Origin of the sequence: Aeromicrobium sp. Leaf289, from assembly GCF_001423335.1 — a bacterium.
GTDB lineage: Bacteria > Actinomycetota > Actinomycetes > Propionibacteriales > Nocardioidaceae > Aeromicrobium.
The window spans coordinates 1,172,377-1,229,266 of record NZ_LMNK01000002.1 but is presented as its reverse complement, the minus strand read 5'-3'; the positions used below and the strand labels follow the sequence as shown (position 1 = coordinate 1,229,266).

Below are 56,890 nucleotides of genomic sequence, written 5' to 3'. Positions count from 1 at the left end.
CGCGTACCTCACGAGCACGTAGGCCCCGGCCAGGGCGAGCGCGGCGAACATGCCGCGGTTCGACGTGGCCATGGCCGGGAAGATCATGACGCCCGCACCGACGATGATGGCGCAGCGCAGGAGCCACGACCGGGTCATCATGAAGCAGGCGAGCGCGATCGGGGTGAGCACGAGGATGGCGACGCCCCAGCTGTTGGCGTACGGGAAGGGCGCCGACGGACGGACGAACGGCTCGGGTGCACCCCAGGGGTGCTGCACCTCGGCGAACGGCGGGAAGAACAGGTCGCGCACGTAGGAGTTGCCGCTGATCGAGGCCGGCAGGAGCAGGCCGACGGGCGTCGTGAGTCGGGTTCCCGGCAGGATCATGCCGAGCACTCCGCCGGCGATCACGAAGAACCACAGGAACGTGAGCCCGTGCACGAGCCGACGCCGGGTGAGGCGCGTGCGCGCCGCGACCGTGTACACGAAGGCGATCGCGACGAAGGACATGATGGCCAGGCGGAAGCCGAAGCCGAGCATGCGTGGTCCGGTGTCGATCATCACCGCCGACGCCGCCATCCACAGGCACAGTCCGACGAGCGCTCCCACGCCGGGGACCCAGAGGGCGTAGCGCCGCACCAGCATGAAGCCGAGCATGACGACGGCCATGGTGACGGCGCCGGGCACGACGGTGAGTCCGAGGACCCACATGAGCGGGAAGCCCCAGAGCATCGTGAGGAGCGGCCAGGCCGGCAGGGGGTCCGACGGCAGACGCCGGGTCGGCTCGGTGCCGACGAGGTCGGTCCACGACACCTCGCGCGCCCTCATCGCTGCCACCGCCCCATGCTCGCACGCAGCCCGGTGGCCGGCCCGCGGTTCGACCCGAGCGGGCTCATCCGAGCGCGCGCAGCGCCCGGAGGCGGCGGCGCAGGGTCATGACGAGCAGGAGCAGGTTCGCGGCGGCGAGCAGGCCGTACCCCAGCAGGAAGGCACCCGTGAGGGGCCAGAGCAGGAAGACCAGGTTCTGCACCCCGACGTCGGCCGGCAGCTGCACGATCGAGGAGTACCGACCGGCCGACGCCGCCCGGTCGCTCCTGCGGGGCGCGAGCTGCTCGGCGAGGATCTGGGCGAAGAACCGCAGCGAGGCGACGAACGCGAAGCCCAGCGGCAGGAGCGCCCATGCCGCGTCGAGGTCGGTGTGGCGCAGCAGCGCCACGGCCACGGCCAGGTGGAGCGCCAGGGTCCGGGCGGCGTCGACCGTGTGGTCGAGCCACTCCCCCGCCACCGAACCGCTGCCACGCAGCCGCGCGAGCTGTCCGTCGGCCGCGTCGAACGCGAACGCACCCTGCAGCAGCAGGGTGACGGCCACGCCCGTGAGCACGCTCGGCGCCGGGAGCACCAGCACGGCGAGGGCGGCCACGACCAGCAGGGCGCTGACGGCCGTCATCTGGTCGGGCGTGGCCCCGAACCGGTGCGCCACCGCGGCGATGCCGCGCCCCAGTCGACGATTGACCGCACGCATGTACAGCGGCACACCGGTGCCGTCCTTCTGGGCTGCGGCGAGCCGGTCCCAGGAGGTGCGGACGTCGAGTGCGGTCATGGGGATCCTCAGCGGGAGGCGACGACGTTCGCGTCGAAGCTGGTGGTCGGGGTGCTCCGGTAGTTGGAGTGCACCTCGGCGGTGATGACGTTCGACCCGTTGCGCAGCGCCGAGAGCGGGATGTCGATGCTCACCGGGTTGTTGGTCGCGCTGGTCGTGGTCGGCGCGGCCGTGGCGTACGTGTTCGGACCGACCGTGCCGGTGGGCAGGTTGACCCGGGCCACCTCGGTGCCGTTGACGTAGACGACCACGCCGTCGTCGGCCCGTGTCGTGAGCCGGTAGCGGGTGAAGGCGCCGACGTCGGCGACGTCGAAGGTGCGCCGGTAGTGGGACGTGAGGGCGCGCGTGCTGCCCGCCGCGACGTCGATGTTGGTCGCGATCGGACCGCTGCCCCACCCCAGCGGGGCGGGCCCGCTGCGCCAGCCGGACGCGTCGAAGGAGTCGCCCTTCCAGTCCGTGGCCACCGGTGCGGTGTTGTCGAAGTAGTAGGACCAGGTGGCACCGTCGGCCAGGACGGTCGCCGACTGCGCCGGCCGGACGACGGCGGTGGAGGCCGACCAGTTGCCCTGGCCGTCGCTGGCCCGCACGAAGAACCGGTCGGCCGAGGTGGAGTCCGGCACCGAGACCGTGGTGGAGGTAGTCGTGGCGACGACCCGGTCGTTGCGCAGCACCTCGTAGGTGACGCCGTTCGTCGAGCCGGCCTTCCACGAGACGGTGGCCGACGAGCCCTCGACGACGGCCTTGGCGTCGCTGGGCGCCGACGGGGCCGTCGCCGGACGCTGCGCGAACCGCGCGAAGCCGCCGGAGAACTGGTTGCCCCCGCCGTCCTTCACGCTCGTCTGGATCGACCCGCCNACGGCCTTGGCGTCGCTGGGCGCCGACGGGGCCGTCGCCGGACGCTGCGCGAACCGCGCGAAGCCGCCGGAGAACTGGTTGCCCCCGCCGTCCTTCACGCTCGTCTGGATCGACCCGCCGGCCCACAGCGTGCCGTCCTTGGCGACGGTGGCCGCCCACACGCCGAACCCGCCGCGGGACTTCCACTGCGGCGCGAAGGTGGTGACGAAGGCGCCGGTGGTGTTGTCCCAGGCACCCAGCAGCGAGATCTTGCCTGCCTGGGTCCACTGCACGGACGTCGTGCCCGGGTTGAAGTTGTCGTAGTTCGTGGTGCCGGAGTAGTTCCAGTCACCGCAGTGGCAGCCGCCGTAGGCGACCTTGTCGCCGAGACCGCCCGTGATGGCCTGCAGGTCACCGCCGGCCTTCGTGATGCCGGTGTCCTTCAGGGCGAAGTCGGTGGTGTCGTAGGAGAACATGCTGTGCTGCGAGCCGCCCAGCCACACCTTGCCCCCGACCTGCTTGACGGCCTGCTGGTAGCTGGCACCACCCGTGCTGTAGGTCGGGTTCCAGGCCGGGGTGGTGACCGCGGCGCCCGCCGCCGTGCTGATGGCCACGCCCTTCTTGACCGTGGTGGCACCCGAGGCGGTCATGTAGCCCGCGAAGTAGGCGCGCGCACCGTCGTCGGAGACGTCGAGGGCCGCGACGCTGCCGTTGAAGTTCGGGTTCCAGCCTGCGTCGCCGTTGCCGGTGGAGAGGTCGATGCGGCCCGCGTTGCGGGCGTAGGCGGCGTTGGTGCCGCGCACCAGGTGGGTGAAGACCCCGCCGACGTAGAGCCGTCCGCCGGACACGTCGAGCCCGCGGACGCTGACCTTGGCGCTGGTGCCGCGGTTCTCGACGACCGTGGTCCAGGAGGACGACAGGGCGCCGGTGGCGTCGAGGACCGTGAGGCCGGTGCGGCCCTGGCCGTTGACGGTCGTGAACTCGCCGCCGACGGCGAGTCGGCCGTCGGGCAGGGCCGCGAGCGACCGGACCTGGTTGTCGAACGTGGGCCGGAACGAGGAGATCCACTCGCCGGTCGTGGCGTCGAACGCGGCGAGGTAGGACTGACCTTCGCTCTGCGTGCCGCTCTGGTTGCGCACGGAGGTGAAGTTGCCGCCCACGTACATCGTGTTGCCGATCTGCGCGAACGCCTGCACCTCGGTCGCGAGCTCACCGGTGCCGCCGGCTCCGGTGCCGGTGACGCCCCACGGCTGGGCCAGCGAGCCGCTCTTGGCCACCGGCAGCGCCGTGACGGCACTGGTCCCCGCATCGGGGACGGTCTCGAACGAGAGGTCGGACTGACGCAGCCGCGGGCGGACGAAGACCTGGGTGAACGGCGTGGCGTTCCCGCTGCCCGTGGCGTAGAGGTAGCTCGACGAGGCCGTCGAGCCGGTGACTCCGCTGCCGTAGTTGAAGCCCCGCACCCAGCCGTTGGTGCTGGACTCGAACGTCCAGACCCGGCGCAGGCGGTTGCTCGAGAGGGTGGACGTGGTGCCGAAGTCGCGCGAGGTGGCGCCGGAGAAGGACGTGCCGTCGAACGATGCGGACGTGAGCGGGTGACCCGCGCCGAACGCCCACGACCACGAGGCCAGCGAGCGGATCTGCACCCGCACGTCCTGCCAGGAGGTGCCGTCGACGGTCGCGGCGCGCCGCAGGCGGATGCCGTCGGTGAGGGCGTCGACACGCTTGCCGCCCAGCAGGGCGTCGACGGTCGCGGTGGACAGCTTCTTCGGCGCGAACGCCGACTGACCGGTCGGGGTCGACGCGATCTGGGCCGGGGTGCCCTGGGCGTCGCCGTCCCAGTTCCAGCCGTCTCGACCACGGCCCACGAGCACCCAGCCGCCGCCGTCGGTGGTCATGTCGCAGTAGAACTGCGTGGGCGTCCGCAGCTGAGGTGTCAGCAACCAGTAGACGCCGTCGGTCGCCGAGGGCTTGACCTGCTTGACCTCCCAGCACGAGGCGGCCGCCGCCGCCTGGTTCGAGCCGTCGGGGACCACCGTGGCCGCCTGGGCGGCGGGCACGACGCCGGTCAACCCGGTGACGACGACGGCGAAGGCGGCCGCGAGCGCGGCGAGGCTGGTCTTGGTACGCACGGAGGATCCTTGATCGGTTCGGGGCGCGAGCCGGTCGTTCCCCCGACGGCCCACGGAGTGGAGGAGCACCGCGGCCCGCATCCATGACGCGACTGCCCTGCCGGAGTTCGGGTGGGTCGGGTCACACGTCCCGGGTCGACCCGCTCAGGAGGCGCGCACGAGGGCGGTGGAGGCCGACCAGTTGCCCTGGCCGTCGGCGGCCCGCACGAAGAACCGGTCGGCCGAGGTGGAGTCCGGCACCGAGACCGTCGTGGAGCTGGTCGTGGCGACGACCCGGTCGTTGCGCAGCACCTCGTAGGTGACCCCGCTCGTCGAGCCGGCCTTCCACGACACGGTGGCCGACGAGCCCTCGACGACGGCCTTGGCGTCGCTGGGCGCCGACGGGGCCGTCGCCGGACGCTGCGCGAACCGCGCGAAGCCGCCGGAGAMGACGGCCTTGGCGTCGCTGGGCGCCGACGGGGCCGTCGCCGGACGCTGCGCGAACCGCGCGAAGCCGCCGGAGAACTGGTTGCCCCCGCCGTCCTTCACGCTCGTCTGGATCGACCCGCCCGCCCACAGCGTGCCGTCCTTCGCCACCGTCACCGCCCACACGCCGAACCCGCCGCGGGACTTCCACTGCGGCGCGAACGTCGTCACGAACGCACCGGTGGCGTTCTCCCAGGCACCCAGCAGCGAGATCTTGCCCGCCTGCTTCCAGGCCACCGAGGTGGACCCGACCTTCAGCGTGTCGTAGCTCGTGGCGCCGGTGTAGCTCCAGTCACCGCAGTGGCAGCCGCCGTACACGATCCGGCCGTTGTCGCCGATCGCCTGCAGGTCACCGCCCGCCCGGGTGAGGTGCGCGGCCTTCAGCGCCAGGGTGCTCGCGTCGTACGCGAACATGCTGTGCTGCGAGCCGCCCAGCCAGACGCGGGACCCGACCTGCCGGACCGCCTGCTGGTACGTCGCCGTGCCCGTGGTGCTGTAGCGAGGCTTCCAGGCCGGTGACGCGATGCCTGCGCCCGAGGCCGTGCTGAGCGCGAGGCCCTTGCGCACGGTCCGTCCCGCTGCCTTGGTCATGTAGCCCGCGAGGTAGACGCGCTTCCCGTCCGCTGCGACGTCGAGGTCGGCCACCGTGCCGTTGATGCGCGGCTTCCACGCCCCGTCCCCGCTGCCGGTGCTGAGCTTGATCCGCGCCACGTAGGGCATGGCCGACGACGCCGACCCTCGCACGACGTGGGTGAACCGTCCGCCGAGGTAGAGGCGTCCCCCGGCCACGTCCATCGCGCGCACGGACGCCTTCTCGTCCCCGGTGCGGCGCACGACCCCCGCCGTCCAGGTCCGGTCGAGGGCGCCCGAGGTGGTGAAGACGGCCACGCTGCGTCGCAGGACGCCGTTCACGGACGTGAAGTCGCCGCCGACCGCCAGGCGGCCGTCGGGCAGGGCGGCCAGGGCCCGGACCTGGCGGTCGAGGCTCGGGCGGAACGACGAGATCCACTCACCCGTCGTGGCGTCGAAGGCGGCGAGGTAGGACTGCTTGACGCTCTGGGAGCCCGACTGGTTGCGCACGGTGGTGAAGTTGCCGCCCACGTACATCGTGTTGCCCACCTGAGCGAACGCCTGCACCTCCGTGCCGAGCTCGCCGGCACCACCGGACCCGGTGCCGGTGACGCCCCACGGCTGGGCCAGCGAGCCGCTCCTGGCCACGGGCAGCGCGGTGACCGCACCGGTCCCGGTGTCGGGGACGGTCGCGAACGAGAGGTCGGACTGACGCAGCCGCGGGCGGACGAAGACCTGCGTGAACGGCGTCGCGTAGCCGCTGCCCGTCGCGTAGAGGTAGGACGAGGACCCGGTGCTCCCGGCGACGGCCTGTCCGTGGTTGAACCCCACGAACCCAGCCGTTGGCCTGCGACTCGTAGGTCCAGACCCGACGCAGGCGGTTGGCGGAGGTCGTCGACGTCGTGCCGGCGTCACGCGAGGTGGCGCCGGAGAACGACGTGCCGTCGAACGAGGCCGAGGTGAGCGGGTGGCCGGCGCCGAAGGCCCACGACCACGAGGCCAGCGAGCGGATCCGCAGACGCACGTCCTGCCACGACGTCCCGTCGGCGTTCGCGGCACGACGCAGGCGGATGCCGTCGGTGAGGGCGTCGACACGCTTGCCACCCAGCAGGGCGTCGACCGTCGCCGTCGACAGCTTCTTCGGCGCGAACGCCGACGGTCCCGTCGGCGCCTTCGCGATCTGCGCCGGGGTGCCCTGGGCGTCGCCGTCCCAGCGCCAGCCGTCGCGACCCCGACCGACGAGCACCCAGCCACCGCCGTCGGTCGTCATGTCGCAGTAGAACTGCGTGGGCGTCCGCAGCTGCGGGGTCAGCAGCCAGTAGACGCCGTCGGTCGCCGAGGGCTCGACCTGCTTGACCTCCCAGCACGACGCCGCGGCCGACGCCTGGGTCGAGCCGTCGGGGACCACCGTGGCCGCCTGCGCGGCAGGCGCGGTACCGAGGTGCGCCGACGTCGTGACCGCCACCGGGACGATCACGAGCGCGACCAGTCGTCGGGCAGCGGTCGTCCAGGTCACCGACCGACCGTGCCACGTCGGTGGAGGTCGTGCACCGACAATGCCGAGATCCGCGCTGTGAGCCGCGGCTCAGACCACCGGCACCAGGGCTGCGGTCTCCTCCTCGGTGAAGATGCGCGAGCGGATGATGAACCGCTTGCCCGTGGGCCCCTCGATCGAGAAGCCGGCACCGCGCCCGGGCACCACGTCGATCGTGATGTGGGTGTGCGACCAGTAGTTGAACTGCTCGCGCGAGATGTGCACCGGCACCACGCCGGCCTCGTCGATGCCCGGCTCGGGACCGATGTCGAGGTCGCCGAGGTGCACGTCGGTGGGCCCCACGATGTAGAAGCCCTGGGTGAAGCACATGGGTGCCGACCCGTCGCAGCAGCCGCCCGACTGGTGGAACATCAGGGGCTTGCCGTGCGACGTCCGGAGCTCGCGCAGGAGGTCGGCGGCCTTCTCGGTCATCGCGATGCGCTCGACGGTCATGACGGCTCCTTCGGGTGGGACGGATGGAGGACGACCTCGAGGTCCGACCCTGCGGCCGGACCTCGAGGCGTCAGTGCTGTCGGCTCAGAAGAAGCCCTGGGCGTTGTTGGAGTAGCTCACCAGCAGGTTCTTCGTCTGCTGGTAGTGGTCGAGCATCATCAGGTGGTTCTCGCGGCCGATGCCGGAGGACTTGTAGCCACCGAAGGCGGCGTGCGCCGGGTACGCGTGGTAGTTGTTCGTCCACACGCGGCCCGCCTGGATGTCACGACCGGCGCGGTACGCCGTGTTGGTGTCGCGCGACCACACCGCGGCGCCGAGGCCGTAGAGCGTGTCGTTGGCGATGCTCATGGCGTCGTCGTAGCCGTCGAACCCGGTGACCGAGACGACGGGGCCGAAGATCTCCTCCTGGAAGACCCGCATCTTGTTGTGGCCCTGGAAGATCGTCGGCGCCACGTAGTAGCCGCCCGACAGGTCGCCGCCGAGGTCCACCCGCTCGCCACCGGTGATGATGCGAGCACCCTCCTGCACGCCGATCTCGAAGTAGCTGAGGATCTTCTCCAGCTGGTCGTTGCTGGCCTGCGCGCCGATCATCGTGTCGGTGTCGAGCGGGTTGCCCTGCTTGATCTGCTTGGTCCGCTCGGTGGCGGCGGGCAGGAACTGCTCGAGGATCGAGTTCTGGATCAGTGCGCGGCTCGGGCAGGTGCAGACCTCGCCCTGGTTGAGGGCGAACATCGTGAAGCCCTCGAGCGCCTTGTCGTAGAACGCGTCGTCCTTGGCCGCGACGTCCTCGAAGAAGACGTTGGGGCTCTTGCCGCCGAGCTCCAGCGTGACGGGGATGAGGTTCTGGCTGGCCATCTGCATGATCAGCCGGCCCGTGGTGGTCTCGCCGGTGAAGGCGATCTTGCGGATCCGGCTGGAGGAGGCAAGCGGGGCCCCGGCCTCGGTGCCGAAGCCGTTGACCACGTTGACGACGCCCGGGGGCAGCAGGTCGGCGATCAGCTCCATCAGCAGCATGATCGAGGCCGGCGTCTGCTCGGCGGGCTTGATGACCACGGCGTTGCCGGCGGCCAGCGCGGGTGCCAGCTTCCAGACGGCCATGAGGATCGGGAAGTTCCACGGGATGATCTGGCCGACGACGCCCAGCGGCTCCTGGAAGTGGTAGGCCACGGTGTCGTCGTCGATCTGCGACAGGTGGCCCTCCTGGGCCCGGATCGCGCCGGCGAAGTACCGGAAGTGGTCGACGGCGAGCGGGAGGTCGGCGGCCATGGTCTCGCGGACCGGCTTGCCGTTGTCCCACGTCTCGCCCACAGCGAGCATCTCGAGATTCTGCTCGATGCGGTCGGCGATCTTGTTGAGGACGACGGCACGCTCGGCCACGGACGTCTTGCCCCACGCGGGTGCGGCGGCGTGGGCGGCGTCGAGGGCGGCCTCGATGTCCTTGGCGGTCCCGCGGGCGATCTCGCAGAAGACCTTGCCGTTGACCGGCGAGACGTTCTCGAAGTACTGGCCATTCGCGGGGGCCTTGTACTCGCCGCCGATCCAGTGGTCGTAGCGCGACTTGTAGGTGACGACGGAACCGTCGGTACCGGGCTGGGCGAACACGCTCATGGTGGCTCCTCGGAGGGGGTGGGATCAGGTGGGCGTGACGCTAGTCACAGGATCGTTGCAACGACGTTGTGTCGACGTTGCGGGGTGGTTGCCCCGGCCGCTGCTGCGTCGATCTGGGTGGGTCTTCGGTTGCTGCTGCGCTCCCGCGGGTGGGGTTCGACCTGCGGCTGCGCTCCCGCGAGTGGGGCTTCCCCTGCGGCTGCGCTCCCGCGAGTGGGTCTTCCCCTGCGGCTGCGCTCCCGCGAGTGGGGCTTCGACCTGCGGCTGCGTCGCTGTGGCTGCGAGGCGGGTCGGTCTCCGAAAGGGCCTCGACCGGCGGGATGGGTACCGGGTCGGGTGGGCACTCGGAGCGCGGCTCGGGGGACGCAAGATTCTGCGTTCGTGCGTGAGAGGGCGAAGGATGCTGCGTTCGTGGTCGGATCCCGCCACCAACGCAGCATCGTTCGGGCTTCCGCGCGCGAAGGCAGAATCCTGCGTCCAGCGGGGCTTCGGTACGCGGCGGGTGGGCAGGGGTTCTCCCTTCGCGCGGGACGGTCCACGAGAAGGGAGAATCCCTGCCCGTACGGGCCCCATTTCGTCGCCACGATTCTTCCTTCGCGTGGCACGGTCCACGCGAAGGAAGAACCGTGCGTGGATCCCGCGCAGAGGGAGAATCGTGGCCGCGCCCCGCAGACCCAGCCGGGCCGAGACCCACCGTTCCGGTCGAGGCACTTTTCGGAGACCGACCCGACGCGAAGCCACAGCGACGCAGCCGCGGGAGAACGCGCAGCCACAGCATCGCAGCAGCGGGCGGAGACCCAGCCGCAGCTCGCCCCCTCAGCCGAACGCGCGGTCGAGCTTCTCGACGTGGGCCGCGACCTGCGCGTAGCGGGGCGACGTCGTCGGGAGGATCTCCAGCGCCCGCGACCAGACCCCGAGGTCGTCACGACCGTGCGGGGTGTCGGCGAACGACAGGACGGCGTCGGCGTCGTCGCTGGCCAGCAGGGCCGAGACCAGCTCGAGGTGCAGGTCGTCGCGCAGCTCCTCGACCGCCGGGGCGGTCGAGGCCGGCAGCACCGGCCCGCGGTAGGCCGCCACGGCGCTGCGCAGCCGACCGTCGCGCAGCAGGTCGCGCACCTCGTCGACGTCGGTGCGCACCGCCGTGCGCAGACGGTAGGGCCGCGACGCGAGCTCCAGGGGCCCGAGCACCCCGCGCAGGCGCGACAGCTCGGCACGGATGGTGACCGGCGCCTGGTCGTCGTCGCTCAGCGCCACGCCCAGCTCGGCCGCGGTGAGCCCGTCGGGCGCCCGCGTCAGCAGCAGCAGGAGCTCGCTGTGGCGTCCGCTGAGCCGCGACGTGAGCGGACCGACCTGCAAGGTGGCGCCGTGCACGCCGAGCACGTCGAGCCTGGGGGCGGACCAGCCGCTCGAGACCTGCAGCGGCGACGCGCTCGGCTGGAGCCGGGCGATCCGCAGCTCCGCCTCCACGGCCGCAGCCGTCGCGCGGACGAAGCCCAGCCCCTGCGCGGTGGCCACCTCGGCTCCGCCGGTCACGTCGAGGACACCGAGGATCGCACCGGTGTCGGGGTCGTGGATGGGAGCCGCCGAACAGCTCCAGGGCGTGACCTGGCGCCCGAGGTGCTCGGGACCGAAGATCTGCACGGGCCGGTCGATCGCCAGGGCGGTGCCGGGCGCGTTGGTACCGGCGCTCGTCTCGCTCCAGTCGGCGCCGGGCATGAAGTGCATCGCCTCGGCCCGGGAGCGCAGGCCCGACGACCCCTCGACCCACAGCAGCTGACCGGCCGCGTCGCTGACCGCCACGAGCAGCCCGGCGTCGGCGGCGCTCTCGACGAGCAGCCGTCGGATGACCGGCAGGCCGGGGGCCAGCGGGTGGTGCTCGCGGATCTCGCGCAGGGCCTCGTCGTCGAGCGTGATGCGGGGCAGGTCGGTCTCGGGGTCGAGGCCACCGGCCACGCTGCGCTTCCAGGAGTCGCGCACGACCGAACGCACCGGCGCGTCGGTGGTGCCGGAGGTCAGGAACTCCTCGTGCGCGCGGCGGAGCCAGCGCGACAGGGAGTCCGGGTCGGAGCCCGCCGGTACGGCGACGTCGTGCTGCCGCTCGTGCGCCCTGGGCTCCGACGTGCGTGGCATGGAGAAAGTCTACGTGACCTGGCTCACGGGGACAGGGGAGCAAGGTCCCGAGTTCCGGCCGACCGGAGGACGTCCATCGACCGTCTGGGGGGCGTCGCGCCGAACCGCCGCGGAGGCTGGGTCAGGCGTCGCGCCGCACGAAGGCGACGGTGCCCAGCACGAGCAGCACCACCACGAAGACCGCCATGACCAGACCGCCCCCGACCGGACCGAACGGGACGACGCCGAAGATCTGCAGGGCGTTGTCCAGGGAGAGGCGCGTGTACATCTGTCCGCCTGCGTCGTAGGGCAGGAAGCGCAGCACCTCGACGAGCCCGCCACGGCCCGAGGGGTCGTCGGAGGCGGCCTTGATCGCGAGGACGACCGCCTTCACGAGGCCCTCGACGAGTGACGGGATGAGCAGCAGCATGGCCACGGCCGCCGTCTGGTTGCGGGTCAGCGTGGCGAACGCGAGCCCCGAGAGCGAGAACAGGGTCGTGTAGAGGACGGTGCCCAGGGCGATGTCGCGCAACCCCTCGAACGTGGGCATGCCGACCCCGAACACCAGGGCGCTGAGGGCCGCGATCCCCACGCACACCAGCGCAGCCACGAGCGACAGCACGGCCGTCGTGAGGATCTTCGCGAGCATGACCGAGATGCGGCTCGGCAGGGCGGTCAACGTCGCGCGGATCATGCCGTGGCGGTACTCGTGACCCATCGAGAACACGCCGAGCAGGCCGATGACGTAGGCGATGAACAGCGGGGCGAAGCCGAGCGAGGCCCCCACGGTCACGAGGATCGCGAACGTGTTGTCGCCGCCCGACAGCGGGCCGGTCTCAGGGAGGTTCCAGGCGATGAGCACGCTGAGCAGGAGCTGGAAGGCGAAGGCCACCCCGAGGATCCAGTAGGTGGACCGGATGGTGCGCAGGCGCGCCACCTCGTAGCGCAGGGCGTCGATCATCGCTCTCCTCCGCCCTCGCGGTCGTGGCCCGGGTCGGCGATCGCGCCTCGGTACTCCTCGTCGAGACCGGTGGCCGCGAGGAAGGCCTCCTCCAGCGTGGCCCGCCGGGTGGACAGCTCGTGCACGCGCACGCCGTGCTCGTGCGCGAGGTCGCCGATGCGGGCGGCGTCGAGACCGGAGACGACCTGGGCTCCGTCGGCGTCCGGGGTGAGCGTGGCCCCGGCGGCGGTCAGGACGGGGGCGAGGACGTGGAGGTCGGGGCTGCGCAGCAGCACCTGGACCGTGCCGCCGTGCTCGACGAAGTCGCTCACGGGACCGTTGGCCAGCAGGCGCCCGCGACCCACGACCACGAGCTCGTCGGCCAGGAGCGCCATCTCCTGCAGCAGGTGGCTGGAGACGAAGACGGAGCGGCCCTCGCCGGCGAGGTGCCGGAGCAGCTGGCGCAGCCAGGTGATGCCCTGGGGGTCGAGCCCGTTGCTGGGCTCGTCGAGCACGAGGGTGTGCGGGTCGCCGAGCAACGCCGCCGCGATGCCCAGCCGCTGCCCCATGCCGAGGCTGAACTTCTTGGGTCGGCCCTTCGCGACCGAGGTCAGGCCGACCAGCTCGAGGACCTCGTCGACGCGACGCCGCTCGATGCGGTTCGCGACCGCCAGCATCTGCAGGTGGTGGCGGGCCTGGCGCGTGGGGTGGAAGGGCTTGGCCTCCAGCAGGGCGCCGACGTGGCGCATGGGCTGCTCGAGCTCGCCGAAGGTGCGGCCGTCGAACGTGGTGCGGCCCTCACCCCGGTCCAGCCCGAGCATGAGCCGCATCGTGGTGGACTTGCCCGAGCCGTTGGGACCGAGGAACCCCGTGACGCTGCCGGGCGTCACGGTGAAGCTCAGGTCGTCGACCGCGCGACGGGTGCCGTAGGACTTGCCGAGCCCTCGTGCCTCGATGACTGCCACGGCGCCAGCCTGCCAGAGACGGCCGCCCCGCGCCGGGAGCCGTGCACAGGCACGCCGCGGACGCTCAGGCGACGACGCGGGTGACGGGCAGGCTGGAGTCGACGGGGAGGTCGAGCGACGACGGGGCGATGCCGCGCGACACGACCTCGGCACCGAGCGCCGCCACCATCGCGCCGTTGTCGGTGCACAGACCCGGCTTCGGGATGCGGACCTCGATCCCGGCCGCCGACGCCCGCTCGAGCACCATCTGGCGCAGCCGCCCGTTCGCGGCCACCCCTCCCCCGACGACGAGGGTGTCGACGTCGTGGTCGCGGCACGCCTGCACGGTCTTGCGGGTCAGCACGTCGACCACGGCGTCCTGGAACGATGCCGCGACGTCGGCGACGTCGATGTCGCGCCCCATGCGCTGCTCGTGCTGGACGTGCCGGGACACGGCGCTCTTGAGTCCGGAGAAGGAGAAGTCGTAGCGGTACCGGTCGGCGTCCTTGGCGGCCGTGAGTCCCCGGGGGAACCGGATGGCCGTGCCGTCGCCCTCCTGCGCCACACGGTCGATGTGCGGCCCGCCGGGGTACGGCAGGCCCAGCAGCCGCGCCACCTTGTCGAAGGCCTCGCCGGCCGCGTCGTCGATGGTGGTGCCGAGCATCGTGATGTCGGAGGCGATGTCGTCGACGAGCAGGATCTCGGTGTGCCCGCCGCTCACCAGCAGCGCGGCCACCCGGCGGTCGAAGCGACCGTGCTCGAGCTGGTCGACCGCCACGTGGGCGGCCAGGTGGTTGACGCCGTAGAGCGGCTTGTCGTGCGCGATCGCCAGCGCCTTGGCCGCGGCGACGCCCACCAGCAGCGCCCCGCTCAGACCGGGACCGCAGGTGACGGCGATGGCGTCGACCTCGCGCACGTCGATGCCCGCCTGGGCGTACGCCTGCTCCAGGGTGGGCACCATCGCCTCGAGGTGGGCCCGGCTGGCCACCTCGGGCACGACGCCACCGAATCGCACGTGCTCCTCGACGCTGGAGGCCACGGCGTGCGCCAGCAGGTCGGTGCCCCGCACGATGCCGACGCCGGTCTCGTCGCACGACGACTCGATGCCGAGCACGATCGGTTCAGTCACGCCGACCAGTCTCTCAGACCCCGTGGAGCCCGCGGCCGACCTGGTCCTGGGCCGAACGCCGAGGACCGCGAGGTGCGGTCAGGAGGACTGCCCGTCCTGCTTCGCGGCGCGACGGGCGGCCTTCTGCGCCTTCTCCTCGGCGTCCAGCCGGGCCGCCTCCTCCGGCGTCGGGGCCGTCCCGCCGTAGCGGGCCGGGGCCCACCACTGACCCTCCGGGGAGACCGGGTACTCGCGGATCGCCTTGTCGAGCAGCGCCGTCATGGCCTCGCGCAGCACCTGCGTCTCGGCCACCGGGTCCTCACCCGTGACCGGGATCGGTTCGCCGACGTGCAGCGCGATCGTCTTGCCACGGCCCCAGATGTCGGACTCGTGACCCTTGGTCTTCAGCAGCTGCGTGCCCCACGTGACCATGGGGATGAGCGGGACGCCCGCCTCCGCGGCCATCCGCACGGCGCCCGTCTTGAGCTCCTTGATCTCCATGGAGCGGCTGATCGTCGCCTCGGGGAAGATGCCCACGATCTCGCCGGAGCGCGCGTACTCGACGGCCTTGTCGTACGACGCCTGTCCGGCGTCACGGTCGACCTCGATGTGGTGGAAGGACCGCATGAGCGGTCCGCCGACTGGGTGGTCGAAGGCCTCCTTCTTCGCCATGAACCGCACTAGGCGACCCGACGGCTGCGTGGCGAGGCCGTCGAAGACGAAGTCGACGTAGCCGATGTGGTTGGCCGCGAGGATCGCTCCCCCGGTGCGCGGCACGTGCTCGGTGCCGGACATCTGGAACGACATGCCCAGCAGCTTGAACAGCGTCTTGGCCGTCACGATGACCGGCGGGTAGGTGATGTCGCGCATGCGGGTCAGCGTAGTGCACAGATGTGCACCGAAGGGGTCGTCGCGGACCCGCTTCTCATGTCCCGGGCGAGCCGGCGGACAGGTCGTCGGGATCGTCGTCCACGACGTGCACGGCGGCCTCCTCGGCGCTGGCGGCAGCACCGTCGATGCCGACGTCGTCGCCGACCAGGGCCTTCTCGGTGTCCTCGCCGAGTCCCTCGTCGGGCGCGACCAGGCGGCCGGAACGCTCGTCGCCCACCTCGTCGTCGTAGGCCTCGGGGTCCACGTCGGCGTAGGGGTCGACGTCGGGAACCTCCTGCGCGACGCGCTGGTCGAGGGTCTCGCCCTCGAGCGCCTCGTCGGGCGTGGTGCCGAAGCCCTCGCCCGCGCTCCACTTCTCCGGTGGGGAGTAGCCCTCGTCGAGCACGTCGTCGACCCCTCGGTCGACGAGCGTGTCGTCGGGCTGGAGCTGGTCGAGGGCCTCCGACTCGTCGCGGTTGTCCTGGGCGTCGAAATCGATGGGTCCGTCGGTCATGCTTCGAGACTGCCACGCCGACGGCGCGACGCAAGTGCTGCGACGACCGCCACGAGCACCAGGGCCACGCAGCCGACCGCGACCGCCTCCCCGCGCTCGCTTCCGGTGCGCAGCGCCACGAGGAACGCGCCGGCGCCGATCGTGCTCCAGACGGTCGCCCACAGCGCGGCACCGGGGACCAGCCCGACGAGGTAGCGCGGCCAGGTCATGCCGGCGAGACCGGCGCCGGCGTTCACCACGGTCTGCGCGCCGACCGTCAGGAAGCTGGCGGTCACCACCGGCGGACCCCACCGGTCCACGCGGTCGGCGGCCGCGCGCAGCCGGGGGCCGGGCTCGCGTCGACGCAGCACACCCGCCGCGACCAGACGACCGACACCGTAGGTGGCGCCGGCGCGCAGCAGCACGATCGCGAAGAGCGCCAGCCACGCCCAGGCCCACGGCCACGACCGGATCTCCTCCATCATCGCGACGACTCCGGCGTGCTCGCGGGGAGTGCCGCCTCCAGCACGAGCGCGTCCCGGCCGGGGCCGTAGTAGCCATGGCGACGTGCGATCGGCTCGAAGCCGTGGGCGGCGTACAGGGCGAGCGCAGGGGCGTTGTCGTCGGCGACCTCGAGCAGCATGCGCGTCGCGCCACGGTCGGCGGCCGCCGTGCTCGCCGAGCCCACCAGGCCCGACGCGACGCCGTGGCGCCGGTGCGCCGCGTCCACGACCACGCGGTGCAGGTCGGCGACGTCGGCCACGACGCCGACGTCGACGTAGCCGGTCGTCACGCCGTCGTGCTCGTCGACGAGCACGATCCGGTCCGGCAGGGCGAGCTCCTCGCGCAGCGTGGCCGCGGACCAGGCTCCCTGGCCGAAGACCTCGCGCTCGAGCTCGACGAGGGCCGCGAGGTCGCCGTCGTCCGCGGGACGGATCACCGCACGGGCGACGCCGGCCGAGCGTCCGGCCGGCGCAGGTAGAGCGGCTCCAGGGGCAGGATCTCGACCTGGCCGCTCACCACGCCGTCGGCGAGGGCCGCGGCCGACGCGTCGAGCGGTCCGTCGAGCGCCGTGAGCACGTCGGCGTACAGCTGGGCCCCTCGTCCGACCACGGGCAGGTCGGGGAGCAGGCGCGCGAGCTCGGCGGGCTTGTCGACGTTCGGGCCGTCGACCCGGCGCAGGACGCCGTCGTCACCGGGCGCGTACCGCGCCCAGTAGACCTCCTTGCGGCGGGCGTCGATGGCCACGACGTGCTCGTGGTCGAGCGCAGCGGCGAGGGCTAGGGCGTCGAGGGAGCACACGCCGTGGGCCGTGAGCCCGAGGGTCGACGCGAGGGTGCGCGCGGTGACGATGCCGACGCGCAGTCCGGTGAAGGGTCCGGGCCCCACACCGACGGCGACGTCGGTGAGGTCGCCTGCCGTCCGACCGGCCTCGGCGAGGGCGTCGCGGATCGCCGGGGCGAGCAGCTCGCCGTGCGCCATCGTGCCCTCCCCCTCGGCCCGGCCGACGACGACGTCGCCGTCGTGGACGGCGACGCTCACGGCAGGGCCGGAGGTGTCGATCGCAAGCAGCAGCACACGAGTGAGCCTACCCTCACTCCACTGGGCCATCGGGGCACGCCCGCAGCGTCGGGCAGCGATCATTCTCGTGGACCGGTCCCCCACGCAGAGAGCATCGTTCGTCGGTCCGGGCGGTCAGAGGTAGGTGACGCACCGGTCCGCGGCCCGGACGGGTGCGAGGCCTACCTCCGACGCCTTCGATAGGTGCGCCACCTACCTCTGACGGCTCCGACACGTGCGTCACCCGCCTCCGAGGAACGCAGCCTCAGACCGCCGAGAAGCCGCGTCGACGCAGACGCAGACCGAGCAGGACCTCAGCCGAGCAGGGTCGAGCGCAGCGGGACGTCGACCCAGCGGGGACCGTGCGGCTTGATGGTGACCACGCGCGGCTCCGCCTCGTCGGGGTGGTCGCCGTCGTGCTGGGTGCCGAGCGGGTCGATCGGGCGGGCGCCGCGCACCTCGATGCTCACCGAGAGCCAGCTGTCGTTGAGCTGCTCGGCCATGCCCGCGCCCCACTCCACCACGGTCACCGACTCCTCGGCCGTGGCGTCGAGGTCGAGGTCGTCGACCTCCTCGGCGCCACCCAGCCGGTACGCGTCGACGTGCACGAGCGCCGGACCGTCGGACTGCGACGGGTGCGTGCGGGCCAGCACGAACGTGGGCGACGTGATGGGTCCGCGGACGTCGAGCGCGGCTCCCAGGCCCTGGGTGAACGTGGTCTTGCCCGCACCGAGGTCGCCGGTGAGGACCAGCAGGTCGCCGGGTCGCACGAGCTCGGCGACCCGCGCGGCCAGGTGGTGCATGACCTCGGGCGTCGGGACCTCGCGGGCGAGCCAGAGCGTCTTGCCCAGCACCAGCAGCGGACCCTCCTGGTCGACCGGGTAGTACTTGCGTCGCGTCCAGAACCGCACCGTGTCGGGCAGCTCCTCGCGCACGTGCAGCCAGATGCCGTCCTTGCCGCGCTCCTCGGCGGTGTCCTCGGCCACGCCCACCATGGCCGAGGCGACGCCGCGCGACTGGATCTCGGGGTCGACCGCCACGCGCCGCAGGCCCAGCTTGCCGGGGCGCGACTCGTCGAACAGCAGGGCACCCATGGGAACGCCTCGACGCTCCACCAGCAGCCCGCCGGCCGTGCCGAGGACCTCGGCGACCGACTCGACCGTCTCCTCGAGCGCGGTCGACGGCGGGTCGAGGTCGGGCCGCACCCTGAAGGAGCGGTGGATGATGTCGACGACGGCCTCGGCGTGCTCGGGACCGGCGTCGATGACGTCGAGAGCGCGCATCAGCGGTCCTGCTCCCGCACCGGATGACCGACGGCCTCGAGCACGTCCTCGATCGCACGGGTGACGGCCACGTTCTCCTCGAACGGGATCATGTGTCCGGCGTCCTCCAGGGTCACGAGCTCGGCACCGTCGATGGCGTCGGCCAGGCGCCGGGCATGGCTGATCGGCGTGAGCAGGTCCTTCGTGCCGCAGGCCACGACGACCGGCACCTGCGCGAGACCCTTGGCCCCGGTCCGCACGTCGAGGTCGACGAACGCGGGGTAGAAGTCGAGCAGCACGGAGGTGTGCGCCCGCAGGATCATCTCGTCGGACATGTCGGCGTACTTCTGCGGCGCGTCGGGACCGACCGCCCAACGACGCACCACGCTGTAGCTGTTGAAGGTGCGTCCCCAGTCGAGCAGCGGGCTTCCCGCCCGCAGCAGCGGCAGCAGCCGGCGCAGCCCCGGGCTCTGGCGCACGAGACGACCGGCGCTCGTCGAGAGCAGCACCGCTCCCACCACCCGGTCACCGAACAGCGAGGGTGACTCGGCGGCCAGCTGCTGGACGGTGATGCCGCCCATGGAGTGGCCGACCAGGACCACCGGGCCGTCGGGCGCGACCTCGTCGAGGATCGTGCGCAGGTCGTCGGCGAGCTGCTCGAAGCTCGAGCCGTGCCGGGTCGATCGTCCCGAGCCTCCGTGCGAGCGCTGGTCGTAGAACACCATGCGCACGAGGCCGCGGAGCGCCAGGCGCTGGTAGTGCCACGTGTCGAGGGTGCAGACCCAGCCGTGCACGAACACCACGGTCAGCGGCGAGTCCTGCGTCGAGGAGCCCGCCTCGTGCCGGCCGGCCGGCGTCCCGTCGCCGCGTGTGCGTGCCTCGTCGACCTCGACGTTGAGCGCGACGCCGTCGGAGGCGATGACGGTGCGCGGCGTGCTGTGCACGCTGCCGAACGGCACGTCCTCGCCCCGCTGCTCGCGTCGGTGCTCGCGCCGGCGGGTGTCGACGACCTTCGCGGCGACCCCGGCCGCCACGAAGGCCCCGGCGGTCGCGGCCAGGGCGGTCAGACGGGCGGGAAGGTGGCTCATCACGGTCCTCGGTGGGCCGGCCGACGGACGGTGCGTCCGGCTCAGCCTCGGTAGGTGCGCTCGATGCGGCCGCCCAGTCGGGTGACGACCTCGTACCCGATCGTACCGGCGGCGCTCCCCCAGTCCTCCGCGGTGGGGGCGCCCGGCTCCGCGCCGAACAGCGTGACCACGTCGCCGCGGGTGGCGTCCCGGTCGCCCAGGTCCACGACCAGCTGGTCCATGCAGATGCGTCCGACCACGGGGGCGCGACCCCCCGCGAAACCGACCTCGGCGCGACCCGACGCGGTGCGGAGCACGCCGTCGCCGTACCCGAGCGGGACCAGCCCCAAGGTGGTCTCGCGGTCCGTGGTCCAGGTGTGGCCGTACGAGACCGACGTGCCCGCCGGCACGCGCTTCACGGCGGCGAGCCTGCCCCGCAGCGTGAGCACCGGTCGCAGGTCGGCGATCCCGGAGAGGGCGGGGTCGGGGGCGATCCCGTAGGTGGCGATGCCGGGCCGCACGAGGTCGAAGTGGGCCGAGGGGCGGGTGAGCAGGGCCGCCGAGTTGGCCAGGTGGCACCAGCGTGGGTCGAGGCCGGCACCCCGCGCGGTCTCGACGGCCTGTCGGAAGACCTCCTCCTGGAGGTCGTTGGCCCGGTGGCTCGGCTCGTCGGCACAGGCGAGGTGCGACCACACCCCCGTGACCTCGACGCGGCCCGACGCCTGCGCGGAGGCGGCGGCCCCGACCAGGTCGTCCCACTGCGGACCGAAGGCGCCGTTGCGGGCCAGACCGGTGTCGACCTTCAGCTGCACGCGCGGACGTCGGCCGGTGGGCACGTCGGCCAGGATCTCGGCGAGCTGCTCGGTCGACGACGCGGTGAGCTCGACGTCGCGCTCGACGGCGGCGGCGTAGGAGGCGCCGGGTGCCGCGAGCCAGCAGAGCAACGGCCCGGTGTCGCCGGACTCGCGCAGCCGGAGCGCCTCCTCGGGCGTCGCGACACCGAGCCACGAGGCGCCGGCCTCCCGCGCCGCGCGGGCCACCGGGAGCATGCCGTGGCCGTAGGCGTCCGCCTTCACGACCGCCATGAGCGCCGCTCCCGGAGCGAGCCGCGCGAGGGTGGCCACGTTGTGGCGGTACGCGTCGAGGTCGACGACCGCCTCGGCCTGCGGGCTCACCACCGGCGCACCTCCACCAGGGTGCCGTCGAGGAACGCCGCCACGGTGGTGGGCAGGGCCGCGGCGACCTCCGACGCGGCGACGGGACCTCCGGGGTTCGCCCGCACGGCCGCCGCTCCGTGCAGGAACGCGGCGAGGCGCCCGGCGTCGAACGGGTCGAGCCCGCCGGCCAGCAGCGACCCCGCGAAGCCGGCCAGCACGTCGCCGGACCCCGCTGTGCCCAGCCACGGCGTCCCGGACAGGTTGACGGAGCACCGTCGCTCGCCGGAACCGTTCCGCGGGGCGACGACGAGGGTGCGGGCACCCTTGAGCAGGACGGTGGTCCCCCAGCGGTCGGCGGCCGTGGCGGCGTGCGCCCAAGGATCGGCCTCGACCGTCTCGCGGTCGACGTCGAGCAGGCGGGCCAGCTCACCCGCGTGCGGGGTGAGCAGCACCGGCACCTGGGGGTCGTGCGGCAGGTGCTCGATCGCACCGGCGTCGACGACCAGCGGCACGCCGTCGTCGAGGCACGCGGCGAGCTGATCGCCCACGTCGTCGCCGGCCCCCGGGCCGACCACCCAGGCCTGCACCCGACCGCGTCCGTGCACGACCTCTGGCGCCCGGTCGACCACGCGGGCGGCGAGCGCGTCGGTGCCCACGAACCGCACCATGCCCGCGAGGCCGGACTGCGCACCGGCCACGCAGAGGTGCGCGGCGCCGGCGTAGGCGTCGGACCCGGCCGACACCCCGACCACGCCACGCGCGTACTTGTGGGACTCCCCGCTGGGCACGTGTCGTCGCAGCACCTCGCCGTCACCGACCTCGAGCGCCTCGACGGCGGCGCCCGGCAGGTGCGGGCCGAGCCCGATGTCGACGAGGTGGGGCGGCTCCCCTCCCCCGGCGTCGGCGGCCGGCCCGACCAGGGAGCAGACCTTGTACGTGCCGAACGTGACCGTGCGGTCCGCCCGCACGTGCACGCCCGGGGCAACTCCCGTGTCGACGTCGACGCCGGAGGGGACGTCGACCGCCACGACGTGGGCAGACGTCTCGTGCGTCCACCGGGCCCAGTCCGCGGCCCGACCCTCGAGGCCGGCACGGGCACCGATGCCGAACAGGGCGTCGAGGCACCAGCGCTGGGCACCCGGGCCGTCGACGTGCTGCGCGCCGGCCGCCCGGGCCGCTGCGAGGCCCTCGGCGTGCACGGCGCCGGGGTCGAGCAGCGCGAGGTCCACGCGCACGCCGCGGTCGAGCAGATGGGCTGCCGCGAACAGGGCGTCGCCGCCGTTGTTGCCGGGACCGACGAGCACCACCACGACGTCGCCGGCCGGGACGTCGTCGAGGGCGTCGGCCAGTCCGCGGGCGGCGCGCTGCATGAGCGCGTCCCAGCCGGTCTCGCGGGCGAGCCGCTCCTCGGCGTCGCGCACCTGCGCGACGGTGTGCCCGCTCAGCACGTGCTCACGCCCCTGCTCATGACCCCCGTCATGATTCCGCCACGACGAACGCCGTGGCCACCGACGTGTCGTGCGACAGCGACACGTGCACGCGCGTGATGCCGAGGTCGGCCACCCGGGCCTCGGCCGCCCCGGAGAGCGAGAGGTGCGGAGCGCCGTGCTCGTCGAGCACGACCTCGATGTCCTGCCACGACATGCCCGCGGGCGCTCGCAGGGCCTTCACGAACGCCTCCTTGGCGGCGAAGCGTGCCGCCAGGCGCTCGGTGGAGAGCACGGCCTCGGCGGGGGTGAAGAGTCGCGAACGCAGCTCGGGCGTGCGCTCGAGGGTCCGCTCGAACCGGCCGAGGTCGACGACGTCGACCCCCACGCCCCAGATGCCGGACACCGTCGACCTACTCGACCGTGACCGACTTGGCGAGGTTCCGCGGCTGGTCCACGTCGTGGCCGAGCAGCGACGCCAGCTCGCACGCGAAGATCTGCAGCGGCACCGTGGCCACGAGGGGCTGGAGCAGCGTGGGCACCTTGGGCAGCCGGATCAGGTGGTCGGCGTAGGGCACGACGTCGTCGTCGCCGTCCTCGGCCAGCACGATCGTGAGGGCGCCGCGGGCGCGGACCTCCTGGATGTTGCTGACGATCTTCTCCTGCAGCTGGTCGCGTGCCTTCGGTGGCACGACCACGAAGACGGGGATGCCGTCCTCGATGAGCGCGATCGGGCCGTGCTTGAGCTCGCCCGCGGCGAAGCCCTCCGCGTGCAGGTACGCCAGCTCCTTGAGCTTGAGCGCCCCCTCGAGCGCCACGGGGTAGCCGACGTGCCGACCGAGGAACAGCACGGACCGACGGTCCGACAGCTCCGCGGCGAGCTTGCGCACCTGGTCGCCCTCGTCGAGCATCCGCTGGATGCCGGCCGGCAGCTTCTCGAGCGCGCCCATGATGGCGTCGATCTCGTCGCCGTACTTGGTGCCCTTGACCTGGGCCAGGTACAGACCCAGCAGGTAGCAGGCCACGACCTGCGACAGGAAGCCCTTCGTGGACGCGACGGCGACCTCCGGGCCGGCGTGGGTGTAGATGACCGCGTCGGACTCGCGCGGGATCGTGGAGCCGTTGGTGTTGCAGATGCTCAGCACCCGGGCGCGCTGCTGGCGGGCGTACCGGATGGCCATGAGCGTGTCCATGGTCTCGCCGGACTGGCTGATCGCCACGACGAGCGTGGACTTGTCGATGATCGGGTCGCGGTACCGGAACTCCGAGGCGAGCTCGACCTCGCACGGGATGCGCGTCCAGTGCTCGATGGCGTACTTGGCCACGAGTCCGGCGTAGGAGGCAGTGCCGCAGGCGATGACGATGATCTTGTCGACGTCGCGCAGCTCGTCGTCGCTGAGGCGCATCTCGTCGAGCTGGAGGCGGCCCGCACGGCTGTAGCGGCCGAGCAGGGTCTCGGCGACGGCCTGCGGCTGCTCGTCGATCTCCTTGAGCATGAACCAGTCGTAGCCGCCCTTCTCGGCCGCCGAGACGTCCCAGTCCACGTGGTAGCTGGTGGTCTCGGCCGGTGCACCGTCGAAGCCGGTGACCACCATGTCGTCGCGGGTGATGGTGACGACCTGGTCCTGGCCGAGCTCGACCGCCTCGCGGGTGTACTCGATGAAGGCCGAGACGTCGGACCCGAGGAAGTTCTCGCCCTCGCCCCGCCCGACCACGAGCGGGGAGTTGCGCCGCGCGCCGACGACGACGTCGGGCTGCTGCGCGTCGGTGATGACGAGCGTGAAGGCACCCTCGAGCCGGTTGCAGACGGCACGCACGGCGTCGTCGAGGGCGGGCGTGCGCACGAGCTCGTCGGAGAGCAGGTGGGCCACGACCTCGGTGTCGGTGTCGGACTGCATCTCGTGCCCGGCGGCCTCCAGCTCGGACCGGAGCACGGCGAAGTTCTCGATGATCCCGTTGTGCACGACCGCGATGCGACCGTCCTCGCTGAGGTGCGGGTGCGCGTTGCGGTCGTTGGGCGCGCCGTGGGTGGCCCAACGAGTGTGCCCGATGCCCGTGGTGGACTCCGGCAGCGGCGACTCGGCGAGCACCCCGTCGAGGTTGACGAGCTTGCCCGCCTTCTTGGCCCAGGCGATCTGACCGGTCTCGGGGTCGGCCAGCGCGACTCCGCCGGAGTCGTAGCCGCGGTACTCGAGGCGACGCAGCCCGCCCATGACGACGTCCAGGGCGCTGCGGTGCCCGACGTAACCCACGATTCCACACATGCGCTCCAGGGTACCCAGGGAACCCGCCGGCTCCCGCTACCGGCAGGATGAGGCCATGGCTCGTGAGCTCTCGCCGTACGTCGAGATCGAGAGGTCCGCATGGGCCGACCTCGCCGACGACGTGCCGCAGCCGCTCACCGAGGCCGACGTCGAGCGTCTGCGTGGCCTCGGCGACGAGCTCGACATCGACGAGGTGCGCGAGGTCTACCTGCCCCTCACCGAGCTGATCAGCCTCCGGGTGCGTGCCGCGACCCGGCTCTGGGAGGCCACCGAGTCGTTCCTGCGGGAGCCGCAGCCCCAGCGCACCCCGTTCGTCATCGGCGTGGCCGGGTCCGTGGCCGTCGGCAAGTCCACGACGGCCCGGCTCCTGCGCGCTCTGCTCTCCCAGTCACCGGACCACCCGCGCGTCCAGCTGGTCACCACCGACGGCTTCCTCTGGCCCAACGAGGAGCTCGAGCGTCGGGGCATCCTCCAGCGCAAGGGCTTCCCGGAGTCCTACGACCGCAAGGCGCTCCTGCGCTTCGTCATCGACGTCAAGTCCGGCGTCGAGCAGGTCTCGGCGCCGGTCTACTCCCACCTCACCTACGACCGCACCGACGAGACGGTGGTGGTGGAGCGGCCCGACATCGTCATCGTCGAGGGCCTCAACGTCCTCGCTCCGGCGAAGGAACGCGGCGACGGGTCACCCGGGCTGTCGGTGAGCGACTACTTCGACTTCTCCATCTACGTCGACGCCTCCAGCAAGGACATCCGCCGCTGGTACGTCGACCGGTTCCTGGCCCTGCGCCGCACGGCGTTCGCCGACCCCGCCTCCTACTTCCACCGCTACAGCAGCCTCACCGACGACGAGGCGCGAGCCCGCGCCGAGGAGCTGTGGGACACGATCAACTGGCCCAACCTGCGCGAGAACATCCAGAGCACCCGCGGCCGCGCCGACCTGGTGCTGCGCAAGAGCGCCGAGCACTCCGTGAAGTGGGTGCGGTTCCGCAAGATGTGAGCCGGACGAGCCGGACTGCGGGTGCGGCGGCCGGCCGGTCGTGTCCTGCGGGTGAGTCGGCCCGGCCGAGACCTTCCCTGCTGCTGCGACGTCTCGGCCGGGGTCTCGGCTGCGGCTGCGTCGCTGTGACTTCGCGTTCTCCTGCGGCTGCGTCGCTGTGGCTCCACGTTCTCCCGCGGCTGCGTCGCTGTGGCTCCGAGGCGGGGCGGTCTCCGAGAGGGCCTCGACCGGAACGGGGGGTCCCGGATCGGCTGGGCCTGCGGGGCGCGGCCACGATTCTCCCTCTGCGCGGGATCAGCGCACGATTCTTCCTTCGCGTGGACCGTGCCACGCGAAGGAAGCAACCTGGCGACGAAAAGGGCCCCGCACGGGCAGGGATTCTCCCTTCTCGTGGACCGTCCCACGCAAAGGAAGAATCTCTGCCCACCCGCCGCGCACCGGCGCCCCGGCGAACGCAGGATTCTGCCTTCGCGTGCAGAAGCCCGAACGATGCTGCGTTCACGACGGCATCCGGACACCAACGCAGCATCCTTCGCCCCCTCACCCACGAACGCAGAATCCTGCGTCACCCCCGGCCACGCCCCGAGAGCCCACCCGAGCCCGGACCCACCCGCCGGTCGAGGCCCTTTCGGAGCGCAGGTCCACTCGCACCCACAGCAACGCAGCCGCAGGTCGACACGCACCCACAGCAACGGAGCCCAGGTCCAGACTCATCCACGGCAACGCAGCCGCAGGTCGAGACCTAGCCACAGCGACGCAGCAGCAACGGCACGGGACGCCCCGGACGACGACCCGACCGACGCCGAGGATCAGCCGCCCAGCCCCTTCACCAGCTCGGCCGCCCACGCCACCTGCCGGTACCCGATGGCCTCGTTGACGGCGATCATCGGCGTGTTCGAGGCCGCGTTCCAGGTGGTGACGCGCGTGCGACCCTCGAGCAGGTCGGCCGCCTCGTGCAGGGCCGCCACCTTCATGGCCAGACCGAGGCCGTGGCCGCGGTGGGCCGGGAGCACGAGGGTGTCCCACTGGTAGGCGGTCTCGCCGTGATCCGGCACCACGAGCTGGGTGTGCCCGGCGAGCGTGCCGTCGGGGGCGACCGCCGCCACCGTCTGTCCGACACGGCCCTGCTCGCGCCACCGCGCCTCCTCGTGGCGCACCCGCGCGGCGTCGAAGTGCTCCGGCCCGATGCCGACGTCGCCCGACGGGGCCTCCGCCAGGATGAGCGCGCGGAGCACGGCGTACTGGTCGACCCACTCCTCGGGGCAGTGACGCCACGCGACCGCGGTGTACCCGTCACGCCACGGCGCCTGAGGCGGCGCGGCCGGGAGGCGCAGCTCGCGGATCGCGTCGAGCAGGTCGACGCGATAGCCGTGCAGGGCGGCGAACACCGACCCTGCGCCGGCCTCGTCGTGCACCGACCACGACGCCTCGGCGAAGGCGTTGACCCGACCCTCGGCCCTCACCCGATCCTCGACGGCCCGCAGCAGTGCACTGCCGAGGCCGGCACGACGCCGTCCAGGGTCGACGAAGACGTGCAGGTACGCGAGCGTCCGGTTGTCCTGCTGGGGGAAGGAGACCCACGCCCCACCCACCACCTCGTCGTCGACGACGCCGGCGAGCACCACGTGCTCGGCGTAGGGGTCGCTGGTGAGGTTGGTCCGCTTCTCCGCGATGCCCCAGGGCTCGTCGAAGGGTTCGGCGTGGCTGCGGGCGTAGACCGCGTGGAACGCGGCGTACTGCTCGTCGTCTGCGAGGTCCACCCGACGGATCTGCACGGGCCGACGCTACCGCGCCGCGAGCGGGCCGATCAGACGCCGAGGGTGTGGCGCACCACGTCGGCGAGTCGCTCGGCCACCGACGTGGCCTCGTCGAGCGACGGGGCCTCGACCATGACGCGCACCAGCGGCTCGGTGCCCGAGGAACGCAGCAGGATGCGGCCGCGACCGTCGAGGGCACCGTTGGCCGCGACCAGCTCGCCCTGGAGCACGGGATCGGTGTCGACCCGCGACTTGTCGACGTCGGGGACGTTGACCAGCACCTGCGGGAGCCGCTGCATGACCGACCCGAGGTCGGCCAGCGACCGACCCGTCGCTCGCATGCGCGCCGCGAGGTGCAGCGCGGTGAGCACTCCGTCGCCGGTCGTCGCGTGGTCGGCCATGATGACGTGGCCCGACTGCTCGCCACCGAGCGTGAAGCCGCCGGCACGCATCGCCTCGAGGACGTAGCGGTCGCCCACCGCGGTCTGCAGGACGCGCAGACCCGCCGCCTCCATCGCCTGCACGAAGCCGAGGTTGCTCATGACGGTGGCCACCACCGTGTCGTCCTTGAGCGTGCCGGCCTGCTGCCGGGCGAGCGCGAGGACGGCGAGGATCTGGTCGCCGTCGACCACACGGCCCTCGGCGTCGACCGCGAGGCACCGGTCGGCGTCGCCGTCGAACGCGAAGCCGGCGTCGGCGCCGTGCCGCACGACCGCGGCCTGCAGGTCAGCGAGATGGGTGGAGCCGCAGTCCTCGTTGATGTTGAGACCGTCGGGCTCGTCGTGGATGGTGACGACCTCGGCGCCGAGCTCGGCGAAGGCGGTGGGGCCCACGTGGAAGGCGGCGCCGTTGGCGCAGTCGAGCACGACCTTGAGACCCTCGAGCCGCTCGGGGACGGTGCTCACCAGGTGCTTGACGTAGGAGCTCACGCCCACGTGGCTGTCGCCGATGCGTCCGACGCCGGCCCCGACCGGGCGCTCCCAGGGCTCCTGCAGGCGCTGCTCGATCGCGATCTCGATCGCGTCGTCGAGCTTGTGCCCGCCGCGCGCGAGGAACTTGATGCCGTTGTCGGGCATCGCGTTGTGGCTCGCGGAGATCATGACGCCCATGTCGGCGTCGAGCTCGGCGGTGAGGAAGGCAGCGCCCGGGGTGGGCACGACGCCGAGCCGGTGCACGTCGACACCGGCCGAGGCGAGCCCCGCGACGATCGCCGCCTCGAGGAACTCCCCCGAGGCGCGCGGGTCGCGGGCCACGACCGCCGTGGGCCGGCTGTCGGCGAACGCTCCGGCCTCGCCGAGCACATGTGCCGCCGCGACCGACAGGTCGAGCGCGAGCTCGGCGGTCAGGTCGCGGTTGGCGAGGCCTCGTACCCCGTCGGTGCCGAAGATCCGGCCCAACGGAATCAGCGCTTGCTGTACTGAGGAGCCTTACGGGCCTTCTTGAGGCCGGCCTTCTTGCGCTCCTTGATGCGAGCGTCGCGGGTCAGCAGTCCGGCCTTCTTCAGCAGCGGACGGTTGACCTCCTCGTCGATGGCGTTGAGGGCACGGGCCACGCCGAGGCGCAGCGCGCCGGCCTGGCCGGTCATCCCGCCGCCGGTGACGCGAGCCACGACGTCGAAGCTGCCCTCGAGGCCGGTGGCCGCCAGGGCCTCCTTGGCGATCTGCTGGTGCAGCTTGTTCGGGAGGAAGTCCTCGAGCGGCTTGCCGTTGACGGTCCACTGGCCGGAGCCGGGGACGATGCGCACGCGGGCGACCGCCTCCTTGCGGCGGCCGGTGGCCGCGCCGGGGGCCACGAGGGACTTGCTCGTCGCGATCTCCGCGGACGGCGAGGTCTCGGAGGTGTAGACGCCGTCGGTGGTGGTGGGGACGTCGGTCTCGGTGGTGTCAGCCACGGTGCTCGTCTCTTCTGCTCGGGTGCTCACTGGGAGATCTGCTTGATCTCGTACGGCTGGGGCTGCTGCGGCGCGTGCGGGTGCTCCGGGCCGGCGTAGACCTTCAGCTTCTTGATGATCTTGTCGCCGAGGCGGTTCTTCGGCAGCATGCCGCGCACGGACTTCTCGATGGCCTTGCGGGCGTCCTTCTCGAGCAGGTCGCCGTACGCGATCTGCTTGAGCCCGCCCGGGTAGCCGCTGTGGCGGTAGACAGGCTTGTCGGTGCGCTTGTTGCCGGTCAGCGCCACCTTGTCGGCGTTGATGATGATGACGAAGTCACCACCGTCGACATGCGGGGCGAAGGTCGCCTTGTGCTTGCCGCGCAGCAGGTGCGCGGCCGACACGGCAAGACGGCCCAGGACGACGTCCTGAGCATCGATGACGTGCCACTGATGGCTGATGTCAGCAGGCTTGGGGCTGTACGTAGGCACGGCGTGACCTTCTCGTTGTGGTTCTGGGTGGCACTAGCTGGATCTGGGTCGTTGTCGCTGCACGTCCGGACCGTGGGCGGACCACACGTTCTCCGTGGCCGTCGAGTCCGGGGGCACAGGCCGCCTGGGCTTCGGCGCAGGACCGCCGGGAGGCGATCGCGCACGCAGGGCACAACGACGTCCAAGAGTAACCGGCGTGGCCGCACGCGGTCAAAACGGGTGGGCGTGGCCGGACGTCGAGGCTTCCCGGCGCTCGCTCCTCGAGACCCAGCCGTGCGTGTCTCGGGAGGCCGCACTAGGTTGGAGATGAGTCCGGGGCCACATCAATGACCCGTTCAGCACGTCACAGGAGACCCATCGTGACCGACCAGACCTTGACCGTCCGCGACAACCGGACGGGCGACGAGTACGAGCTCGAGATCACGGACGGCACCGTCCGCGCGTCCGATCTCGGCAAGATCGGCAAGACCGAGGACGACCCCGGCATCGCCGTGTACGACCCCGGGTTCACCAACACCGCGTCGACCCGCAGCGCCGTCACCTTCATCGACGGCGAGAAGGGCATCCTCGAGTACCGCGGGTACCCGATCGAGCAGCTCGCGGAGTCCTCCACCTTCCTGGAGGTCGCGTACCTGCTCATCCACGGCGAGCTGCCCACGAAGGAGCAGCACGACCAGTGGGTGCACGACATCACGTTCCACACGTTCGTGCACGAGAACCTCAAGAGCCTCATGCAGGGCTTCCGCTACGACGCGCACCCCATGGGCATGCTGCTGTCGAGCGTCGGCGCCCTCTCGACGTTCTACCCCGAGGCCCGGGCCATCCACGACCCCGACGTCCGACGCGAGCAGATCGTGCGCATGATCGCCAAGATGCCGACGCTCGGCGCCTGGTCGTTCCGCCACGCGCAGGGCAAGCCGTACGTCTACCCCGACAACGAGCTCTCCTACACGGAGAACTTCCTGTCGATGCTGTTCAAGATGAGCGAGCCGAAGTACGACCCGGACCCGCGTCTGGCCAAGGCCCTCGACGTGCTGCTGATCCTGCACGCCGACCACGAGCAGAACTGCTCGACCAACGCGGTGCGCTCGGTCGGCTCGAGCCAGGTCGATCCGTACTCGGCGGTCTCGGCCGGCATCGCGGCGCTCTACGGCCCCCTGCACGGTGGCGCCAACGAGGCCGTGCTGCGCATGCTCAAGCGGATCGGGACGAAGGACAAGATCCCGGAGTTCATCGAGGGCGTGAAGAACGGCGACGAGAAGCTCATGGGCTTCGGTCACCGCGTCTACAAGAACTACGACCCGCGCGCCAAGATCATCAAGAAGGCGTGTGACGACGTCTTCGAGGTGACCGGCGTCAACCCGCTGCTCGAGATCGCCCAGGAGCTGGAGAAGATCGCGCTGGAGGACGAGTACTTCGTCTCCCGCAAGCTCTACCCGAACGTCGACTTCTACTCCGGCCTCATCTACGAGGCGCTGCAGTTCCCGCCCGAGATGTTCACGGTGCTGTTCGCGATCGGTCGCACGCCGGGCTGGCTGGCCCAGTGGCTCGAGCTGGTCGACGACAAGGAGCAGAAGATCGCGCGCCCGAAGCAGATCTACACCGGTGACCGGACCCTCGAGTTCGTGCCCGCGGAGCAGCGCTGGGCCTGACGCCCACCCACGCGAGTGAACCCCCGCCTCGGCGGGGGTTCACTCGTTTCCGCCCGGCGGGGGTTCCGGGCCGCGGACGGATGGCCAGCCGGCGGGGGTTCCGGGCCACGGGCGGATGGCCAGCACAGCCCCCTGTTCCCTGATTCCAGGGACAGGGGGCCTTTCGTCACGCTAGATTTCAGGACGAAAGCCTCGGCCGGATGGGAGTTCCGGGACGGGGAGGGAGCTTTCGCGTCGGTCCTGCACAGGGCGGAGCCGACAGGTCACGAGTCGAGGGAGCATCGTGATGGTCGGACCACGACAGGCACGCACGGACGACGGGCGATCGCGCCGTCGTCGCGACGACGGTGCTGCTGCGGTCGAGTTCGCCCTCGTGCTGCCGATCTTCGTCGCGCTGCTGTTCGGTGTCATCAGCTACGGCTGGATGCTGAGCTACCGCCAAGGCATCAGCCAGGCCGCCGCCGAGGGCGCCCGCGCCATGGCCGTCTCCGTCTCCCCCACGGGGTCGACCGTGCCGGCCGATCGAGCCCGAGCGGCGATCAACCGCTCGCTCTCCTCCTACGGCGTCACCTGCACCTCGGCGGGGACGCTCACCCGCAACGGCGCCACGGTCGGGACGTGCGGCGTCTCCACCACGGCGTGCACGACCGGCTCGACCGTGCAGTGCGCCCGGATCGCGATCAGCCACAACTACCGCGCCAACCCGCTGATCCCGTCCTTCCCCGGGCTCGGCATCACCCTCCCCACCACCATCGGCTACACCACGACCAGCGAGGTGAGCTCGTGAGGCGCCAGCGCCGTGACGAGCGGGGCGCCATCCTTCCCCTGACCGCGCTCATCATGGTCATCGTGGTCGGCTTCACCGCGTTCGCGACCGATCTCGGGGTGCAGCGCGTCGCTGCGCGCGACATGCAGGCGGTCGCCGACGTGGCCGCCCTCGACGCCGCACGCAAGCTGCCGACCTGCACCACGTCGACGCTCCAGGCCGCGGCGGACGCGAGCCTGGCCCGCCAGGGCCGCCGCGTCGGCACGTCGTCGCCGCTGGTCGTGACGCCGGGCCACCTCAGCTCCACCGGTGCCTTCGTCGCCGGCGCCGGGACCACCGGCTGCGACGCCGTGCGGATCACCGCGGCCACGACCGTGGACTACGCCTTCGCCCCCGTGATCGGGAACGACTCGGGCTCGGCCACACGCACGGCGATCGGGACACGGTCCGACGCGGCCGTCTGCTTCTCCGTCGGCACCAAGACGCTCACGCTCAGCACGTCCGGCAGCGCCATCGGACCGATCCTCGACCGCGTCATCAAGGTCAACGGCCTCGACGTCGTCGGCTACACGGGCCTCGTGAGCCTCAAGAACGTGCAGGTCCCGCTCGTCGACCTCGCGGCCGCCCTCGGCGTCGGTACGCCGCAGGAGCTCGCAGCGCTCGACGTCTCCCTGCAGACGTTCACGCTGGCGGCGGCCTCCGTCGTCCGCAAGCAGGGCGACCTCGTGAGCGCGACCCTGCTGGAGTCGATCGCAGCGCGTGCCACGGGTCTGCGGGCCGACGTGAGCAACTTCCTCGCACTCGACACCACCGGCAACGCCGCCCTCTCGGCGACGGTCAACGCGCTCGACCTCGTCGGGGCGTCCATCGTCGCCGCCAACGGCACCAACGCCTTGCGCATCGACCAGCTCGGTCTCAGCCTCCCGCTCGGCCTGCTCAACGCCAACGCCCAGATCGTCATCGTCGAGCCACCACAGATCGCCTGCGGCAAGGCCGGGGTCACCGCCCGCACGGCCCAGGCCCGGGTCGACCTCGAGACCACCGTGGGGACCTCGCTCCTCGCCTACGCCGAGATCAGCATGGGCGTCCGCGTCGGCGAGGGCACGGCCACCCTGTCGTCCTTGCAGTGCACGGGCCCGGCGAGCGTGACCATCGCCGGGCAGACCACGGCAGCGCGCGTCGTCGGGTACGGAGGCACGGGGTCGGCCCGACTGACCGCAGCCAGCCTGTTGAACCCCCGCAAGGACCTTCCTCTCCACCTGAAGGAGGTGGTGGCTGCGACGAACGCGGGCAGCCACACCTTCACCTACCCCGCCGGCGCGGGCCTTCCCACGCCCGCCAACCACACCTTCAGCAGCAGCGTGAACTTCGCCGTCGAGGTCGACAACAACGGTCTGCTCGGTGGTCTGCTCTCGTCCGTGACGAACTTCCTCCTGACGGTGCTCAACCCCCTGCTCGAGGGTCTGCTCACGCCCTTGCTCTCGTCGCTCGGGATCAAGATCGGCACGATGGACGTCACGATGCTCAGCCGCCCCTCGTGCAACGCCGTCCGCCTGGCCGGCTGAGCGCTCAGCGTCGGGTGACGGACTTGTCGCCGTCGGCGTCCTTGGTGATCGTCACGTCGTCGAGGGCCGCGCCGTACGCGATCGACGGCGTCGAGCCCGAGCCCTTGGACGCGACGATCGAGCGGAACCGCAGCGTGTCCGCGGCGACGTCGACCACCTGGTAGGTGCTGATCCTCTCGGCCCACCGCGCACGGGTGGCACCTCGGCGGTCCCAGTCGGCGCGCGAGATCTCGTAGAACTTGGGGCCGGACACCGAGGTCGCGAACACCGTGCTGTCGGGGTCGCCCCGGTACCCGCTGCTGAAGACGTGGTCGTGACCGCTGAGCACGAGGTCGACGTCGTGCTTCTCGATGACGGGCAGGACCGTCGAGAAGACGGCACTGTTGGTGCGGTCCGCCCGCGACGCGAACGGACCGGCGTGGAGCAGCACGACGCTCCACCGGTTCGGGTTGTCCTGCAGCTGTGCGTCCAGGAAGCGGGCCTGGGCCGCGAGGTCGGAGCCGAAGGAGTCGAGCACCACGAAGCGGACGCCCTGCTGGTCGAAGCGGTACCAGGTGGGTCGCTGGCCGGAGACGCCGTTGGACGGCGACGAGAAGTAGGTGCGGAACCCCTGCGCGTCGCCCGAGCGGCAGTCCCGCACGAGGATGCACTGCTCGTGGTTGCCGATGGAGGCCACCACGTTGCGACTCGTCCGCACCGGGGCGAGCGCGGCCATGAGGTCCACCCACTCCTGGTGGACCCACGGGTGGTTCACGACGTCGCCGGCGTGCAGCACGAGGTTGGCCGAGGGGAAGCGGTTCACCGCGGCCTTGACGATGGCGGCCGGGCGGTCGGCGTTGGCCACCTGGGTGTCGCCCAGGGTGAGGAACGTCCAGGGCTCCAGCTCGGCCGCTGACGTCGTGAAGTGGTAGTCGCCCGCGCTGCCACCGTCGTTGACCACCCGATAGCGGTAGCGCGTTCCGGGCTCCAGGCCGGTCAGCGTCGCGGTGTACGCCGGGCGGGCCGAGCCGCTGTCGCGCACGCTCGTCGCGGCCTTGCGCCGGGCCGCCGCGCGCACCTGGGTGCCGCCACCGACCGGCTGCGCGACGACGCGCTGGTTGCCCCACGCCTTCACCGAGCGCCACGTGACGACCTGCGAGGCCGAGGTCGCCGCTGGGGTGAGCACGACCGCCATGGGCGGCGTCCCGGTGCTCGCGGCCGGCACGGCGTCACTCTCGACCACGGGTGCGGAACGGTCCTCGTCCGGCGCCGCGGAGCAGCCGCCCACCAGCAGGGCCATGCTCGCCAGTACCACCGGTCCGGTCCTCATGGGTCCACCGTAGGCACTACCGTGGCCGCGTGCGACTGCGACTCGATCTCTCCTACGACGGCGCAGGGTTCCGGGGCTGGGCCGCCCAGCCCGGTCTGCGCACCGTGCAGGAGACCGTCGAGACCTCGATCGCCACCGTCCTGAGGCTCGAGGAGCGGCCCTCGCTCACGTGCGCGGGCCGCACCGATGCCGGGGTGCACGCCCGCGGCCAGGTGGCCCACGTGGACCTCGACGACACCGTGCAGCCCGACCAGCTGGCCCGTCGGCTCCGCCGGATCCTGCCCGACGACGTCGTCGTGCACGCGGTCACCGCCGCTCCGGACGGGTTCGACGCGCGGTTCGCCGCGGTGGAGCGCCGCTACGCCTACCGCCTCCAGGACCAGCCCGGACGGCTCGACCCGTTGGCCCGGGCGCACGTGGTCGCGTGGCCGAAGCCGCTCGACGTCGAGGCGATGAACGCAGCCGGGGTGCTGCTGACCGGGGAGCACGACTTCGCCGCGTTCTGCCGCCGACGCGAGGGCGCCACGACGATCCGGACCCTGCTCGAGCTGACGACGACCCGCTCCCCCGGCGACGGGCTCCTCGTCACCACGGTGCGCGCCGACGCGTTCTGCCACTCCATGGTGCGTGCCCTGATGGGTGCGCTCGTGGCCGTCGGCGAGGGTCGGTACGAGCCGTCCTGGGCGCGCGACGTGCTGCGGACCGGTGAGCGCGACCCCCGCGTGAAGGTGATGCCGGCCCACGGGCTGGTGCTCGAGGAGGTCGTGTACCCGTCCGACGACCGGTTGGCCGCCCGAGCCGACGAGGCACGCCGACGTCGCGACGAGCCCACCGAGGGCCCCTGAACGCGTCCGGGCGGCGCCCGCGGCCCCGTATCGTGGTGACGGTGCCGACCTCCCCCCGCCGCCGCGCCACGACACGCCTCCGCGCGCCACGCCCCGTCGGTGCCCGCCTCGTCGGCGCCTGCCTCGTGGTCGCCCTGACGGCTGCCTGCTCGGCACAGGGCGCGCCCGCCGCCCCGCCGGCGACACCGTCGGCCACCGCTCCCGTCCCGCTGCCGCGCGACGCCGTCGTCGACTACCAGCTCGGGGGCGCGTACCGCCCCGCGGCCGACGTCACCGTGGTCGTGCGCGACCGCACCGAGAAGCCCGATCCCACCCGGTACTCGGTCTGCTACGTCAACGCCTTCCAGACGCAGCCCGGACAGCTCGGCTGGTGGAAGAAGCACCACCCGACCCTGCTGCTGAAGCGCCAGGGCGTCCTCGTGCGCGACCCGGGCTGGCCCGACGAGGTGCTGCTGGACCAGCGCACCGCCGCGAAGCGCGCCGCCATCGTCTCGATCGTCTCCGGCTGGTTCCGCGGGTGCGCGAAGGCCGGGTACGACGCGATCGAGGCCGACAACCTCGACGCCTGGACCCGCTCGCGCTCCCTCCTCACCCGGGCACAGACGACGTCGACGGCGAAGGGACTCGTCCGCGCCGCCCACGCGACAGGGCTGGCGATCGCGCAGAAGAACACGCCCGAGATCGACGGCCGCGCCCTCGGCTTCGACTTCGCGGTGGCCGAGGAGTGCGAGGTGTACCGCGAGTGCGGCGACTACACGCGGCTCTACGGGCGCGGCGTCGTCGAGATCGAGTACACCGACAACGGTCGGGCGGCCTACGCGCGTGCCTGCCGCCAGCGAGCCGGCGACCACCCCATCACGCTCCGCGACCGCGACGTGGTGCCTCGTGGCGCGCGCGGCCACGTGTTCCAGCACTGCTGACCACGACGTCCGGGCACCGACCGTGCTGCCCGACGCCTGCTGCGAGGATGAGCACGTGACCGGGCACTACTTCGACGACCGGCCCTCCGGGGCCGACGACCGCCGGAGCGTGCACTTCGACGCCTGGCAGCACACGCTCACGTGCACCACGAGTGGCGGAGTCTTCTCCGCCGACCACCTCGACCACGCCACGCGGATCCTGCTCGACTCGGCGGGTCCGCCCAGCGGCACGGTGCTCGACCTCGGGTGCGGGTGGGGGCCGATCAGCTGTGCGGTCGCTGCCGCGTCGCCCTCGGCGACCGTCTGGGCGGTCGACGTGAACGAGCGCGCCCGCGAGCTGACCCGCCTGAACGCCGCGGCGGCCGGCGCGGCCGACCGCGTGCACGTGGCCGCTCCCGACGAGGTGCCCGCCGACCTGCGGTTCGACGCCCTGTGGTCGAACCCGCCGATCCGCATCGGCAAGCAGGCCCTGCACGACCTGCTCCAGCACTGGCTGGCGCGGCTCAACGACGACGGTCACGCCCGCCTGGTGGTGGGCAAGAACCTCGGTGCCGACAGCCTGCAGCGCTGGCTCACCGACCAGGGCTGGCCCACCGAGCGCACGGCCAGCAGCAAGGGCTTCCGCGTGCTGACCGTGCGCCGCGGGGAGCACTGACGTCGAGGCACCCGCACCGCCGGCCCAGCAGGTCCACGCACGAACGGCCCCCACCGCAGTCGCGGTGGGGGCCGTTCGTCGACGGGCCTGGATCAGGCCTTGTCGGTGTCCTCGGAGGTCGCAGCCTCGTCGGTGCTCGTCTCGTCGACGGCCTCGGCCGCAGCCTCGACGTCCTCGGAGGTGGCCGGCTCGGTCTCGGACTCCGTGGCCGGAGCACCGGCGACGACGTCGGTCTCGACCTGCTCGGCGTCGTCGGACGCGTTCACCGCGGGGGTCTCGTCCTCGACCGGAGCCGCGGCGGGTGCAGCGGCAGGAGCGGTCGCCTGCGCGGCGAACTCCTTGGCCTCGACGATCTCGATGACGGCCATGGGGGCGTTGTCGCCCTTGCGCGGACCGATCTTCGTGATGCGCGTGTAGCCGCCGGGACGGCTCGCCATGGCGGGACCGATCTCGGTGAACAGGGTGTGCAGGACGCTCTTGTCACGCACGACCTTGACGACCTGGCGGCGGTTGGCCACCGTGTCGGTCTTGGCCTTGGTGATGAGCTGCTCGGCGTAGGGCCGCAGACGGCGGGCCTTGGCCTCGGTGGTGGTGATCCGGCCGTGCTCGAACAGAGCCGTCGCGAGGTTGGCCAGGATCAGGCGCTGGTGCGACGGGCTGCCGCCGAGGCGGGCTCCCTTGGTGGGCGTGGGCATGTGTCTGTCTCCAGGTCAGTGAACAGGTCGATGAGCGAGCAGCTCAGTACTGCTCGTCCTCGGCGAAGCTGGCGTCGTCGTCGTAGGAGTCGAGCACGGCCGACGGGTCGAACCCGGCCGGGCTGTCCTTGAGGGCCAGGCCCATCTCGGCCAGCTTGGCCTTGACCTCGTCGATCGACTTCGAGCCGAAGTTGCGGATGTCGAGCAGGTCCTGCTCCGAGCGCGTGATGAGCTCACCCACGGAGTGGATGCCCTCGCGCTTGAGGCAGTTGTACGAGCGGACCGTGAAGTTCAGGTCCTCGATCGGCAGGGCGAGGTCGGCGGCGAGCTGCTCGTCGACGGGCGACGGGCCGATGTCGATGCCCTCGGCCTCGACGTTGAGCTCACGAGCCAGGCCGAACAGCTCGACCAGGGTCGAGCCGGCCGACGCGATCGCGTCACGCGGCGCCATCGACGACTTCGTCTCGACGTCGATGATCAGCTTGTCGAAGTCGGTGCGCTGCTCGACTCGGGTGGCCTCGACCTTGTAGGTGACCTTGAGGACGGGGCTGTAGATCGAGTCGATCGGCATGCGGCCGATCTCCTCGTCGCCGGTCTTGTTCTGCACCGCCGAGACGTAGCCACGGCCACGCTCCACGACGAGCTCGATCTCCAGGCTGGCCTTGTCGTTCAGCGTGGCGATGTGCAGGTCGGGGTTGTGGACCTCGACGCCCGCGGGGGCCTCGATGTCGGCCGCGGTGGCCACACCGGCACCCTGCTTGCGCAGGACCATGACGAACGGCTCGTCGTGCTCGGAGGAGACGACCAGGTTCTTGAGGTTGAGGATGATCTCGGTGACGTCCTCGGTGACACCGGGGACGGTGGAGAACTCGTGCTGGATGCCGTCGATCTTGATCGACGTGACCGACGCGCCCGGGATGGAGCTGAGGAGCGTGCGGCGCAGCGAGTTGCCGAGGGTGTAGCCGAAGCCGGGCTCGAGAGGCTCGATGACGAACCGCGAACGGTTGTCGGCGACGACCTCTTCGGTCAGGACGGGGCGCTGTGCGATGAGCATGGAACTTCCTTTCCGGTCCTCCCGCTATTTGAAGGACCGGCTCAGTGGAACGGGGGCGATCAGATCTTGGAGTAGAACTCCACGATCAGCTGCTCCTGGATGGGGACGGTGATCTGCTCGCGGACCGGGCGCTGGTGCACCAGGATCCGACCACGATCGGGATCGACGTCGAGCCAGCCGGGAACGGTGTCCTTGTCGTGCGTCTCACGGGCGACGATGAACGGCGTCGTCTCCAGGCTCTTGGGCTTGACGTCGATGATGTCGTGCTTGCTGACCTGGAAGGACGGGATGTTCGTCTTCACGCCGTTGACGATGAAGTGTCCGTGCGTCACGAGCTGGCGCGCGTGGCGACGGGTACGGGCCAGGCCGGCACGGTAGACGACGTTGTCGAGCCGGCTCTCGAGCAGGCTCAGCAGGTTGTCACCGGTCTTGCCGGGCTTGCGGTGCGCGTTCTCGTAGTACTTGCGGAACTGCTTCTCGAGGACGCCGTAGGTGTAGCGCGCCTTCTGCTTCTCCTGCAGCTGGGTGCGGTACTCCGACTCCTTGATGCGGGCACGACCGTGCATGCCCGGGGGGTAGGGACGACGCTCGAACGCGGCGTCGCCACCGACGAGGTCGACGCCGAGACGGCGCGACTTCTTGGTGAGAGGTCCGGTGTAACGGGCCATGATCTAACTCCTGGATTCTTCGCGGACTCTGATCGCGGGGATCAGAGACGACGGTGCTTGGGGGGACGGCAGCCGTTGTGGGGGCTGGGGGTCACGTCGGAGATGGTGCCGACCTCGAGGCCGACGCCGCTCAGCGACCGGATCGCCGTCTCGCGGCCCGAACCCGGGCCCTTCACGAAGACGTCGACCTTCTTCATCCCGTGCTCCATCGCCTGGCGACCGGCGGCCTCGGCCGCCATGCCCGCCGCGAAGGGCGTGGACTTGCGCGAGCCCTTGAAGCCGACGGTTCCGCCGGAGGCCCACGCGATCACTCCACCACTGGGGTCGGTGATCGTCACGTGCGTGTTGTTGAACGTGCTCTTGATGTGGGCCTGGCCCTGAACGACGTTCTTCTTCTCCTTGCGGCGCACCTTCTTGGCGCCTGCACTCTTAGGAGGCATCTAGATCACTTCTTCTTTCCGGCGACGGTGCGCTTCGGGCCCTTGCGGGTGCGCGCATTGGTCTTGGTGCGCTGGCCGCGGACGGGCAGGTGCGCACGGTGGCGACGGCCCTGGTACGAACCGATCTCCATCTTGCGACGGATGTCGGCCGTGACCTCACGGCGCAGGTCGCCCTCGACCTGGTAGTTGGCCTCGATGTGGTCACGCAGCGCGACGAGCTGGTCGTCGTTCAGCTCGTGGACGCGGACGTCCGGGCTGATGCCGGTGGCGGCGAGGGTGTCGGCGGCGCGGGTGCGCCCGACGCCGAAGATGTAGGTGAGTGCGATCTCGATGCGCTTGTCGCGCGGGAGATCGACTCCGACGAGGCGTGCCATGGTGGCAGTTCCTTCCGGTTCGGCAGAGGTGTCGTCACCTGGGGCGTCCCGGCTGCCTCCAGGACTCCCATGGTGGGTTCCTGAGCCGGGCCCCGGCCTCTGCGCCGGGGGTGACCCGCGTCCGCCTCGTGGGAGGAGGCGCGGGAGCCATCAGATGTTCAGTGTGTCGCGGTGAAGAAGTGCGATCAGCCCTGGCGCTGCTTGTGCCGGGGGTTCTCGCAGATCACCATGACGCGGCCGTGGCGACGGATCACCTTGCACTTGTCACAGATCTTCTTCACGCTCGGGTTGACCTTCATCGAGAAGCTCTCTCTTCTTCAGTCTGAACGTGTATCGGTGTGCAGTTGTCTCGTGCTCCGGCCTGGGCCGGGGTCACTTGTAGCGGTAGACGATCCGTCCACGGCTGAGGTCGTACGGCGACAGCTCCACCACGACCCGATCCTCGGGGAGGATGCGGATGTAGTGCTGGCGCATCTTGCCGCTGATGTGCGCCAGGACCTTGTGGCCGTTGGCCAGCTCGACCCGGAACATCGCGTTCGGGAGTGCCTCGACGACAGCACCCTCCATCTCGATGACGCCTTCTTTTTTCGCCATGGACCTCAGCTTCTCGGTTTGATCGTCTGTGTCGGCCGACGCACGCGACGGCACCCTCGACTCCGAGGAGCCGTTCCACGCGGCGCGAACCGCGAGGACCGAACCCCGAGGACTGAACCTCCGAGGGCAGGGGGTCGTGACGCCCGAATCAGGCCGACAGGGAAGTCTACGTCGGCGGGGGCCCTTCGTTCAAATCGGGTCCCGGTGCCGCACCTCGGGCAGGATGGCGCCATGCGGCTCGAGAACATCGTCTGGGACTCGCCCGATCCGCGCGCGCTCGGCCACTTCTGGGCCGAGGCCCTCGGCGCCGACGTGCTGACCGAGGACGACGACGGCCTCGAGGCGCGCCTGCACCTCGCGCCGGAGGTGTTCCTCGACCTCTGCTTCCCGCCCGCCTCGACGCCCGCCGACGTCCCCCAGCGGCTCCACCTCGACCTGCGGGGCGCCGAGCAGCAGCACGCTGTCGCCGAGCGTCTCGTGGGGCTGGGCGCCCGCCGCGTCGACATCGGTCAGGGCGACGTCCCCTGGGTGGTGCTCGCGGACCCCGACGGCAACGCGTTCTGCGTCATGGAGGACCGCCCCGCCTACCGCGCCGGCTCCGGCCCGGTCGCTGCGCTCCCCCTCGACTGCGCCGACCCCGACCGGGAGGCGCGCTTCTGGGCCGCGGTCACCGGGTGGGCGCCCACGGCCGACCCCCACGCCCTGGCCCACCCGTCGGGCGCGGGGCCGCTGCTGGAGCTGTGCCCGGAGCCTGGACCCCGCCGCGGGAAGTCGAGGCTGCACCTCGACGTGCGGCCCGGTCCCGACGACGCCACCCCCCTCGACCTCGTCCGCGACCACGGCGGCACCGTCCTCCCCCAGCCCGCACCAGGACTGCCGTGGACGGTGTGCGCCGACGCGTCGGGCAACGAGGTGTGCCTGCTCGGCGTCGCCCCACCCGCCTGATCGGCCGCCCCTCAACCGGTGTAGCGGTCGATCAGCCTGGAGAGCACGATCGCGGTGTCGGTGTGGTCGACGTTGTCGACCTCCATGCGGACCCGTTCGAGCGCCCGCTCGAGGTCGCGGACGTCCCGCGCGACGATGCGCAGCATCGCGTCGGCCTGGCCCGACACCGTGGCGGCCGCGTGGACCTCCGGCACCTTCGCGAACGCCTCGCCGAGCGCCTCGGGCGTGATCGTGCCCCGGCAGTGCACCTCCACGTACGCCTCGACCGACCATCCCATCAGGTCGGGGTCCACGACGGCGGTGAAGCCCTTGATCACGCCGTCGTCGACGAGGCGGTCCATGCGGCGCTTCACCGCGGGTGCCGAGAGCCCCACGTCGGCGGCGATGCGGGCGTATCCCGCTCGTCCGTCGCGCACGAGGTGGTCGATGATGCGGCGATCGAGGTCGTCCATGCCCTCATCGTGCAACAGATCGCCGCATCCGGGCTGGATTCGTCGGATTCCTGCGTGCCGACGTGCAGTTTCGAAGTCCTCGTTCGCGAGGAGCCGCGGCTAGGCTTGATTCGTTGCGTGAACACGCACCGTCGACCACCGCAGGAGGCCCTCGTGACCGTGCTCGACACCCGCACCCCCACTCGCACGACGCTCGACCGCGTCACCGCGCGCACCGCCCGCGTCCGCTCGTACCTGATGTGCGCACCCACCCACTTCGACGTCACCTACGCGATCAACGCGTGGATGCAGCCGGGCATCCACGTCGACCGCGACCGCGCCGTGGCGCAGTGGCAGGCGCTCGTCGAGACGTACCGCGCACTCGGGCACCGCGTGGACCTGCTGGAGCCTGCCGCCGGCCTGCCCGACATGGTGTTCGCCGCCAACGGCGCCCTGGTCGTCGACGGACGCGCCTACGGCGCCCGGTTCCGCCACGTCGAGCGCCAGGCCGAGGCCGTCCTGCACGCCGGACTGCTGAGGGAACAGGGCATCGAGGTCGTCGAGCCGACCCACACCAACGAGGGCGAGGGCGACTTCCTGGTGCTCGCCTCCATGATCCTCGCCGGCACCGGCTTCCGCACGAGTCTGCACGCCCACGTGGAGGCGGCCGCCGCACTCGACCGGCCCGTCGTGAGCCTGGAGCTGGTCGACCCGCGGTTCTACCACCTCGACACCGCCCTCGCGGTGCTCGACGACGGGAACGGCGAGGCTCCGGCCGACATCGCCTACCTGCCCTCGGCCTTCTCGCCCCACAGCCGCCGGACCCTGCGTCAGCTGTTCCCCGACGCCATCGAGTGCAGCGAGGCCGACGCCCTGGTCCTGGGCCTCAACGCGGTGAGCGACGGCCACCACGTGGTCCTGCCGTCCCAGGCCACCCGCCTCGCGAGCCAGGTGGCCGACCACGGCTACGCGCCCGTCCCCGTGGACGTGAGCGAGCTGCTCAAGGCCGGCGGCAGCGTCAAGTGCTGCACCCAGGAGCACCACGCCTGAGACCGAGCGCGTCCTCGGCGACGCGCCTCAGCGTCGGTAGGCGTCGAGGTCGGCGGTGAGCTCCTCGAAGAGCGCGCCGTTCAGCCCGAAGACCGTCTTGACCTCGGTCAGCACGGCGAGCTTCTCCTCCGCCGTCAGGTCGAGGCCGTCGAGCCGAGCGCGGTAGGCGTCCTTGTAGGGCTTGGGCTTCGGGATGCCGGGGAAGGCGTAGAACGCGAGACCGTCCGGCCGCTCGAAGGTCTGCTCCAGGAGCCGTCCGATGATGCGGCCGCCGGAGAGGTCGCCGAGGTAGCGGGTGTAGTGGTGAGCCACGAACCGGGCCGGCGAGGCGGCGATGCTCTCGATGCGTGCCACGTACGCGTCGGTGGCCGGCGTCGCCGCGTGGCCGACGCCCCAGTGGGCCTGGTCCGCGTCGATCGAGGGTGTGCGCTCGAGCGCCGGATCGAGCACCGCGTCGGCGACGGGGTCGCCCGCGAGGGCGCGGCCGAGGGACTCGAGCGCGTCGTAGACCCGACGCAGGCGTGCCAGGTAGTCGGCGTACCCGCGGGCGTTCACCCGGCCCGCGAGGAGCTCGGTCATGAACGACGAGCCCTCGGCGGCCTGGTGCTCGGCCCGGGAGCCCTCGCGCAGGAGGCGCGAGAGCGAGGAGGTGTCGGGTTCGGCGATCGTCATGGGGAGCCCTTTCGTCGGGATCTATCGTGACACGTTGTCATGATCGTGGTGACGGAATGTCACCATCTGGACGCGTCGTGGCCCCGGTCGGCACGACGGCGAGCCGGTCCCCCACCCGGTGGACCTCCACCGGGAGTCCGTAGGTCCGACCGACCAGGTCGGCCGTCAGGACCTCGGCCGGCGTGCCGTGGGCCGCGACCGTGCCCTCGGCCACCACCACCAGCTCGTCGGCATGGGCCGAGGCGAGGGAGAGGTCGTGCGCCACGACGACCACGGTGCGTCCGGCCCGGGCCAGCCGACGGGCCAGCACGAGCACCTCCTCCTGGTGCCGGAGGTCGAGGGCCGCCGTCGGCTCGTCGAGCAGCACCAGGTCGGTGTCCTGTGCGAGGACCCGGGCCAGCGAGACACGGGCGCGCTCGCCTCCCGAGAGCTGGCGGAACGACCGCCCGGCCAGGTGCACGGTGTCCGTGCGCTCGAGCGCCCAGGCGACCAGGTCGGCGTCGGCCGCCACGTCGTCGCGAGACGTCCACGGATAGCGCCCCATCGCGACGACCTCGGCCACCGTGAAGCCGAAGCTCACGTCGTGGGACTGGCCGAGGACCGCGCGCCGTCGCGCGAGCTCGGCGGGGGTCCAGTCGGACAGGGGCCGGCCGTCGAGCGCCACGGTCCCCGCGGTGGCCGGGAGGTCGCCCGAGACCACCGAGAGCAGCGTGGACTTCCCCGCGCCGTTGGGTCCGACGACCACCACGAGCGTGCCGGCACGCACGTCGAGGTCGACGTCGTGGAGCACCTCGCGCCCACCCAGGCGGCAGGAGACCCCCCGCACGGACACGACCGCGTCGGCCGTCATGCCCAGCCCCCGGCGCGCGTGCGGGCGCGCCGCACGAGGTGCAGGAAGAACGGACCCCCGACGACCGACGTCAGCAACCCGATCGGCAGGTCGGCCCCGGTCACGAGCGTCCTCGCCAGCACGTCGGCCCAGACCAGGAGCACGGCACCGGCGAGGACGCTCCCGAGGAGCAGAGCCCGGTGGGCCGGGCCCAGGACCATCCGCAGCGCGTGCGGCACGACGAGCCCGACGAACGCGATGATCCCCGTGAAGGCCACGGCCACCCCGGTCAGCAGCGCCATGACCGCGATGGAGACGATCCTGAGTCGCTCCACGCGCACACCGAGGTGGGAGGCCGAGCGCTCGCCGAGCGCGAGCAGGTCGTAGCGGCGGGCCGCGGCGAGGGCGAACAGCACGCCGGGCACCGTCACGACGGCCACCACGAGCACCTCCGACCAGCGGGACCCGTTCATCGAGCCGAGCTGCCAGAACACGATCTGCTCGCGCGAGCCGGTGTCGCCGGCGAAGAGCACGAGCGCGAGTCCCGCACCCGCGAAGGCGTTCACGGCGATGCCGGTCAGCAGCAGCGTCACCACCTCCGTGCGTCCTGCGCTCCGCGCCGTCGTGTACACGAAGACCGTCGCCGCGAGGCCACCCAGGAAGGCGAGCAGCGCCACCGCCCATCCCCCACCGACGGTGATCCCCGTCGCGATCGCCACGGCGGCCCCGAGGGCGGCTCCTGCCGAGACACCCACGACCCCGGGCTCGGCCAGCGGGTTGCCGAAGACGGCCTGCATCATCGCCCCCGCCACCGCGAGCGCCGCTCCGACGACCACGCACATGGCGACCCGGGGGAACCGGACGTACCAGAGCGCGTCGACGAGGAGGTCCTCGTCCGGACGCCACGACGTGCGCACACCGACGCCGTCGAGGACGGTCCCGACGACCGCACGGGCGGAGACGTCGAGCTGTCCGACGAGGGCCGAGACCACGACGCCGACGAGCAGCGCCGCGACCAGGGCACCGACCACGGCCGCAGCCCGCCTGCGCGGCGCCGTCCCCACCGGCGCACGAGTCCGTACACGCACGTCCGTGGCGGTCATCCGGTGCCGCTCATGCCGGGCCACGCGGTGCGTACACGGCGCGGGCCAGCGCGTCGAGGACGCCGGCCGACCGCGGACCGAACGACAGCACGTCGCCGTCGGCCATGTCCACGAAGCGTCGGTTCCGTCCGGCGGCGGTGAGCGCGAGCGTCGTCTTGTCGGCGAGGAGCGCGTCGACGCCTCCGACCGACTCGAGCCCGTGCGACATCACGATCACCAGGTCGGGATCGGCCGCGAGGACCGCCTCGTCGGTGAGGGGCTGCATGTCCTTCCAGCCGAGCTCGGCGGCGACGTCGACGCCGCCGAGTCCCCGCACCAGGTCCCCCGCGCCGGAGTCCTCACCGAGCAGGTAGTAGACGCCGGCCGAGCCGCGCAGGTAGAGGAAGACCATCGACAGCCGGTCCTCGGCGGCGGCCGGGGCGAGCCGGTCGACCTGGGCGCGGACGTCGTCGAGCTGCGCAGCGATGCGCTCGGCTAGCCGCTCACCGGCGGCGGGGACGCCGAGCGCGGCGGCCACGTCGCGGGCGAGGTCCTGGGCACCGTCGAAGGACGCCTGGTTCTCCACGAAGACGACGGTGACCCCGGCATCGCGGAGCTGCTCCACGACGTCGCGCGGGCCGATCGACCCGTCGGTGACGACGAGGGTGGGACGCGACCGCAGCACCGCCTCCGCGTTGAGGGAGTGGCCGTCGCTCGTGACGACGGGCAGGTCCTCGGTGCCGGGGAAGGTCGTCGAGACGTCACGCCCGACGAGCCGGTCCCCGAGACCCAGGCCCCAGACCGTCGCCGCGAGCGTGCCGGAGATGTCGAGGGCGAGCACCCGGTCGGTGTCGGTCACCTCGACCTCGCGCTCACCGGCGCGGTCGTGGGAGACCACCGTGGCAGGCAGGGTCTGCTCGGGGTCCTCGACTACCGGTTCGACGGTGCGGTCGGCGAGGACGGCCGTGCTCGGTCCCTGCCAGCCCTTCGGGTCGTCGACGGGCTGGACCTGCGCGAGCGGGACCGTGCCGGCCGCGCCTGCCGCGCCCTCGGAGTCGGCCACTCCCGGTCCCGCGCACCCGGCGGACAGCGCGAGCGCCACCACCACCGGCGCGAGGATGGCGCGGGGCGCCCTGGCAGCCGTCCGCGCACCGCGGCCTCGGACGGTCGCGGTCACCGCAGACCGCCCGAGCGACGGCGCAGGCTCGCCATGCCGAAGCCGACGACGAGCGCGAGCGCCGCGGCCACGGCGACCCACCACGCCGGGACCCCGCTGTCGGACGTGGTGCCGGCGAGGCCCGCCGCCTCGGTGGTGTCCGCCGGGGCCACGGACGCCTCGCCCGCCGTCCCGGCACAGTCCGCGGCCGTGGTGACGGTGAGGTCGATCGGGTCGAAGGCCGTGCCCGCCTCGTAGGTGCCGAAGACCCCGTGTCCCTGCTCGGTGAGCACCGCGGGTGCGTCGGTCACGGTGTACCCGGTCCCGTCGTCGGAGCGCTCGACCTCGGCCCCGGACAGGTCGAGCTCCACGAACGGCACGTCCTCGGTCGTCGTGGGAGCTGCGTCGCCGCCGGCCTCGGCCGCCGCGCGGTCGCCTGCGGTCACGTCGAGCAGAAGCACCGCGGTGTCGGCGTCGGTGAACCGGACCACCGGGTCCTCGAGCACGACCTCCAGCGCACCGGAGTGGCCCGTGAAGCGGATCGCGCCGTCGAAGGCCACGTCACCCTCGGTCGTGGCGGCGTCGAACGAGCCGGAGCCGCCCGAGAAGTCGAACTCGGGCGTCTCGTAGGACGCGTCGCCCGACGTGGTCCAGTCGCCGTTCGCGATGGACCCGGACACGTAGGACCGGAAAGACTCCTTCACGCCCCAGGTGAGGGTGGCGTCGGCCACCTCGCACCGCTCGGCCTCCTCGTCGTCGGCCACGGTGAACACGGCCCCGCGGCTGATCGAGCCCTGGAAGGTCAGGGTGTGCTCCCCGGGCTCGAGATCACCCGGCAGGACGCCGCTCCACCTGGCGCGGCCCTGCGCGTCGGCGCTGAGCGAGCGCTCCAGCACGACCGGCGTGGAGTAGACCACGACGGCGATGTCGGTCTCCCCGGGCCGGAACCCGGACGCGCTCGCCGTCAGGCGGTCGCCTGCGCGGACCGTGTCGCCGTCGGCGAGGTCGAGCGTGACGCCCGTCGAGGCCGGCGGGGACGCCGGAGGGACGAACCCGGTCGTGCTCACGGCAGCGGCCACGGTGCCACCACCGGACGCCGCACCTCCGTCGCTGCCGATCGTGAACGTCACCGGGTCCATCGCCTCACCGGCGGAGTAGAACCCCTGGAAGGCGCGGGCACCGGCGGCGGTGAGGCGCACGGGCGCACCCGAGTACGTGACCGCTCCGGCCTTCGTCGTCCTCGAGGCGCGCGCCAGGTCGACCGATCCGACGTCGATGCGCCGGCCCGCCATCACGGCCGAGAGGGTCCCGACCCGGCCTGCACGGACGGTGACCGTGGGGTCGGTGACGGACAGGTCCAGCGCACCGGCGTGACCCGTGAAGCGCACGGTGCCGCCGTAGCGCGTCGCACCACGAGCATCGGCTCCGGACGCGGCGGTCGACTTCTGGAAGAAGCGGTAGCTCCCGCCCGAGGCCGAGGCCCCCCGCGACACCGAGACCCGGCCGTTGGCGATGGGGCCGGTCACGTAGCTGCGGAACGCTGCCTTCACGCCCCAGCGCAGCGACCCGCTCGTCCTCGGCGCGTCGACCCCGCCCCCTGCACCCGGGCCGGCACCAGGACCGGTGCCGGGGTCGGGGTCGGTCGGCGTCGGCGGGGTCACGACGCCGCCCTTCAGGAGGGCGACGTCGAGGTCGATCGGCACCTCCACCGTCTGCGACGGGTCGGACGCAGCCTGACCATGCGCCTTCAACGAGTAGACCGCGTACTCCTTCGTCGGGTCCAGCGTCGCGATCTCCGAGGCCGACGGGGCCAACGTCACCGTGAACGTGCCACCCGCACCCATCTGCGTGTGCTGCACCCACTCCGTGCCGACGTACGCACTCGCGTCGGAGGTGCTCCCACCACCGACCGGAGCGATCGCGACGTAGACACCGGGCGAGGCGACCGCGTATCCGGAACCCTTCACGGCGACCTTCAGGCTGCCCTTCCTCTGCTCCGCCACCGACACGTCCAGCGTCGGACCGTTCGGCCCAGGATCGACCGGCTCGTCGTCGCCCTGCAGCAGCGCGACGTCGAGGTCGATCGCCTTCTCGACGCTCTGCGTCGCGCCGGGGTCGGGCACGCCGTGCGCCTTGAGCGAGTAGACCGAGTAGTCCTCGGTCGGGTCGAGGGTCGCGATCGCGGCTGCGTCGAGCTCGATCGTCCGCTCGAACGTGCCGCCCTCGCCCATGGAGGAGGCCTGGACCCAGATCGCGCCGCGGTAGGCACCGGCGTCCGTGGCGCTGGCGCCACCGGACTCGGAGATCCCGACGTAGACGCCCGGGGAGGTCGTCGCGTAGCCGGAGCCCGCGAGCTCGACCTTCAGGCTGCCCTTCTTCTGCTCGACGACCTTCACCTCCAGCTGCGCACCCTGAGGCTCGGACGCAGGCTTGAGGACGGCGACGTCGATGTCGAGGGGCGCCTCGACCGTCTGGGACGGATCGGTGGCCGCCTGCCCGTGCGCCTTCAGCGAGTACACCGAGTACTGCTTCGTGGGGTCGAGCGTCTCGATGTCGTCGGCGTCGAGGGTCAGCGTCCGCGTGAAGGTGCCCCCCACGCCCATGGTCGTGCTCGGGACGAGGACCGCACCCCGGTAGGCGCCGACGTCCGTGGGGCTGGCGCCCCCGGACTCGGAGATGCCGAGGTACACGCCCGGCCCCGTCGTGGCGTAGCCGAAGCCCTCGACGTCGACCTTCAGGCTGCCCTCGACCTGCTCGACGACCTCCACGCCGAGCGTCGGGTGAACGTGATCGGGGTGGCGGTCTCGTAGGCCGCGACGGACGCACCCGAGCCCGCGTACGTGTAGATCCCGTAGTTCCTCAACGACTCGGCCGTGGCCTTGGCGTCCAGCGCAGCCTTGTCGACCGTCAGCTCCGCCGTGAACGACCCGTCGGGACGCAGCTCGACCGCACCGCCTCCGGCACCACCGATCGCCCCCATGTCGGCCGCCGAGACCGCCCACTTCTGCGACGAGTTCACCCGCGTCGAGGATCCCGCACCCTTGGACGGCTGCCACACGTCGGCGAACTTGCCCACCACCACGTAGGCGCCAGCAGGCTTGCCCGCCAGCGGTCGCCGACGCAGGATCGAAGTTCCTGCCCTCCACCGTCACCGTCGCCGCACCCTCGGCCGAGAACTCCGACCGCGACACCGACACCGACGGCGCAGGCGCCTCGGGCTCCTCGGGCTCGACCGGCTCGGTCGGCGTCTCCGGCTCGGTCGGCGTCTCCGGCTCGGCCGGCGTCTCCGGCTCGGCCGGCGTCTCCGGCTCGGCCGGCGTCTCCGGCTCGGCGGGCTCCTCGGTCTCGACGAGGGTCGTGAAGTCGAGGTCGACGGGGACCTCGGCGTTCTGCGACGGGTCGGACGCCGCCTGGCCGTGCGCCTTGAACGTGTAGACGGCGTACGTCTTCGAGGCGTCGAGCCGCGCGATCTCGTCGGCGCCGAGCTCGAGCGTCTGGGAGAAGCGACCCCCGTCACCGATCTGGACCGGACGGACGAACTCCGTGTGGACGTAGGCGCTCGCGTCGACCACGCTCGCACCACCGCGGGGCGCGATGCCGACGTAGATGCCCGGCGCCTCGCGCGAGTACCCCTCGCCCGCGACGTCGATCGCGAGCCGCGTCGGAGTCGACTCCTTCACCGTCGCGGCGAGTGAGACCTCGGCCGCCGCAGCACTCGTCGGCGCGAGGAGGGCCGCCGGGAGCAGGACGCTCAGGAGCAGGGGCAGGACGGCACGGACGGAGCCGCGTCGAGACGGTCGGGGGCGCATCGGACCTCACTGTGTTTAGGCTTGCCTAAGGTAGGCTAGGCGAGCCTAAGTAGACCACAATGATGACAAGGTGTCTGCATCCGGCGACATGACGCGGGTCACATCGACGGACGATCGCGACGCCTCAGGCGAGGAGGGCCCGCTGCACGAAGTCCACGACGGTGTCGGCGTCGACGTTGCGAGGCTGCAGGCAGGCCTGCACCAGCCGCATGACCTGGTCGATGTCGACCTCGCGGAAGTCGCCCGTCGCGACACCGTCGACCAGGATCGTCCGCACGACGTCCTCGATCTCGAGGACGTGGTCGCGGATCGCGAGGCGGGACTCCGGCCCGAGCTGGCCGTAGATGTCCGGGCCGAAGCCGAAGTGCTGCTCGCCCTGGGTGTCGATGTGGTGCCGCACGTAGGCGCGCAGCCGCTCGCGCGGAGTCCCTGCGTCGGCCAGCACCGCGTTCAGTCGCTCCAGGTACTTGCTCGTCTCGGAGGTCGCGAACCCCACGATGACGGCATCCTTGTCGCGGAAGTGGTTGTAGATCGCCGTGCGGCCCACGCCCGCCTCGGCCGCGAGGTCGGCCATGCGGACGGCGTCGAAGGACATGCGGTCCAGGAGCCGGACGAGCGCGTCGAAGACCGCCTGCCGCGTCTGGGTGCGGTGCTCCTCCAGGGAGCCACCGGTGATCTTGGGCACGGGCTCAACCTACGGGAACGGACCCCCTGGCACCGGCTGGAGCGACGGGAGTCCGGTGGCCTCCCGCGTCACTTCCGCCCCACGAGTCCCGAAAATCACGTACGCTGCTCGGCGTGTCGCAATCTCGGGTGCTGACCGCGCTGATATCTTTCGCCGCCTCCCTGGCCGTGGTGGGCGGACTGATCGTCTCCGCGGGCGTCTCGGCGCAGGCCGGCTCGTCGTTGCTGTGCTCGGGGTACGCCTCCTGCAAGCGCGCCGGCTACGACCACTTCGGCTACGAGACGAAGCAGAGGACCAGCTACTGGCGCATGTACACGGGGACCAACTGCACCAACTACGTCGCCTACCGACTGATCACCACCAACGGGATGCCCAACGTCCGGCCGAAGTCGGGCGTGGGCAACGCGCGCGACTGGGGCACGGCGATGGCGTCGGTCACCGACCAGACACCGACGGTCGGCTCCGTGGCCTGGTGGGGCAGGACCGGCAACCACGTCGCCTACGTCGAGAAGGTGGCCTCCCCCACCGAGATCATCGTCTCGGAGTCCAACTGGGGTCGCACGTTCGACCACCGCCGGATCACCAAGTCCGGATCGGGGTGGCCCGACGGGTTCATCCACTTCGCCGACCCCGACACCACGCCCGCCTTCAGCGCCACGCCCCGCCCGACGTTCACGGGCGGGGAGACGGTCGGCAGCCGGTTGAGCGCCACCACGTCCGCCTGGAAGCCGGGCGCGAGCTTCACCTACCAGTGGTACGCCGACGGGAAGGCCATCTCCGGCGCCTCCTCCGCGACCTACACCCTCGCCGCGGGCGACCTGGGCAAGGCCGTGCGGGTCATCGTCACCGGCAAGAAGTCCGGGTACCCCACGAAGAGCCTGGCCTCGACGCGGATCACCGACGCCGTGACCGCCGGCAGCTTCGCCTCGACGAGCCGTCCCACGTTCTCCGGTCAGGAGACGGTGGGCTCGCGGCTCGTGGCGAGCACGCCGGCCTGGTCGCCCACCGCCCAGGTCAGCTACCAGTGGTACGCCGACGGCAAGCCCATCCCCGGGGCGACCTCGGCCGTGCACACGGTCGACGCCGATCAGCTCGGGGCGAAGGTGCGCGTCCTCGCGACGGCCACGCGCCCCGGCTACACCTCCCGCACCCTGGCGTCCGAGCGCCTCACCGGTCCCGTGGCTCCGGGCGGCTTCACCACCACGCCCCGCCCCGAGCTCACCGGTGAGGAGAGCGTCGGCTCCACCCTCACCGCCACCACTGCCCCGTGGTCACCCGAGGCCACCCTCGCGCACCAGTGGTACGCCGACGGCAAGCCGATCGCCGGCGCCACCTCGGCCACCTACACCCTCACCGCCGCCGACCGCGGCAAGAAGGTCCGCGTCATCGTCACCGGCACCCGCGACGGGTTCACCACCAGGAGCCTGGCCTCGGTGCGCATCACCGGCCCCGTCGCCGCCGGACGCTTCACCACGGCGCCGCGCCCCGAGCTCACCGGTGAGGAGAGCGTGGGCTCCACCCTCACCGCCACCACTGCCCCGTGGTCGGGCGACGCCGCGCTGGCCTACCAGTGGTACGCCGACGGCAAGCCCATCGTCGGTGCCACCTCGGCCACCTACACCCTCACCGCCGCAGACCGCGGCAAGAAGGTCCGCGTCATCGTCACCGGCACCCGCGACGGATTCACCACCAGGAGCCTGGCCTCGGTGCGCATCACCGGCCCCGTCGCCGCCGGACGCTTCACCACCGCGCCGCGCCCCGAGTTCACCGGCGCGGAGAGTGTCGGCTCCACCCTCACCGCCACCACTGCTCCGTGGTCGCCGTCGGCGCGGTTCACCTACCAGTGGTACGCCGACGGCAGGGCCGTGCGCGGGGCGACCCGCACGACCTACACCCTCACCGCGGCCGACCGCGGCAAGAAGGTCCGCGTCATCGTCACCGGCACCCGCGACGGATTCACGACCAGGAGCCTGGCCTCGGTGCGCATCACGGCGGGCGTCACGGCGAAGTCCGCTGCGACGTCGGCCACCACGGCGCCCACCGACGACTGAGGCCTTCGGGGCGCTCGCTCGTCGAGAGGTGCCTCAGGCCGCGCTGTCGAACAGGACCTTCCACGTGCCGTCGACCCGCTGGACCTCGTAGGACTCGCTCGGGTCGCCGTCGTTCCAGTCGATCTCGACCGTGGCCTGGTCCCCGGACGACTCCGCCACGGTGAAGTCCACCTCGTCGAGCTCGAGGCCCTCGTCGGCGAACATGCCACCGAGGTCCGTCACGAAGCCGCAGTCGATCTCCGAGGGAGTCAGCACCACGTCCTTGACGGCCTGGCAGTCGCCCGCGTCGAGCGCTCGCATCATCGTCTCGACCGCTGCGGCCGGGTCGTCGGAGCCGTCGGAGCCACCGGAGCACGCTCCGACCAGCACGAGGACGGCGCCGGTGAGCAGCGCAGGAACGAGCCGACGGATGCCGCTCATGCGTCGTCCCCGGCGTACGCGACCCCGAGCGCCGCGAGCTGGGCCCGGCCGCCGTCGACCGCGGTCAGCACCCAGGCTCCCTCCTCGGTCCACGTCACCGTGTGCTCCCAGTGCGCGGCCCACGAGCCGTCCACCGTCACGACGGTCCACTGGTCCTCGGTCGTGCGGTTGTCCGGCGAGCCGAGCGTCACCATCGGCTCGACGGCGAGGACGAGTCCGGGCACGATCTTCGGGCCCTTGCCGGGCCGGCCGACGTTCGGCACGTCGGGTGCCTGGTGCATGGCGGTGCCGATGCCGTGACCGGTGTAGCCGTCGGCGATGCCGTACGTCCCGGCGGACCGGACGCTGCGCTCGATGGCGTGGCTGATGTCGCCGACGCGACGCCCGGGCGCCCCCGCGGCGATCCCCGCCCAGAGGGCCCGTTCGGTCTCGACCACGAGCGTGTGCACCTCCGGCCGCACCTCACCCACCTCGACGGTGATGGCCGCGTCGCCGTGCCAGCCGTCGACGATGGCCCCGCAGTCGACGGAGATGACGTCGCCGTCGCGCAGGACCCGCGGGCCCGGGATGCCGTGCACGACCTCGTCGTTGACCGAGGTGCAGATGACGCCCGGGAAGCCGGGGACACCCGGCTCCGCGCCGTAGTGCAGGAAGTTCGAGGTGGCGCCGTGCGCTCGGATCGTGTCGTGCGCCAACGCGTCCAGCTCGGCGGTGGTCACGCCGGGCGCGATCGCCGACCTGACCGCGTCGAGTGCATGGGCCACCACGAGCCCGGCACGCCGCATCGCGACGACCTGCTCCGGACTCTTGAGCTCGATGCCCCGGCCGAACACGGACGCGCCCCGGTCCGCGCGGTCAGAGACCGAGCGCGGCGTCGATGCGCGCCTCGACCTCGTCGACCGTGCCCATCCCGTCGACCTCGCGCAGCAGGCCCCGCTCGCGGTAGACCGGCAGCAACGGCGCGGTCTCGGCGATGTAGACCTCCTGGCGGTGCCGGATGACGTCCTCGGTGTCGTCGGCGCGACCGCTGGTCTCGGCCCGCTTCAGCAGTCGGCCGATCAGCTCCTCGTGATCCACCGTCAGCACCAGCACGTGGTCGAGCTGGGACCCCAGGTCGGAGAGGATCGTGTCGAGGGTCGAGACCTGCTCGACCGTCCGCGGGTAGCCGTCCAGGATGAACGCGTCGCGCGCGTCGTCCTGGGCCAGTCGATCCTTCACCATGGCGTTCGTGACCTCGTCGGGCACGTACTCACCGGCGTCCATGTAGCGCTGGGCCGTCTTCCCCAGCTCGGTCTGCTGCTGCACGTTCGCCCGGAAGATGTCACCGGTCGAGATGTGGGCGCCGCTGATGCGCTGGGCGAGCGTCGCCGCCTGCGTCCCCTTGCCCGCCCCCGGCGGGCCCATGATGAGAAGTCGCGTCACCGCAGGAACCCTTCGTAGTTGCGCTGCTGGAGCTGGCTCTCGATCTGCTTCACCGTGTCGAGGCCGACGCCCACGATGATGAGGATCGACGTACCGCCGAACGGGAAGTTCTGGCTCGCGCCGAGCAGGGCGACGGCGATCATCGGGATGAGCGCGACCATGCCCAGGTACACCGCGCCGGGCGCCGTGATGCGGCTCAGGACGTAGGCGAGGTAGTCCTGCGTGGGACGACCCGCGCGGATGCCCGGGATGAACCCGCCGTACTTCTTCATGTTGTCGGCGACCTCTTCGGGGTTGAAGGTGATCGCGACGTAGAAGTAGGCGAAGAACACGATCAGCGCGAAGTACGTGATCATGTAGTACGGGTGGTCGCCCCGCACGAAGTGGTCGTTGATCCAGACCGCGCCCACGCCGTCCGGACGGAACTGGGCGTAGAGGGCCGGCAGGTACAGCAGGCTCGAGGCGAAGATCACCGGGATGATGCCGGCCTGGTTGACCTTGAGCGGGATGTAGGTCGACGAGCCGCCGAACATGCGACGCCCGACCATCCGCTTGGCGTACTGGACGGGGATGCGCCGCTGGGCCTGCTCGATGAAGATGACCGCCGCGACGATCACGAGACCGACGGCCACGACGGCGGAGAACGTCGCCCAGCCCTTCTGCTCCTTGATCAGCCACATCGCGCCGGGGAAGGTGGCGACGACCTGCGTGAAGATCAGGATCGACATGCCGTTGCCGACGCCGCGGTCGGTGATGAGCTCGCCGAGCCACATGATGACGGCGGTGCCGGAGACCATGACGAGCACGATGAGCAGGAAGGCCAGGATGCTGTCCTGGCGGTAGAGCAGGTCGCCGCAGTCGACGCCGCCGAACAGCTGTCCGCTGCGCGCCAGGGCCACGATGCCGGTCGCCTGGAGCACGGCCAGACCCAGCGTGAGGTAGCGGGTGTACTGCGTGATCTTCGCCTGACCGGACTGGCCCTCCTTCTTGAGGGCCTCGAGCCTGGGGATGACCACGACGAGCAGCTGCAGGATGATGCTCGCGGTGATGTACGGCATGATGCCGAGCGCGAACACGGTGAGCTGCAGGAGCGCACCACCGGAGAAGACGTTGATGAGCGCGAACAGGCTGCTGTTCTCGCCCTGGGAGGCGAGGTCGACGCAGCGCTGGACGTTGCTGACGTTGATGCCGGGAGCCGGAAGGGTCGAGCCGAGACGGAACAGCACGATGACGCCGAGGACGAACAGCAGCTTGCGCCGTAGGTCAGGCGTCTTGAACGCGTTCACGAAGGCGCTGAGCACCTGATGTCC

56 protein-coding genes and 1 pseudogene (1 of these 57 cut by a window edge) are annotated in these 56,890 nt (G+C 71.8%); 11 read left to right on the top strand and 46 right to left on the bottom strand.

The window, feature by feature from the left end:
- The 4 genes from ASF37_RS09970 to ASF37_RS17585 form a co-directional block, all read right to left on the bottom strand.
- Positions 1-807, bottom strand: the 5' portion of a protein-coding gene (locus tag ASF37_RS09970) for an O-antigen ligase family protein (protein ID WP_369815233.1). The gene continues 486 nt to the left of window position 1, outside the view; only the first 807 of its 1,293 coding nucleotides appear in the window; it begins with the start codon at positions 805-807; its stop codon lies off the left edge, out of view.
- 64 nt (positions 808-871) lie between these two features.
- On the bottom strand, positions 872-1,579 hold the full coding sequence (locus tag ASF37_RS09965; protein WP_055964465.1) for a CDP-alcohol phosphatidyltransferase family protein: 708 nt from the start codon (positions 1,577-1,579) through the stop codon (positions 872-874).
- Positions 1,580-2,434: 855 nt separating this feature from the next.
- Positions 2,435-4,626: fibrinogen-like YCDxxxxGGGW domain-containing protein (locus ASF37_RS17750; RefSeq protein WP_369815227.1), on the bottom strand; the 2,192-nt coding region annotated here is incomplete at its 3' end.
- Positions 4,627-4,689: 63 nt separating this feature from the next.
- Positions 4,690-6,411 carry a delta-60 repeat domain-containing protein gene (locus tag ASF37_RS17585; RefSeq protein ID WP_056580031.1) on the bottom strand — a complete coding sequence of 574 codons (1,722 nt, stop codon included), beginning with the start codon at positions 6,409-6,411 and terminating at the stop codon, positions 4,690-4,692.
- Positions 6,412-6,461: 50 nt separating this feature from the next.
- Here ASF37_RS17585 and ASF37_RS17580 point away from each other — a divergent pair, with 50 nt between their 5' ends.
- Complete coding sequence (locus ASF37_RS17580) at positions 6,462-6,860, top strand: hypothetical protein (protein WP_056580029.1); 399 nt, start codon at positions 6,462-6,464, stop codon at positions 6,858-6,860.
- A gap of 17 nt (positions 6,861-6,877) precedes the next feature.
- Here the strand turns inward: ASF37_RS17580 and ASF37_RS17745 are convergent.
- The 18 genes and pseudogenes from ASF37_RS17745 to glmS form a co-directional block, all read right to left on the bottom strand.
- Positions 6,878-6,988, bottom strand: a pseudogene (locus ASF37_RS17745) (fibrinogen-like YCDxxxxGGGW domain-containing protein); the annotation flags it as partial.
- 177 nt (positions 6,989-7,165) lie between these two features.
- Positions 7,166-7,567 carry a DUF779 domain-containing protein gene (locus tag ASF37_RS09945; RefSeq protein WP_055964453.1) on the bottom strand — a complete coding sequence of 134 codons (402 nt, stop codon included), beginning with the start codon at positions 7,565-7,567 and terminating at the stop codon, positions 7,166-7,168.
- Between the two features lie 84 nt (positions 7,568-7,651).
- Entirely contained in the window at positions 7,652-9,175 is a 1,524-nt protein-coding gene (locus tag ASF37_RS09940; RefSeq protein ID WP_056580027.1) for an aldehyde dehydrogenase family protein, read from the bottom strand.
- Between the two features lie 816 nt (positions 9,176-9,991).
- Positions 9,992-11,305: a GAF domain-containing protein gene (locus ASF37_RS09935; protein ID WP_055964447.1), complete on the bottom strand. Its 1,314-nt coding sequence runs from the start codon at positions 11,303-11,305 to the stop codon at positions 9,992-9,994.
- Positions 11,306-11,426: 121 nt separating this feature from the next.
- Positions 11,427-12,245: an ABC transporter permease gene (locus tag ASF37_RS09930; RefSeq protein WP_056575513.1), complete on the bottom strand. Its 819-nt coding sequence runs from the start codon at positions 12,243-12,245 to the stop codon at positions 11,427-11,429.
- Positions 12,242-13,189 (bottom strand): ATP-binding cassette domain-containing protein, encoded by a 948-nt coding sequence (locus ASF37_RS09925; RefSeq protein ID WP_055964441.1) that lies wholly within the window; start codon positions 13,187-13,189, stop codon positions 12,242-12,244. Before ASF37_RS09925 ends, ASF37_RS09930 begins: the two co-directional genes overlap by 4 nt.
- 64 nt (positions 13,190-13,253) lie before the next feature.
- The gene (gene tsaD / locus ASF37_RS09920; protein ID WP_055964438.1) at positions 13,254-14,297 is read right to left on the bottom strand and encodes a tRNA (adenosine(37)-N6)-threonylcarbamoyltransferase complex transferase subunit TsaD; all 1,044 of its coding nucleotides are present in this window, start codon (positions 14,295-14,297) and stop codon (positions 13,254-13,256) included.
- 78 nt (positions 14,298-14,375) lie between these two features.
- A complete protein-coding gene (locus ASF37_RS09915; RefSeq protein ID WP_055964435.1) occupies positions 14,376-15,146 on the bottom strand; it encodes a 1-acyl-sn-glycerol-3-phosphate acyltransferase in 771 nt (256 codons plus the stop codon).
- A 55-nt stretch (positions 15,147-15,201) separates the two neighbouring features.
- Complete coding sequence (locus tag ASF37_RS09910) at positions 15,202-15,660, bottom strand: DUF5709 domain-containing protein (protein WP_055964432.1); 459 nt, start codon at positions 15,658-15,660, stop codon at positions 15,202-15,204.
- Positions 15,657-16,124: a DedA family protein gene (locus tag ASF37_RS09905; RefSeq protein ID WP_055964429.1), complete on the bottom strand. Its 468-nt coding sequence runs from the start codon at positions 16,122-16,124 to the stop codon at positions 15,657-15,659. The genes ASF37_RS09910 and ASF37_RS09905 overlap by 4 nt, the downstream gene beginning before the upstream one ends.
- A complete protein-coding gene (locus ASF37_RS09900; protein ID WP_055964426.1) occupies positions 16,121-16,579 on the bottom strand; it encodes a GNAT family N-acetyltransferase in 459 nt (152 codons plus the stop codon). The genes ASF37_RS09905 and ASF37_RS09900 overlap by 4 nt, the downstream gene beginning before the upstream one ends.
- On the bottom strand, positions 16,576-17,217 hold the full coding sequence (gene tsaB, locus ASF37_RS09895) for a tRNA (adenosine(37)-N6)-threonylcarbamoyltransferase complex dimerization subunit type 1 TsaB (protein WP_055964423.1): 642 nt from the start codon (positions 17,215-17,217) through the stop codon (positions 16,576-16,578). The genes ASF37_RS09900 and tsaB overlap by 4 nt, the downstream gene beginning before the upstream one ends.
- 296 nt (positions 17,218-17,513) lie before the next feature.
- Positions 17,514-18,482 carry a tRNA (adenosine(37)-N6)-threonylcarbamoyltransferase complex ATPase subunit type 1 TsaE gene (tsaE, locus tag ASF37_RS09890; protein WP_055964419.1) on the bottom strand — a complete coding sequence of 323 codons (969 nt, stop codon included), beginning with the start codon at positions 18,480-18,482 and terminating at the stop codon, positions 17,514-17,516.
- Positions 18,482-19,549: an alpha/beta fold hydrolase gene (locus ASF37_RS09885; RefSeq protein WP_055964416.1), complete on the bottom strand. Its 1,068-nt coding sequence runs from the start codon at positions 19,547-19,549 to the stop codon at positions 18,482-18,484. The genes tsaE and ASF37_RS09885 overlap by 1 nt, the downstream gene beginning before the upstream one ends.
- Before the next feature lie 41 nt (positions 19,550-19,590).
- Positions 19,591-20,706 (bottom strand): alanine racemase, encoded by a 1,116-nt coding sequence (alr, locus tag ASF37_RS09880; RefSeq protein ID WP_056575498.1) that lies wholly within the window; start codon positions 20,704-20,706, stop codon positions 19,591-19,593.
- A complete protein-coding gene (locus ASF37_RS09875; RefSeq protein WP_056575493.1) occupies positions 20,700-22,133 on the bottom strand; it encodes a bifunctional ADP-dependent NAD(P)H-hydrate dehydratase/NAD(P)H-hydrate epimerase in 1,434 nt (477 codons plus the stop codon). The genes alr and ASF37_RS09875 overlap by 7 nt, the downstream gene beginning before the upstream one ends.
- A gap of 28 nt (positions 22,134-22,161) precedes the next feature.
- Complete coding sequence (locus ASF37_RS09870; RefSeq protein ID WP_056553472.1) at positions 22,162-22,518, bottom strand: holo-ACP synthase; 357 nt, start codon at positions 22,516-22,518, stop codon at positions 22,162-22,164.
- 7 nt (positions 22,519-22,525) lie between these two features.
- A complete protein-coding gene (gene glmS / locus ASF37_RS09865; RefSeq protein WP_055964406.1) occupies positions 22,526-24,376 on the bottom strand; it encodes a glutamine--fructose-6-phosphate transaminase (isomerizing) in 1,851 nt (616 codons plus the stop codon).
- A 55-nt stretch (positions 24,377-24,431) separates the two neighbouring features.
- Between glmS and coaA the strand changes: the two genes are divergently transcribed.
- A complete protein-coding gene (gene coaA, locus ASF37_RS09860; protein WP_055964404.1) occupies positions 24,432-25,373 on the top strand; it encodes a type I pantothenate kinase in 942 nt (313 codons plus the stop codon).
- 809 nt (positions 25,374-26,182) lie between these two features.
- On the opposite strand, the gene ASF37_RS09855 is transcribed toward coaA, so the two are convergent.
- The 4 genes from ASF37_RS09855 to rplM are packed head-to-tail and all read right to left on the bottom strand — an operon-like array spanning position 26,183 to position 29,491.
- A complete protein-coding gene (locus ASF37_RS09855; protein WP_055964401.1) occupies positions 26,183-27,148 on the bottom strand; it encodes a GNAT family N-acetyltransferase in 966 nt (321 codons plus the stop codon).
- Positions 27,149-27,180: 32 nt separating this feature from the next.
- A complete protein-coding gene (glmM, locus tag ASF37_RS09850) occupies positions 27,181-28,527 on the bottom strand; it encodes a phosphoglucosamine mutase (RefSeq protein ID WP_056580025.1) in 1,347 nt (448 codons plus the stop codon).
- Positions 28,528-28,532: 5 nt separating this feature from the next.
- The gene (gene rpsI, locus ASF37_RS09845; RefSeq protein ID WP_055964394.1) at positions 28,533-29,021 is read right to left on the bottom strand and encodes a 30S ribosomal protein S9; all 489 of its coding nucleotides are present in this window, start codon (positions 29,019-29,021) and stop codon (positions 28,533-28,535) included.
- Positions 29,022-29,047: 26 nt separating this feature from the next.
- On the bottom strand, positions 29,048-29,491 hold the full coding sequence (gene rplM, locus ASF37_RS09840) for a 50S ribosomal protein L13 (protein WP_055964390.1): 444 nt from the start codon (positions 29,489-29,491) through the stop codon (positions 29,048-29,050).
- A 326-nt stretch (positions 29,492-29,817) separates the two neighbouring features.
- Here rplM and ASF37_RS09835 point away from each other — a divergent pair, with 326 nt between their 5' ends.
- From ASF37_RS09835 to ASF37_RS09825, 3 genes are all read left to right on the top strand, one after another.
- Entirely contained in the window at positions 29,818-31,143 is a 1,326-nt protein-coding gene (locus ASF37_RS09835) for a citrate synthase (RefSeq protein WP_082480663.1), read from the top strand.
- A 286-nt stretch (positions 31,144-31,429) separates the two neighbouring features.
- A complete protein-coding gene (locus ASF37_RS09830; RefSeq protein ID WP_056575484.1) occupies positions 31,430-31,930 on the top strand; it encodes a TadE/TadG family type IV pilus assembly protein in 501 nt (166 codons plus the stop codon).
- On the top strand, positions 31,927-33,474 hold the full coding sequence (locus ASF37_RS09825; protein ID WP_056580023.1) for a pilus assembly protein TadG-related protein: 1,548 nt from the start codon (positions 31,927-31,929) through the stop codon (positions 33,472-33,474). Before ASF37_RS09830 ends, ASF37_RS09825 begins: the two co-directional genes overlap by 4 nt.
- Before the next feature lie 4 nt (positions 33,475-33,478).
- Here the strand turns inward: ASF37_RS09825 and ASF37_RS09820 are convergent, their stop codons facing one another.
- Positions 33,479-34,783, bottom strand: coding sequence for a metallophosphoesterase family protein (locus ASF37_RS09820; protein WP_082506462.1), 1,305 nt, complete (start codon positions 34,781-34,783; stop codon positions 33,479-33,481).
- A 29-nt stretch (positions 34,784-34,812) separates the two neighbouring features.
- On the opposite strand from ASF37_RS09820, the gene truA reads away from it, so the two are divergent.
- Genes truA through ASF37_RS09805 form a run of 3 tightly spaced genes read left to right on the top strand, consistent with a single transcriptional unit; the run spans position 34,813 to position 37,203 of the window.
- Positions 34,813-35,628, top strand: a complete 816-nt coding sequence (truA, locus tag ASF37_RS09815) for a tRNA pseudouridine(38-40) synthase TruA (RefSeq protein WP_056580018.1) — start codon at positions 34,813-34,815, stop codon at positions 35,626-35,628.
- Between the two features lie 41 nt (positions 35,629-35,669).
- Positions 35,670-36,548 carry an endo alpha-1,4 polygalactosaminidase gene (locus ASF37_RS09810; protein ID WP_056580552.1) on the top strand — a complete coding sequence of 293 codons (879 nt, stop codon included), beginning with the start codon at positions 35,670-35,672 and terminating at the stop codon, positions 36,546-36,548.
- A gap of 55 nt (positions 36,549-36,603) precedes the next feature.
- A complete protein-coding gene (locus ASF37_RS09805) occupies positions 36,604-37,203 on the top strand; it encodes a class I SAM-dependent methyltransferase (protein WP_156368157.1) in 600 nt (199 codons plus the stop codon).
- A gap of 92 nt (positions 37,204-37,295) precedes the next feature.
- Here the strand turns inward: ASF37_RS09805 and rplQ are convergent, their stop codons facing one another.
- The 7 genes from rplQ to infA form a co-directional block, all read right to left on the bottom strand.
- Positions 37,296-37,898, bottom strand: coding sequence for a 50S ribosomal protein L17 (rplQ, locus tag ASF37_RS09800; RefSeq protein WP_055964372.1), 603 nt, complete (start codon positions 37,896-37,898; stop codon positions 37,296-37,298).
- A 43-nt stretch (positions 37,899-37,941) separates the two neighbouring features.
- Positions 37,942-38,952: a DNA-directed RNA polymerase subunit alpha gene (locus ASF37_RS09795; protein WP_055964368.1), complete on the bottom strand. Its 1,011-nt coding sequence runs from the start codon at positions 38,950-38,952 to the stop codon at positions 37,942-37,944.
- Between the two features lie 59 nt (positions 38,953-39,011).
- Entirely contained in the window at positions 39,012-39,620 is a 609-nt protein-coding gene (gene rpsD / locus ASF37_RS09790) for a 30S ribosomal protein S4 (RefSeq protein ID WP_055964365.1), read from the bottom strand.
- Between the two features lie 41 nt (positions 39,621-39,661).
- The gene (rpsK, locus tag ASF37_RS09785; protein WP_055964362.1) at positions 39,662-40,060 is read right to left on the bottom strand and encodes a 30S ribosomal protein S11; all 399 of its coding nucleotides are present in this window, start codon (positions 40,058-40,060) and stop codon (positions 39,662-39,664) included.
- A gap of 5 nt (positions 40,061-40,065) precedes the next feature.
- Entirely contained in the window at positions 40,066-40,434 is a 369-nt protein-coding gene (gene rpsM, locus ASF37_RS09780; protein ID WP_055964358.1) for a 30S ribosomal protein S13, read from the bottom strand.
- Between the two features lie 185 nt (positions 40,435-40,619).
- Entirely contained in the window at positions 40,620-40,733 is a 114-nt protein-coding gene (rpmJ, locus tag ASF37_RS09775) for a 50S ribosomal protein L36 (RefSeq protein ID WP_008361054.1), read from the bottom strand.
- A gap of 73 nt (positions 40,734-40,806) precedes the next feature.
- Complete coding sequence (infA, locus tag ASF37_RS09770) at positions 40,807-41,028, bottom strand: translation initiation factor IF-1 (protein ID WP_007078610.1); 222 nt, start codon at positions 41,026-41,028, stop codon at positions 40,807-40,809.
- A 231-nt stretch (positions 41,029-41,259) separates the two neighbouring features.
- Here infA and ASF37_RS09765 point away from each other — a divergent pair, with 231 nt between their 5' ends.
- Complete coding sequence (locus tag ASF37_RS09765; protein WP_056580016.1) at positions 41,260-41,973, top strand: VOC family protein; 714 nt, start codon at positions 41,260-41,262, stop codon at positions 41,971-41,973.
- An 11-nt stretch (positions 41,974-41,984) separates the two neighbouring features.
- On the opposite strand, the gene ASF37_RS09760 is transcribed toward ASF37_RS09765, so the two are convergent.
- Complete coding sequence (locus tag ASF37_RS09760; RefSeq protein ID WP_055964351.1) at positions 41,985-42,425, bottom strand: Lrp/AsnC family transcriptional regulator; 441 nt, start codon at positions 42,423-42,425, stop codon at positions 41,985-41,987.
- Positions 42,426-42,578: 153 nt separating this feature from the next.
- Here ASF37_RS09760 and ddaH point away from each other — a divergent pair, with 153 nt between their 5' ends.
- Positions 42,579-43,454 (top strand): dimethylargininase, encoded by an 876-nt coding sequence (ddaH, locus tag ASF37_RS09755; RefSeq protein WP_235492915.1) that lies wholly within the window; start codon positions 42,579-42,581, stop codon positions 43,452-43,454.
- Between the two features lie 27 nt (positions 43,455-43,481).
- Here the strand turns inward: ddaH and ASF37_RS09750 are convergent, their stop codons facing one another.
- From ASF37_RS09750 to ASF37_RS09720, 7 genes are all read right to left on the bottom strand, one after another.
- Entirely contained in the window at positions 43,482-44,126 is a 645-nt protein-coding gene (locus tag ASF37_RS09750; RefSeq protein WP_055964348.1) for a heme oxygenase (biliverdin-producing), read from the bottom strand.
- Between the two features lie 37 nt (positions 44,127-44,163).
- Complete coding sequence (locus ASF37_RS09745; protein WP_082480660.1) at positions 44,164-44,976, bottom strand: heme ABC transporter ATP-binding protein; 813 nt, start codon at positions 44,974-44,976, stop codon at positions 44,164-44,166.
- Positions 44,973-45,986, bottom strand: coding sequence for an iron ABC transporter permease (locus ASF37_RS09740; RefSeq protein WP_056575468.1), 1,014 nt, complete (start codon positions 45,984-45,986; stop codon positions 44,973-44,975). Before ASF37_RS09740 ends, ASF37_RS09745 begins: the two co-directional genes overlap by 4 nt.
- Before the next feature lie 82 nt (positions 45,987-46,068).
- Positions 46,069-47,145, bottom strand: coding sequence for a hemin ABC transporter substrate-binding protein (locus ASF37_RS09735; protein WP_200914492.1), 1,077 nt, complete (start codon positions 47,143-47,145; stop codon positions 46,069-46,071).
- A 65-nt stretch (positions 47,146-47,210) separates the two neighbouring features.
- Positions 47,211-49,961, bottom strand: a complete 2,751-nt coding sequence (locus ASF37_RS09730) for an HtaA domain-containing protein (RefSeq protein WP_056580015.1) — start codon at positions 49,959-49,961, stop codon at positions 47,211-47,213.
- Positions 49,928-50,275 carry a hypothetical protein gene (locus ASF37_RS09725; RefSeq protein ID WP_156368156.1) on the bottom strand — a complete coding sequence of 116 codons (348 nt, stop codon included), beginning with the start codon at positions 50,273-50,275 and terminating at the stop codon, positions 49,928-49,930. The genes ASF37_RS09730 and ASF37_RS09725 overlap by 34 nt, the downstream gene beginning before the upstream one ends.
- 851 nt (positions 50,276-51,126) lie before the next feature.
- Complete coding sequence (locus ASF37_RS09720; protein ID WP_055964337.1) at positions 51,127-51,687, bottom strand: TetR/AcrR family transcriptional regulator; 561 nt, start codon at positions 51,685-51,687, stop codon at positions 51,127-51,129.
- 113 nt (positions 51,688-51,800) lie between these two features.
- Between ASF37_RS09720 and ASF37_RS09715 the strand changes: the two genes are divergently transcribed.
- On the top strand, positions 51,801-53,738 hold the full coding sequence (locus tag ASF37_RS09715) for a CHAP domain-containing protein (RefSeq protein ID WP_156368155.1): 1,938 nt from the start codon (positions 51,801-51,803) through the stop codon (positions 53,736-53,738).
- A gap of 33 nt (positions 53,739-53,771) precedes the next feature.
- On the opposite strand, the gene ASF37_RS09710 is transcribed toward ASF37_RS09715, so the two are convergent.
- The 4 genes from ASF37_RS09710 to secY are packed head-to-tail and all read right to left on the bottom strand — an operon-like array spanning position 53,772 to position 56,881.
- Positions 53,772-54,158 (bottom strand): hypothetical protein, encoded by a 387-nt coding sequence (locus ASF37_RS09710; protein WP_055964332.1) that lies wholly within the window; start codon positions 54,156-54,158, stop codon positions 53,772-53,774.
- Entirely contained in the window at positions 54,155-54,991 is an 837-nt protein-coding gene (map, locus tag ASF37_RS09705; RefSeq protein ID WP_082480219.1) for a type I methionyl aminopeptidase, read from the bottom strand. Before map ends, ASF37_RS09710 begins: the two co-directional genes overlap by 4 nt.
- A 22-nt stretch (positions 54,992-55,013) precedes the next feature.
- Positions 55,014-55,580 carry an adenylate kinase gene (locus ASF37_RS09700; protein WP_255353796.1) on the bottom strand — a complete coding sequence of 189 codons (567 nt, stop codon included), beginning with the start codon at positions 55,578-55,580 and terminating at the stop codon, positions 55,014-55,016.
- Positions 55,577-56,881 (bottom strand): preprotein translocase subunit SecY, encoded by a 1,305-nt coding sequence (gene secY / locus ASF37_RS09695; RefSeq protein ID WP_055964329.1) that lies wholly within the window; start codon positions 56,879-56,881, stop codon positions 55,577-55,579. Before secY ends, ASF37_RS09700 begins: the two co-directional genes overlap by 4 nt.
- Positions 56,882-56,890 lie beyond the last annotated feature (9 nt).

What these genes read in the sequence shown, in the direction of transcription:
- ASF37_RS09935 (WP_055964447.1), bottom strand. Translation starts at nt 11,305, where the DNA reads ATGCCACGCACGTCGGAGCCCAGGGCGCACGAGCGGCAGCACGACGTC.
- ASF37_RS09965 (WP_055964465.1), bottom strand. Translation starts at nt 1,579, where the DNA reads ATGACCGCACTCGACGTCCGCACCTCCTGGGACCGGCTCGCCGCAGCC.
- ASF37_RS09745 (WP_082480660.1), bottom strand. Translation starts at nt 44,976, where the DNA reads ATGACGGCCGACGCGGTCGTGTCCGTGCGGGGGGTCTCCTGCCGCCTG.
- glmS (WP_055964406.1), bottom strand. Translation starts at nt 24,376, where the DNA reads ATGTGTGGAATCGTGGGTTACGTCGGGCACCGCAGCGCCCTGGACGTC.
- ASF37_RS09945 (WP_055964453.1), bottom strand. Translation starts at nt 7,567, where the DNA reads ATGACCGTCGAGCGCATCGCGATGACCGAGAAGGCCGCCGACCTCCTG.
- ASF37_RS09765 (WP_056580016.1), top strand. Translation starts at nt 41,260, where the DNA reads ATGCGGCTCGAGAACATCGTCTGGGACTCGCCCGATCCGCGCGCGCTC.
- ASF37_RS09750 (WP_055964348.1), bottom strand. Translation starts at nt 44,126, where the DNA reads ATGACGATCGCCGAACCCGACACCTCCTCGCTCTCGCGCCTCCTGCGC.
- ASF37_RS09905 (WP_055964429.1), bottom strand. Translation starts at nt 16,124, where the DNA reads ATGATGGAGGAGATCCGGTCGTGGCCGTGGGCCTGGGCGTGGCTGGCG.
- rpsK (WP_055964362.1), bottom strand. Translation starts at nt 40,060, where the DNA reads ATGCCTCCTAAGAGTGCAGGCGCCAAGAAGGTGCGCCGCAAGGAGAAG.
- ASF37_RS09795 (WP_055964368.1), bottom strand. Translation starts at nt 38,952, where the DNA reads ATGCTCATCGCACAGCGCCCCGTCCTGACCGAAGAGGTCGTCGCCGAC.
- rplQ (WP_055964372.1), bottom strand. Translation starts at nt 37,898, where the DNA reads ATGCCCACGCCCACCAAGGGAGCCCGCCTCGGCGGCAGCCCGTCGCAC.
- ASF37_RS09710 (WP_055964332.1), bottom strand. Translation starts at nt 54,158, where the DNA reads ATGAGCGGCATCCGTCGGCTCGTTCCTGCGCTGCTCACCGGCGCCGTC.
- ASF37_RS09940 (WP_056580027.1), bottom strand. Translation starts at nt 9,175, where the DNA reads ATGAGCGTGTTCGCCCAGCCCGGTACCGACGGTTCCGTCGTCACCTAC.
- rpmJ (WP_008361054.1), bottom strand. Translation starts at nt 40,733, where the DNA reads ATGAAGGTCAACCCGAGCGTGAAGAAGATCTGTGACAAGTGCAAGGTG.
- infA (WP_007078610.1), bottom strand. Translation starts at nt 41,028, where the DNA reads ATGGCGAAAAAAGAAGGCGTCATCGAGATGGAGGGTGCTGTCGTCGAG.
- ASF37_RS09830 (WP_056575484.1), top strand. Translation starts at nt 31,430, where the DNA reads ATGGTCGGACCACGACAGGCACGCACGGACGACGGGCGATCGCGCCGT.
- ASF37_RS09910 (WP_055964432.1), bottom strand. Translation starts at nt 15,660, where the DNA reads ATGACCGACGGACCCATCGATTTCGACGCCCAGGACAACCGCGACGAG.
- rpsD (WP_055964365.1), bottom strand. Translation starts at nt 39,620, where the DNA reads ATGGCCCGTTACACCGGACCTCTCACCAAGAAGTCGCGCCGTCTCGGC.
- ASF37_RS09915 (WP_055964435.1), bottom strand. Translation starts at nt 15,146, where the DNA reads ATGCGCGACATCACCTACCCGCCGGTCATCGTGACGGCCAAGACGCTG.
- ASF37_RS09820 (WP_082506462.1), bottom strand. Translation starts at nt 34,783, where the DNA reads ATGAGGACCGGACCGGTGGTACTGGCGAGCATGGCCCTGCTGGTGGGC.
- ASF37_RS09760 (WP_055964351.1), bottom strand. Translation starts at nt 42,425, where the DNA reads ATGGACGACCTCGATCGCCGCATCATCGACCACCTCGTGCGCGACGGA.
- rpsM (WP_055964358.1), bottom strand. Translation starts at nt 40,434, where the DNA reads ATGGCACGCCTCGTCGGAGTCGATCTCCCGCGCGACAAGCGCATCGAG.
- coaA (WP_055964404.1), top strand. Translation starts at nt 24,432, where the DNA reads ATGGCTCGTGAGCTCTCGCCGTACGTCGAGATCGAGAGGTCCGCATGG.
- tsaE (WP_055964419.1), bottom strand. Translation starts at nt 18,482, where the DNA reads ATGCGCGCTCTCGACGTCATCGACGCCGGTCCCGAGCACGCCGAGGCC.
- ASF37_RS09885 (WP_055964416.1), bottom strand. Translation starts at nt 19,549, where the DNA reads ATGAGCCACCTTCCCGCCCGTCTGACCGCCCTGGCCGCGACCGCCGGG.
- ASF37_RS09835 (WP_082480663.1), top strand. Translation starts at nt 29,818, where the DNA reads ATGACCCGTTCAGCACGTCACAGGAGACCCATCGTGACCGACCAGACC.
- ASF37_RS09930 (WP_056575513.1), bottom strand. Translation starts at nt 12,245, where the DNA reads ATGATCGACGCCCTGCGCTACGAGGTGGCGCGCCTGCGCACCATCCGG.